This is a genomic window from Leifsonia sp. 10L418 (assembly GCF_056395445.1).
Map to the genome: position 1 here is coordinate 1 of NZ_JBFTJN010000002.1, position 57,671 is coordinate 57,671.

General features: G+C 65.6%; 36 protein-coding genes (1 of these 36 running past the window's edge). 6 read left to right on the forward strand and 30 right to left on the reverse strand.

The features are described from left to right. Positions 1-409: 409 nt before the first annotated feature. The 9 genes from AC1DCF_RS03555 to AC1DCF_RS03595 form a co-directional block, all read right to left on the reverse strand. A complete protein-coding gene (locus AC1DCF_RS03555) occupies positions 410-2,335 on the reverse strand; it encodes an InlB B-repeat-containing protein (protein WP_477209835.1) in 1,926 nt (641 codons plus the stop codon). Positions 2,336-2,484: 149 nt separating this feature from the next. Next, a complete protein-coding gene (locus AC1DCF_RS03560; protein ID WP_441792652.1) occupies positions 2,485-3,771 on the reverse strand; it encodes an adenylosuccinate synthase in 1,287 nt (428 codons plus the stop codon). 160 nt (positions 3,772-3,931) lie between these two features. After that, positions 3,932-4,411, reverse strand: a complete 480-nt coding sequence (locus tag AC1DCF_RS03565) for a DUF3151 domain-containing protein (protein WP_477209836.1) — start codon at positions 4,409-4,411, stop codon at positions 3,932-3,934. A gap of 165 nt (positions 4,412-4,576) precedes the next feature. Next, entirely contained in the window at positions 4,577-5,257 is a 681-nt protein-coding gene (locus AC1DCF_RS03570; protein ID WP_477209837.1) for a response regulator, read from the reverse strand. Next, a complete protein-coding gene (locus AC1DCF_RS03575) occupies positions 5,254-6,642 on the reverse strand; it encodes a sensor histidine kinase (protein ID WP_477210535.1) in 1,389 nt (462 codons plus the stop codon). Before AC1DCF_RS03575 ends, AC1DCF_RS03570 begins: the two co-directional genes overlap by 4 nt. 16 nt (positions 6,643-6,658) lie before the next feature. Continuing rightward, positions 6,659-7,201 carry a hypothetical protein gene (locus AC1DCF_RS03580; protein WP_477209838.1) on the reverse strand — a complete coding sequence of 181 codons (543 nt, stop codon included), beginning with the start codon at positions 7,199-7,201 and terminating at the stop codon, positions 6,659-6,661. Positions 7,202-7,392: 191 nt separating this feature from the next. Continuing rightward, entirely contained in the window at positions 7,393-7,968 is a 576-nt protein-coding gene (locus AC1DCF_RS03585; RefSeq protein WP_477209839.1) for a TetR/AcrR family transcriptional regulator, read from the reverse strand. A 17-nt stretch (positions 7,969-7,985) separates the two neighbouring features. Next, positions 7,986-9,950: a YhgE/Pip family protein gene (locus tag AC1DCF_RS03590; protein WP_477209840.1), complete on the reverse strand. Its 1,965-nt coding sequence runs from the start codon at positions 9,948-9,950 to the stop codon at positions 7,986-7,988. Between the two features lie 2 nt (positions 9,951-9,952). After that, positions 9,953-10,627: a P-loop NTPase family protein gene (locus AC1DCF_RS03595; protein ID WP_477209841.1), complete on the reverse strand. Its 675-nt coding sequence runs from the start codon at positions 10,625-10,627 to the stop codon at positions 9,953-9,955. A gap of 152 nt (positions 10,628-10,779) precedes the next feature. Here AC1DCF_RS03595 and AC1DCF_RS03600 point away from each other — a divergent pair, with 152 nt between their 5' ends. Together AC1DCF_RS03600 and AC1DCF_RS03605 are read left to right on the forward strand one after the other, a co-directional pair. After that, positions 10,780-11,523 carry a hypothetical protein gene (locus AC1DCF_RS03600; protein ID WP_477209842.1) on the forward strand — a complete coding sequence of 248 codons (744 nt, stop codon included), beginning with the start codon at positions 10,780-10,782 and terminating at the stop codon, positions 11,521-11,523. Then, positions 11,520-13,418: a YhgE/Pip family protein gene (locus AC1DCF_RS03605; protein ID WP_477209843.1), complete on the forward strand. Its 1,899-nt coding sequence runs from the start codon at positions 11,520-11,522 to the stop codon at positions 13,416-13,418. The genes AC1DCF_RS03600 and AC1DCF_RS03605 overlap by 4 nt, the downstream gene beginning before the upstream one ends. 54 nt (positions 13,419-13,472) lie before the next feature. On the opposite strand, the gene AC1DCF_RS03610 is transcribed toward AC1DCF_RS03605, so the two are convergent. From AC1DCF_RS03610 to AC1DCF_RS03665, 12 genes are all read right to left on the reverse strand, one after another. Beyond that, on the reverse strand, positions 13,473-16,082 hold the full coding sequence (locus AC1DCF_RS03610; protein ID WP_477209844.1) for a LuxR C-terminal-related transcriptional regulator: 2,610 nt from the start codon (positions 16,080-16,082) through the stop codon (positions 13,473-13,475). 146 nt (positions 16,083-16,228) lie between these two features. Next, positions 16,229-24,775 carry an isopeptide-forming domain-containing fimbrial protein gene (locus AC1DCF_RS03615; protein ID WP_477209845.1) on the reverse strand — a complete coding sequence of 2,849 codons (8,547 nt, stop codon included), beginning with the start codon at positions 24,773-24,775 and terminating at the stop codon, positions 16,229-16,231. Between the two features lie 252 nt (positions 24,776-25,027). Continuing rightward, positions 25,028-32,614, reverse strand: a complete 7,587-nt coding sequence (locus tag AC1DCF_RS03620) for a DUF5979 domain-containing protein (protein ID WP_477209846.1) — start codon at positions 32,612-32,614, stop codon at positions 25,028-25,030. A gap of 379 nt (positions 32,615-32,993) precedes the next feature. Next, positions 32,994-34,520 (reverse strand): LuxR C-terminal-related transcriptional regulator, encoded by a 1,527-nt coding sequence (locus AC1DCF_RS03625; RefSeq protein WP_477209847.1) that lies wholly within the window; start codon positions 34,518-34,520, stop codon positions 32,994-32,996. 150 nt (positions 34,521-34,670) lie between these two features. Further along, positions 34,671-37,259: a helix-turn-helix transcriptional regulator gene (locus AC1DCF_RS03630; RefSeq protein ID WP_477209848.1), complete on the reverse strand. Its 2,589-nt coding sequence runs from the start codon at positions 37,257-37,259 to the stop codon at positions 34,671-34,673. A gap of 178 nt (positions 37,260-37,437) precedes the next feature. Next, complete coding sequence (locus tag AC1DCF_RS03635) at positions 37,438-38,106, reverse strand: TrmH family RNA methyltransferase (protein ID WP_477209849.1); 669 nt, start codon at positions 38,104-38,106, stop codon at positions 37,438-37,440. 147 nt (positions 38,107-38,253) lie between these two features. After that, entirely contained in the window at positions 38,254-39,420 is a 1,167-nt protein-coding gene (locus AC1DCF_RS03640) for a globin domain-containing protein (protein WP_477209850.1), read from the reverse strand. Positions 39,421-39,520: 100 nt separating this feature from the next. Then, positions 39,521-39,982, reverse strand: a complete 462-nt coding sequence (locus AC1DCF_RS03645) for an RrF2 family transcriptional regulator (protein WP_477209851.1) — start codon at positions 39,980-39,982, stop codon at positions 39,521-39,523. Between the two features lie 75 nt (positions 39,983-40,057). After that, complete coding sequence (locus AC1DCF_RS03650; protein ID WP_477209852.1) at positions 40,058-41,344, reverse strand: sugar ABC transporter permease; 1,287 nt, start codon at positions 41,342-41,344, stop codon at positions 40,058-40,060. Next, the gene (locus tag AC1DCF_RS03655) at positions 41,341-42,111 is read right to left on the reverse strand and encodes an ATP-binding cassette domain-containing protein (protein ID WP_441792199.1); all 771 of its coding nucleotides are present in this window, start codon (positions 42,109-42,111) and stop codon (positions 41,341-41,343) included. The genes AC1DCF_RS03650 and AC1DCF_RS03655 overlap by 4 nt, the downstream gene beginning before the upstream one ends. Before the next feature lie 123 nt (positions 42,112-42,234). Beyond that, entirely contained in the window at positions 42,235-43,296 is a 1,062-nt protein-coding gene (locus AC1DCF_RS03660) for a sugar ABC transporter substrate-binding protein (protein ID WP_477209853.1), read from the reverse strand. Positions 43,297-43,475: 179 nt separating this feature from the next. Beyond that, complete coding sequence (locus AC1DCF_RS03665) at positions 43,476-44,585, reverse strand: sugar ABC transporter substrate-binding protein (RefSeq protein WP_477209854.1); 1,110 nt, start codon at positions 44,583-44,585, stop codon at positions 43,476-43,478. 141 nt (positions 44,586-44,726) lie between these two features. Between AC1DCF_RS03665 and AC1DCF_RS03670 the strand changes: the two genes are divergently transcribed. From AC1DCF_RS03670 to AC1DCF_RS03685, 4 genes are all read left to right on the forward strand, one after another. After that, on the forward strand, positions 44,727-46,016 hold the full coding sequence (locus tag AC1DCF_RS03670) for an Nramp family divalent metal transporter (protein WP_477209855.1): 1,290 nt from the start codon (positions 44,727-44,729) through the stop codon (positions 46,014-46,016). A 67-nt stretch (positions 46,017-46,083) separates the two neighbouring features. After that, a complete protein-coding gene (locus AC1DCF_RS03675) occupies positions 46,084-46,767 on the forward strand; it encodes a metal-dependent transcriptional regulator (RefSeq protein WP_477209856.1) in 684 nt (227 codons plus the stop codon). A 53-nt stretch (positions 46,768-46,820) separates the two neighbouring features. After that, positions 46,821-47,621: an HAD-IIA family hydrolase gene (locus AC1DCF_RS03680; RefSeq protein ID WP_441792194.1), complete on the forward strand. Its 801-nt coding sequence runs from the start codon at positions 46,821-46,823 to the stop codon at positions 47,619-47,621. Positions 47,622-47,796: 175 nt separating this feature from the next. After that, a complete protein-coding gene (locus AC1DCF_RS03685; protein ID WP_441792193.1) occupies positions 47,797-47,931 on the forward strand; it encodes a hypothetical protein in 135 nt (44 codons plus the stop codon). Positions 47,932-48,000: 69 nt separating this feature from the next. Here the strand turns inward: AC1DCF_RS03685 and AC1DCF_RS03690 are convergent, their stop codons facing one another. From AC1DCF_RS03690 to AC1DCF_RS03730, 9 genes are all read right to left on the reverse strand, one after another. Next, positions 48,001-49,722, reverse strand: a complete 1,722-nt coding sequence (locus AC1DCF_RS03690) for a hypothetical protein (protein ID WP_477209857.1) — start codon at positions 49,720-49,722, stop codon at positions 48,001-48,003. Continuing rightward, positions 49,722-50,270, reverse strand: coding sequence for an orotate phosphoribosyltransferase (pyrE, locus tag AC1DCF_RS03695; RefSeq protein ID WP_441792191.1), 549 nt, complete (start codon positions 50,268-50,270; stop codon positions 49,722-49,724). The genes AC1DCF_RS03690 and pyrE overlap by 1 nt, the downstream gene beginning before the upstream one ends. 195 nt (positions 50,271-50,465) lie before the next feature. Further along, complete coding sequence (locus AC1DCF_RS03700; protein WP_477209858.1) at positions 50,466-51,107, reverse strand: HutD/Ves family protein; 642 nt, start codon at positions 51,105-51,107, stop codon at positions 50,466-50,468. Positions 51,108-51,119: 12 nt separating this feature from the next. Then, complete coding sequence (locus AC1DCF_RS03705; RefSeq protein WP_477209859.1) at positions 51,120-52,619, reverse strand: CoA-acylating methylmalonate-semialdehyde dehydrogenase; 1,500 nt, start codon at positions 52,617-52,619, stop codon at positions 51,120-51,122. Between the two features lie 45 nt (positions 52,620-52,664). Next, on the reverse strand, positions 52,665-53,999 hold the full coding sequence (locus tag AC1DCF_RS03710; protein WP_477209860.1) for an aminotransferase class III-fold pyridoxal phosphate-dependent enzyme: 1,335 nt from the start codon (positions 53,997-53,999) through the stop codon (positions 52,665-52,667). Between the two features lie 154 nt (positions 54,000-54,153). Beyond that, entirely contained in the window at positions 54,154-55,314 is a 1,161-nt protein-coding gene (locus tag AC1DCF_RS03715) for an ABC transporter substrate-binding protein (RefSeq protein ID WP_477209861.1), read from the reverse strand. Between the two features lie 91 nt (positions 55,315-55,405). After that, complete coding sequence (locus tag AC1DCF_RS03720) at positions 55,406-56,182, reverse strand: ABC transporter permease (protein ID WP_441792186.1); 777 nt, start codon at positions 56,180-56,182, stop codon at positions 55,406-55,408. Continuing rightward, positions 56,179-57,162, reverse strand: coding sequence for an ABC transporter ATP-binding protein (locus AC1DCF_RS03725; protein ID WP_477209862.1), 984 nt, complete (start codon positions 57,160-57,162; stop codon positions 56,179-56,181). Before AC1DCF_RS03725 ends, AC1DCF_RS03720 begins: the two co-directional genes overlap by 4 nt. Next, positions 57,159-57,671 carry the 3' portion of an ABC transporter permease gene (locus AC1DCF_RS03730; protein ID WP_477209863.1) on the reverse strand. Its footprint extends 390 nt past the window's final position, so 513 of the gene's 903 nt are visible here — the last part of the coding sequence; its start codon lies beyond the right edge, outside the window; it ends in the stop codon at positions 57,159-57,161. Before AC1DCF_RS03730 ends, AC1DCF_RS03725 begins: the two co-directional genes overlap by 4 nt.

A 57,671-nucleotide genomic window follows, 5' to 3' on the forward strand; every position in this document is an offset into this window, starting at 1 on the left:
TCATCAAACAAAGAATGAAACGAACAAGTCCGTTTGTGTTTTGTTTGGGATTGGCCCCGCTTGAGGCCGCTCAGCTTGCCGCTGACCGAACCTTTGGGGTGACAAGAGATGACTATACGTGGGTTTTCGAGCACCCCGCAAACCGCACCCCATCCCGGGCGTGTCGCCACCCGCCCCCACCCGGGCACCCACGGCGCCGGCGCCCAGGGGGCCCCCGCATCCACTCCCACTCCCGGCCACTCCGGGCCGCCGAACCGCGGCAAATCACCACTTCCGTCGCCCCAAACCCGTCATTCGCCACGGCTCGACGAACGTGGGCGCGGACGACATCGATTTAACGAGAAACGGGCCCCAGCAGAAGCTGGAGCCCGTTCGGTGCAATGTCCCCCAGTGGGGTGAGCACTCCGTACTAGCGAATGCTGCGACGACGCCTGACGACCAGGGCGCACATCCCGGCAAGGAGCAGGGCGAACGCAAGTAGCGAAACAAGTGCTCCGTTCCAACCTGTGCTGGCCAGGCCCGATCCTGTCGTGGCCGCCGGAACAGCCGGGGCCACAGTCGCGACCGGAGTCACCGCATCGAGTTTCCAAGTCGCGTACAAAGTGAGGTCGGTGGTGACTGCCATGGTCGGGTCCCAAGCAACCGAGCCCTTCGCATCCGTCGTCCAACCGGCGAAGGTGTAGCCGTCGCGCGTCGGGTCCGAAGGAGGAGCAATCGTGTTGCCGTAGGCAACGGATGCCTCGGCAACAGCACTGCCCCCTCGTGAATCGAAGCTCACGGTCAGGCCCAGAACTGTCCACTTGGCGTACAGCGTCAGATCATCGGTCACCGCCACGGTCGAATCCCAGGCGTCCGAGCCCGACTCATCCGCGGTCCACCCCGCGAAGACATAACCGACACGCACCGGCGGAGTCGGCACGCTTGCCAGATTTCCGTGGTCGATCTGCTGCGGGTCGACCATGTTGCCGCCCCGCGTGTCGAACGTCACCGTGTAGGTGCGGATCATCCACTGTGCGAAGAGGCCGGTGTCTCTGCTCAGCACCGTCGCGGCGTCCCAGGCTGCGCCTCCAGTTGGCGCAGTGAACCAGCCGACAAAGTCGTATCCAGGTCGGGTCGGCCTTTCGGCAACGACACCCGCGTCGATGACGGTTTGAAGGGTCGGAGCATAGACTTCGACGCTCCCGTGACTGGCATCTCCGTCATTGAATTGGACCGTCAGCGCCGGGACGTCGATCGCAATTCCCGAGGGAAGAGTTCCAGTATTGACGAGGATTCCGGTGATCGTGGCTACTCCGCCCGAGAGAGATCCCGAGTTCTCGAGCACTCCATTGACGACGAGAGTGCCGCCGTTCACGAACGTTCCTGAGTTGACAAAGGTTTGTCCCGCAGGAATCCGAAGTGTGCTTCCCGGCGCGGTTTGCAGATTTCCGCTGTTCGAGAGTGAACCGAAGTAGTCACCGGGGTTGTCCTCGCCGGCACCGATGGCGATACCCGTGCCACCGCCCGCGACCACCGAGCCGCCGGTGATACTGACCGCCAAGCCAGTGCTGGTATAGCCACCGCCCAGTCCCGCTGCGCGGTTTCCGCCGATCGCGGCGACGTTTCCACCCGAAATCGACAGGGTGCCGGATGAGCTTTGAACACCGCTGCCGATGCCGGCCCCGTCGGTACCGCCCAGAGCGATCACCGATCCACCGGAAATGCTGATTGATCCGACGCCGCGGTTGTAACCACTGCCGATTCCAGCTGCTGCTTCGCCGCCCTGCGCCGTCACAGTACCGCCGGTGATTCTGATGGTTCCGCCCTCTGACCACCCACCGCTGCCGATGCCGGCACCCAGCCTCCCCCCGTTGGCGTGGATCGTTCCACCGCGAATGATGATGGTTCCCGCACCGCCGGCAGGCGTATTGTCACCGACCGGACTTCCGATTCCTGAAGCAGAATCACCACCATTCGCCGTCAACTCGCCCGGTCCGTCGACGTTCAGCGTCGAACCGACCCTCACCGCGATGCCCGCTCGCTCCGGCGCGCCCGTCGCGGTCAGCTCATATCCGTTCAAGCTGAGCGTCACGGTCGCTCCGGCGGGAACGGTCAGTCCGCCCGCGACGATGTCGGCACCGAGGGTCACGGTGTTGCCTGCGCCGGATGCAGCGTCGAAGGCTGCAGCAAGCTCGACGTCGGTGGTCACAGTTGTCGACATATCAGCGGCGGTGGCCGCGAGTGCCGAGCCAGCGACGATGCCACTCGACATCAGCGGAACGACGACGGCGAGGGCGATTAGACGTCGCAGCTGTGGTGCGGAAACTCTCGGGCGGAACGACATCATTCGGCTCATCTAATCCTCCATCGAAACTGGGCCGCGCTCAGCGTAGTGACAGAGGGGGTCATCAAATGCGCTTTTATCGATCCAGCCCCGAATTGGGGGGAAAAAACCCGCCGCATCCGAGTGGATGCGGCGGGTCAGGTCAGGCAGAAAACGCTCGCTTAGTCGATCAGGTCGTGACGCACCACGATCGCCTCGCGGTCGGGGCCGACACCGATCGCCGAGATGCGCGATCCGCTCATGGCCTCGAGCGCGAGCACGTAGTCCTGCGCGTTCTTCGGAAGGTCTTCGAAGTTGCGCACGCCGGTGATGTCTTCGGTCCAGCCCGGGAACTCCTGAAGGATCGGGGTCGCGTGGTGGAAGTCCGACTGGTTGACGGGCACCTCGTCGAAGCGCACACCGTCGACGTCATAGGCGACGCAGACCGGAATCGTCGGAAGGCCGGTGAGCACGTCGAGCTTGGTGAGCACAAAGTCGGTGACACCGTTGATGCGTGCCGTGTAGCGCGCGATCGGGGCGTCGTACCAACCGGTGCGCCGGGGGCGACCGGTCGTGGTGCCGAACTCGAAGCCCTTGGCGCGCAAGAACTCGCCGGACTCGTCGAACAGTTCGGTCGGGAACGGGCCGGCGCCGACACGAGTCGTGTACGCCTTGACGACGGCGATCACGCGGTCGATGCGGTTCGGGGCGATGCCGGAACCGGTCACCGCGCCACCCGACGTGGCGTTCGACGACGTGACGAACGGGTACGTGCCGTGGTCGACATCCAGCATCGTGGCCTGGCCGCCCTCGAAGAGCACGGTCTTGCCGGCGTCGAGCGCCAGGTGCAGGGTCAGCGCGGTGTCGTCGACCATCGGACGCAGACGCTCGGCATAGCTGAGCAGATCGGTGACGATCTCGTCGACGGTGATCGCGCGGCGGTTGTACATCTTGACGAGCATGTTGTTCTTCTGCTCGAGCGCACCCTCCACCTTCTGGCGCAGGATGTTCTCGTCGAACAGGTCTTGAATGCGGATGCCGACGCGGTTGATCTTGTCGGCATAGGTCGGGCCGATGCCGCGACCGGTGGTGCCGATCTGACGCTTTCCGAGAAAGCGCTCCGTCACCTTGTCAAGGGTGCGGTGGTAGGAGGTGATGACGTGCGCGTTGGCGCTCACCTTAAGTTTGGAGACGTCGACGCCGCGCGCCATCAGCGCATCGAGCTCTTCGAAGAGCACCTCGATGTCGACGACGACGCCGTTCGAGATGACCGGGGTGACCCCGGGGCTCAGGATGCCGGAAGGCAGCAGGTGCAGGGCGTACTTCTCGTTGCCGACGACGACCGTGTGTCCGGCGTTGTTACCGCCGTTGAACTTGACGACATAGTCGACGCGGCTTCCGAGCAGGTCGGTTGCTTTTCCCTTGCCTTCGTCGCCCCATTGGGCGCCGATCAGAACAATCGCTGGCATGTCTCGTGCTCCTCCTGATGAACTCGCTGGCCGGCCCCCGAGGCGGCGCCGTGCAGCGCAGGGTCCACCCCATCTTACCGGGGCGCCTGCTTGGCCCCGGCTGGACGGCCTCGCGAGGAGGCGGGCCTCACGTCACGCGGGTCGGGTTGGACGCGGGGTTTCAGCGTTCGGGGGTGGCCGTATTCTCGCGGCCGATCACCGGGATCAGCTGCGTCGCCGTGTGTTCAGATTCGATCCGGGCAATGGCCGAAGGATCCGAATCGTTCAAGAACGTGGTCAATCGGGTGACCTCATCGGTCTCGCCGATCTCAGCAGCGGCACGACGCAGCGCATAGAGCGCGCGCAGCACGCCGCGGTTGGGCTGGTGACGCCACGGAATCAGGCCCTGCCCGCGCCATCCGGCCTTGCGCAGCGCGTCGAGGCCACGGTGATAGCCGACTCGGGCATAGGCATAAGACTCGAGGATGCGACCGTTCGCGTAGGCCGCATCGGCCAACACAGCCCAGGCGAGCGACGACGTCGGGTGCGCCGCGGCGACGGTGTCGAGCTCGTGCCGCCCCGCTCGACTGAGCGCTTCGAGCACCTCCGGTTCTGCGGGGAGGAGAATCTCAGGCTGATCGAGCAAATTTTCACCGGGCATACTCGATGCTAACCCGGGGACTTCGGCTGCACCTGGGCGACGTCGCGACGGGCCGTCCCGGGACTTAGTGTGCAGCGTGCTCGATGGAACTCATGGTCGGCTCCCCCGTGGCCGCACCGTGCGACATCCGCTTCAGCCCATCGAAGCGAAACATGACCAGTTCGTTCAGGAACGCACGAGAGCGATCGCCTGCGCCCGATCGCGCAGCGCCAGCTTGGCAAAGATCGCGTTGATGTGGGTCTTGACCGTTGCGACACTGACGAAAAGGGCTGCGGCGATCTCCGGATTACTCAAGCCGTCACCGACGAGAGCGAGCACCTCACGTTCGCGCTGGGTCAGCGTCGGGAATCGGGAGGCGAAGGCCTCTGATGCAGACGCGGATGCGGGTTCCGACCCGTCGGCTGCAGCGGAAGCGCCCAGCAGCGCGTTGATCACTCGGTCGCCGACACCGGCGGCGAGGGTCGTTTGGCCGCTCGCGACGGCACGCACGGCGGCGGCGACTTCGGCCCGACTCGCGTCCTTGGTGAGATAGCCGCGCGCACCGGCGCGCAGGGCGCCCAGGATCGACGCGTCGTCGGCATAGGTGGTCAACACAAGAATCGCTGTTCCCGGGTTCTCGCTCAGGATCTGCAACGTGGCTCCTACCCCGTCAAGAATGGGCATCCGCAAGTCCATCAGAACAACATCGGGCCGGGTTTCAGCGGCTACCCGCACAGCCTCAACGCCATTCGCCGCCTCCCCGACAATAGAGATGTCGGGCAACAGCGACAGCACGGTGACCAGACCATCGCGAATGATCGCCTGATCATCGGCAACCACCACGCGGATCACGTCGGTCTCGATCATGGCGTTGGTCCTTCCCCCGGCCCGCCCAGGTTCAGATCCAGGGTCACCACAAAGTTATCGTCGGCGACTCCCGCGCGCAGGCCGGCGCCGGGTGCAAGCGCATCGAGGCGCTCCTGCATCCCGGTCAAGCCGTGACCTCCGCCGGTTCGGGCGAGGCTTTCGGCGCCACCCTCCGCAGCCGTCGGGTTCGGCAGAGGGTTCGACACCGAGTTCGAAACCGGGTTCGAAACCGGGTTCGAAACTGGGCCCAACGAAGGGCTCGCCGGATTGCTCAACGCCTGACCCGATGGATACCCGCTCCGCGGCATCCGGTTGGTCACCGTCAATGCCACCCGGTCGGCCGCCCACTCCAGCAGCACCTCGACGGGCTGGCCCGGCGCATGCTTGCGCGAGTTGCTGAGGCACTCCTGCAGGCCTCGATGCAGTGCATCCGCCTGCGCGGAATCCAGCGGGAGCGCATCTCCCCGCTCGACGAAGTCGACCGTGCCACCGAGCGTTCGGTGGGCGTTCAGCAGATCCTGAAGGCTGCGCTCGAAATCGGCGGGCGCGACGGCTCCATTCGCCTCGGCCTCGGGCTCGCGCAGAGCATCGACAGCGCGGCGCGCCTCACCGAGGCCCGATGCGGCGAGAGCCCGGGCATCGGCCACGCGCCGTTCGGCTGCCTCGACTTCACCGGCCTCGAGAAGTGCTTCCACCGCATCGAGCTGAATCACGAGACCGCCCAGGCTGTGCGCCAAGACGTCGTGGATGTCGCGGGCAATGCGAGAACGCTCGGCCAGCGTCGCCGACCTGGCGCGCTCCTGCTCGAATGCGACCCGCTCTTCGAGCAAGAGTCGGGTTGTCGCGTCGGCGAGGCGGTTCTGGCGCCGGCTGAACCCGAGCACCGCCGCCAGTACGAAGACACCTTCCATGCTGAGGAGGAGAAGGGGGAGGGCCGGGGCCAGCAAAGCCCCGATCGCGATGAGTGCCACGCCCGCGACGCCGGCCGACAGCCCGAGAGGGATCGGCCGCGATGGACGGCCGAGCAGCATCACGATACCGGCGAATGCAGGGGCGATCGCGAGCCCATTGGTGGGAACGGCGGCCAGCGTGCCCGCGGCGATCATCACAAGTTCTGCGGCGAGTGCGACCGCCGTCCAGGGCTGCGGCACGAGCACCCTGACAATCCAGGCCACGACCGCGATGGCGGTGATCACGATGATCGGCTTCTCCGCAGAGAGTGCCGGACCGACATCGATAAGAAGGGTATAGCCGACCACGCCGGCCCCGAGCAGGTTAAGGATTCGGCCGAGCAGACTCTGCGGCTGCGATGCAGCGCGCGCCGATGCGCGAGCGCGCGCTGCGGCATCCGTCGCCGTCATCGGCTGCCGCTCGGGTGCCCGCATTTCGCTCACTTGACAATCATGCTGCAGCGACGGGAGCAAGTCGGTCGACGCGGTAGGCGAAGACGAGGGCACGGGCCGCGCGGTTGGCGGCGAACATGATGAAGATCATTCCGGCGGATGCAGCCAATTGCGAGCCCAGCGACGTCGCGTAAACGTCGAGGCCGACGCGCACTGCGATGAGACCGATCCAGAGAACGAGACCGATCCATCCGGTGCGGCTTTCCAAGGTCGGGATGAGACCGCCGCCGCGCCGTGCGGAACGGGAAGCCTTCGCTTCCGCAGCCTCACGACCGAGCGGGCGGAACGTCGCCATCGCGCCCATGGCCGCGCCGACCCCGAGAGAGATGACGATCTCGATGAGGAAGATCGCGAGATCGAGCGTGGTGAGGTGAATGACAATGCTGCCACGGGTCAGCGTGAACAGGCCGATCAGACCGAGCGCGATCGGCATCCGCCACATCCGGGTGATCGACACGGGCTGCCAGGTGACCTGGCGATATCCGATCCAGCAGAGCAGCGCGACGATGAGCAGTGCGTTGGCGAGAAGTTGAACGGTCATGAGGATCTCCTGGGAAGCTGATCGAGGTAGATCAAGCTTTTCGAGCAGGCCTCGCCCTGCCCACAACCCTGGGGTGGACATGCGGGTGGAGATTACCGGTGATGGAGCCTGTCGAGATCCGGCGACTCGGTGTCGAGATCGGCGAACGAAGTCTCGACAGGCTCGACCAACGGGATGGCCGTCAGGCGCGATTAGACCGGGCGCAGCTGCCCGCCGAGCGCCTGCAAGATCGTCGCGGCGACTTCATCGCGCATGCGCTCCGGCTCGAAGACCAGCCACTCGAGGCCACCCATCAGAACGGCCCCGAACACGCTTGACGCCATCAGCTCGCTGGTGCCGTTGGTCTTCGCGGCCGGCGTCGACTCGGCAATTGCCGCGGCGAACTCGCCGAGGGCCTCGTGCCGCAACGCGAAGAGAGTCTTCTGCCAGGCCCGGTCGGTGCGGAAGATCTCGGCGGCCATCAGCTTGGCCAGCGCCCCGTTTTCTTGGATGCGGCCGAGCAGGGTGTCGACGAGGGCTTCGATCGCCGCCCAGCCGTGCAGCCCGGAGCGGGCGTCCCGCAGAACTTCTGCGAGAGCGCCCACTCCCTGCTCGAGCAACTCTTCGAACAGCTGATCCTTGTTCGTGAAGTTGTAGTAGAGGCTGCCTTTGGCCACTCCGGCGAGCTCAGCGACCTCGTCCATCGTGGTTCCGGTGATGCCTTTGGTGGCCGCCAGTTGAAGCGCCGCGTCGAGGATCGCCTTCTTCGTGCCGGTCACCCGTGGCATCAGTTCGCCTCTCGTCTCTAGATCGTCAGCTCGGGGTGCAGACGCTTGATCGTCCACATCCGCTGCTTCGACGCGCTCAGCGCACTGATTGCGAGGGATCCGACAAGCAGGATCAGAAGCAACGCCACCGAAACCCACAGCCTATAGTCGATGCCTCCGGTGATCAGTTCACGCAACCCCGTGACGACCCAGGATGCCGGCATGTACGGGTGCAATGCCTGGAAGAAACTGGGCGTGGTCTCGACCGGGTAGGTGCCGCCCGACGAGCTCAGCTGCATCATGAGCAACACCAGGCTGACCACGCGTCCGGCAGCCGAGCCAAGCAGGATGATGAACATCTGCTGCATCGCCAGGAAAGCCAGCGTCGTCAGATAAATGAACGCGCTCATGCCGAGCCAATAGGTCGGTTCTAGCCCGATGCCGTAGACCAGCACAAGCACCATGATGATGACCTGGCCGAGACCGATCGCCATCGCCGGCAGAAAACCGGTCATGACCGTGCGGATGCCGCTGGCCGAGGTCGCCAACGCCCGCGTCGGCAGTGCGCGCAGAATCAGCCAGGTGATCAGTGCACCGACGAAGGTGGCCAGCGCGAGGAAGAAGGGGGCGAAACCTTCACCGAAGCTGGACGATTTGTTGTCCCAGTTTTGTTCGAGAGCGATCGGGTTGGAGATGATCGTCGACTTCTCATCGATCATGCTGCTCGAATCGTTGGGAATCTCGTCGCCGCCCTCGCTCAACGCGTCGGCAAGCGTGTGACTGCCGTCGACCAGCTGGCCCGCACCGCTTTCGAGCTTGGTGCCGCCGTCGAGCAGGGCCTGCGAACCGTCGACGAGGCTGTCGGTTCCGTTCGACAGGGTAGAGGTACCGTCGGCGAGCGTCACCGCGCCGGAGTGGGCCGAGTCGACGCCCGCGGCGACCTGGCCCGCGCCGGCCGACAGCTGATCGGCCCCGGCGGCAAGCTGAGCCGCGACAGCCGCGAGCTGAGCCGCACCGGCATCCGTCTGGGACGCACCGGCGGCGACCTGGCCGACTCCGGCCTGCAGCTTCTGTAGGGTCGGCACGAAGGCGCTGGCCGGGGTTCCGGCCGGGGCGGCATTGATGGCCGCAATCAAGTCGGTGACGCTGCTGGACAGAGTGGCAACCCCGCCGGAGACCTGACTGGTTCCCGAGTTTAGGCTGCCGGCGCCGGTTGCGAGCTGGTTTGCGCCCGAGGCGAGTTCGCCCGATTTACCCGACAGGGTCGATGCCCCGCCGTTGAGCGTCGAGAGGCCATCGGCCAGCGAGTGGGCCCCGGTGTCGAGCTTTTCGGCGCCATCCTGAAGGGAGGTCGTTCCGTCGGCCAGAGTTCCGAGTCCGACGACGAGGTCGCCGGCCCCTGCCTTGGCCGTGTCGAGACCGTTGGCCAGGGTCGTGGCGCCATCGGCGGCATCCCGGATGCCGCTGCCCGCGTCGTGTAGACCGACCAGCAGAGTATTCACGGTCTGGTCGCCCACATTCAGGGCGACAGTGTCGCGCAACTGCACCATGGCTTGCTGGCCCATGGTCGAGGCCAGAAAACTGTTGCTGTCGTTGTAGTTCACCTGCACGACCGCCTGCGAGGGCGCATCGGTTGCGGCGGAGATCGCGCTTTCGGAGAAGTTCTTCGGGATCGTCACCGAGAAGTAGTACTCGCCGCTGCTGACGCCGGCCGCGGCATCCGCAGCGTCGGTCTTGTGCCAGTCGAGATCCTTGCCGTCCAGAAGTTCGGTGGTCACGTCGTCGCCGGCGGAGAAGTGCTCTCCGTCTTTCACCGCACCGACGTCTTCGTTGACGAGGGCCACCGGCAGATTCTTGATCTCGTCGTTCGGAGCCCAGAACGCCCACAGGTAGAGCGCGCCGTAGATGAGCGGAATGAACAGCAGAACTGCGATGGCAATTTTAGGCAGGGTGCCCTTCTTGAAGCGGCGGAGCTCGGTGCCCGGGGAGAGAAAAGCAAACATGTTTAGTGGTCCTCGGTGAGTGTGATGACGCTCGGGCGAACGGCCAGATTCGTCCAGAGTTCGGGTTCTGCGGCGGTCGCCGACACCACGACCGCGGTGCCGGTGGAGGCGATTGCGCCGAGGCGCTCCCAGACGATCCGCCGGGATGCGGGGCTCTGCAGCTGTTCGATCTGATCGACGAACAGGATGCGCGGGTGCGAGAGCATCGCGAGCGTCACGCGCAGGAGCATCGCCTGCGCCTCGTCGAGATCCCAGATCGTTGTGGCGACGCCGGGAAGCGGGAGCGGTCCGAAGACCGGGCCGGCAATGGCGGCGAAGTCGGCATTTCTCGGGCGGGGCACGAACGACCACCAGGGGGCAAGCCAGGCCTGGCGCTCTCGCACGGCGGCTCCGACCGACACCGAGGCTTCGAGTGAATCGATACCGTCAAAGCCGGCGATCGAGGTGTGCTTCTGCACGGCCCGAGCGTGGCGCGGCAGGGAATGGCCGAGCACCTCTGCGGTGCCCGACCCCTGACGCATCCGGCCGGCCAGGGTCAGCAGGGCGCTCGTCCGTCCACTCCCCGCTGGGCCGCAGAGCACGGTGAGACCGTCGCCGATGTCGAGGGTGACCGGCCCATAAACAGTGCCGCGTTTTGCGGTCAGGGCCAGGTCATCCGCCCAAATAGTCGACTGCACGTCGAATCCTTCTTCCTTCAGAAACTGTTGTACATATTTCTTGTACTGACCAGTCAGTCTAAACACGAAATGTGGGACTGTCAACGCGAAACCCGGGCCTCGCTCAGGGCGAGCGGCGACCTACACTGAAGAAACCTCAGCTGGGAGGGCGCATGATCATCACACTCACCGACGTGAGCAAAGGCCGGCGGGAATCGGCCTTGCCACGAATCTCTGCCGAGTATTTGAGCGGGCGAGCGTCGCTTGCCGTGGCCGAGACCGCGCAGCGGCCGAGTGTTCTCGGGCTGATCGCATCCGGGCGGATGCGCCCCGACAGCGGCGAGGTGAGAATCGATGACACGATCGACCTCGGTCAGCTCCGCGCCCGGGTCGCTCTCGTCGACGCCCCCGAGGTGAACGACCCCTCCGGAGAGGTGACGGTGTTCGGGGTGGTGGCGGAAGAGCTCATGTTCGCCGGGCGGCCGTCCGGGCCGCTCGCGACCAAGAAGGCGCTCGTCGATCTCGGCGTGAAGGAATGGCGCGATTGGACGATCGGCACCGTGCCGGCGATCGTGCGCATCCGGCTGCTCACCGAACTCGCGATCATGCGTGAGGACGTCGAGGGTCTCGTGATCACCGCGCCCGACCGGCACGGCGGCGACCCCGCCGACTGGTGGGCCAGGGCCAACGAGCTGGCCCGTCGTGGCTATGCCGTGCTGGTGATCGCGGGAGTCTCCTCGGCCGCCGCGCTCGGAATCGCCGCCGAGGCGGGCACCATCTTTCACGGCGAGCGAACGGAACGGCTGGAACTCGAGGCATCCGAGCCGGCTGCTGACACAGCTGCCGAGCCGTCCCTCGAACCGGCTGCTGAACCATCCGCATCGCCGAATCCCGATGGCTCGGAGGCCAGCGCATGAAGGTTCCCGCAATGATCGCCGCCGAGATTCGGCGGCTCACCAGCACCCCCATGGCCCGGCTCGCGCTACTCGCCCTCGCCATCGTTCCTCTGCTTTACGGCGGCCTCTACCTCTGGGCGAATCAGGATCCCTACGCGAAGCTCAATGAGATCCCTGTCGCGCTCGTCGTCAATGACATCGGCGCGACGGTGGACGGCACCACCTCGAATTATGGCGAGGAGATCGCGAAACAGCTACTGGCCGACGCCACCTTCCAGTGGCACCGCGTGTCGGCCGAGGAAGCGGCGCGAGGCATCGACGATCAGGTCTTCGATTTCAGCGTCACCCTGCCCGCCGACTTCTCCGAGGCGATCCTGTCGTCGACCGGACCCTCGCCACGTCAGGCCGACGTGATTCTGACCACCAACGACGCGAACAGCTACCTCGGCACCACCATCGGCGAGCAGGCGGTGAAGGCCATCGAGGTGCAGATCGTGGCGCAGGTCAACGAGGAGGCCGCCGGAAAATTTCTGGTCGGACTGTCGACGATTCGAACCAGCTTGGTCACCGCGACCGACGGTGCCCGGCAGCTGCTGGACGGTGCCGAATCTGCGGCATCCGGGGCCGCCCAACTTGCCGCAGGCAACGCCGAACTGGCAGCGGGTTCGGTCGCTCTGCGCGACGGCTTGAACACTCTGGCGTCGGCGACGGCCGATCTTCCGGCGCAGTCGGCCGAACTTGCCGACGGCGCCGCGCAGGTCGCCGCCGGCAATGAACAGCTCGCGACCGTCGGTAATGAGGCGGCCGCGGTGTCGACGGATGTCGTCAATCAGCTGCAGCCCACGCGGGACGCCATCCAGCAGCAACTTGAAGCCTCCGGCGTGCTGACTCCGGCGCAGATCAACGATGTGCTCGGCCGCCTTGACGTCTTGGGTAACGCCGTCAGAGACGGCAACTCGAGAGTGCAGGGCGCAGCGTCCCAGATCGACGCGTTGGCGGCTGGGTCGACGGAAGTCGCCGCTGGAGCCCGGCGACTCGCCGACGCCTCACCGCAACTGGCCGAGGGAATCGCCACAGCGGCGTCCGGCGCAAGCGCCCTGGCCGACGGCGCAGCGCAGGCGAGCGCGGGGGCGGCCCAGCTCTCGAGCGGCCTGCCCGAGCTTGTGAGCGGTTTGAGCACCCTGCATTCCGGCCTGGAATCCGGCTTTCAGAGCATTCCCGAAACCACTGAAGCCCAGCGTGCGGCGCAGGCGAAGAACATCGCCAACCCGGTCGCAGTGCAATCATCCGCCGTCACCCAGGCGGGCACCTATGGCGCAGGACTCGCCCCGTTCTTCGTCGCCCTGGCGGCTTGGATCGGCATCTACGCCCTGTTCCTCATCGTCAAACCGGTCTCCCGTCGGGCGATCACCGCGCTGCACTCACCGCTCAAAATCACCCTGGCCGGCTGGCTCACCCCCGCCCTGATCGGCGCGCTGCAGATGGTCGGCCTCTACCTGATCGTGGCGGTCGTGCTCGGCTTCAAGGTCGAGAATCCGGCCGGGACCTATGGACTGATGGCCCTGTCGTCGGTCACGTTCGCGGCCATCATCCTGGCCCTGAATGTGTGGCTCGGCAGCGTCGGACAGTTCATCGGCCTGGTGATGATGGTGGTCCAGCTCGTCACCGCGGGAGGCACCTTCCCCTGGCAGACGCTGCCAGCACCCCTGGCGGCCGTGCACCATCTGCTGCCGATGTCGTACACCGTCGACGGAATGCGTCAGCTGATGTACGGCGGCAATCTGGCCGACGCGTCGCATGATGTGCTGGTGCTGACGCTCTGGCTGGTCGGTGCGTTCGCGATCGCGGCGCTCGGAGTGGTGCGAATGACGCACTTCCGCACCCTGCGCGATCTCGAGCCGAGTCTGATCGGGTAGTGCCTCCCGGGGCCGAGTGGGCAAAGTAGACAAGGTGGACAGCCGGTCCGTCGCTCAGGAGCTGATCAGTTGCCGTTCGCTTGCCGTGAGCAATGCCTCTTGGCGCGAGGCGACACCGAGCTTGCGGTAGAGCGCCCGCAGCTGTGACTTCACGGTGTTCGGCGAGACGAAGAGCGCCGCCGCAATCTCCGCGTGATTGCCCGTGACCACTAATTGCTGCAGAACGACGCGCTCCCGCTCGGTCAGTTCGATCGCCGGGCGCAACTCCCCGAAGACCGACGGATGACCATCGACCTGCGCAAGCAGGGTGACCGAGCTCACCGAGCCTCGCGCGGAGGCAAGCGCAGCCAACGCCTCGACGTCACTGCGCGGCAGAAGAAGAAGGGCGAATCCCAGGCGCCGGTCAAGCATCAGTCCGGCTGCCTCATCGAGCACCGTCAGCGCGAAGTCATCGCGTCCCAGCCTCAATGCGGCGGCGGCGCGAAGCAGCAACGCCTCGCTCAGCCGACGCGTCGACATCCATCCGGCCGGCGCCACCTCGTCAAGCGCGCGAATCGCTCGCTCCGGCTGGTTCGCCAGCAAAGCGAGCCTGGCCCAATTCACTGCGATGCCGGGCACCGATTTGGGGTGTTTTCGAAGCACCGCTTCAGCTTCTCCCCCACGCCCTGCAGCAAACAGCAGCAGAGCCTTGCTTTGGTCGAGCCTGAGGCTCGTGTGAGAATTCAGCGATCTGGAGCGGCGAGCCGTTTCCGATCTCAAGAACGCCACGCCCTCCGGGGCACGGCCCTTGATCAGAAAGACCATTGCCTGAACCTGCGCGAAAAGCGGCCAATGCTCAATTGTCGCCAGGTGCGGCTCCATCACTGTCACATGATGCTGAGCCTTGTCGGCATCAAAGGAATCGAGTGCGATGATCCCTTCGGCGACGTGGCCGAAGGCCCCGACATATCCGTCGCGCCAGCCCTCTGGCCACTCGATTTCGTCGGCGAGATTCAAGAGCTCTTTGGCCTCCGGAACATCGCCGGCGAGAGCCAATGATCCGGCGTGGAGGGCGAGCCCGTGGTACCAGGCTCCCCCGACACGGCCGTTCGGGGCCGCCGCAATCTCGAAGAATTTCTGCGCGCGCTCCGGCTGTCCGCCATAGAAGAAACTCAGGCCCAACATGGAGGTCAATGTCGAGAGGTGAACTGAAATTTCATCGCGTTCCTGCACCGACATCTCGTCGAGGAGCACACTGGCCTGCTCCGCTGCCGACACTGCCTGGCCGATCTGACCGATCAGCCGAAAAGCGATGCTCTCAATCGTGACAAGCACCAAACGGTTGGTCAGCGGCTCCTTGGGACCGCGCAGCTTCGCCGACACGATCGCGAGGCCGAAGATCTCAATGGACTTCACCCGGTGGGTCTTCGACGCGTTGTAGGCCAGAGCAAGCACCATTGCAAGTAGGGGCGCGCGTTGCAGAGTGCGCAGGGGTAGTGCACCGACCATTTCGATCAGTAAGTCTCGGTGAAGCTCAATCAGGGAGTACCAGTCGTTGACGACGATGCGTGACGCCAGCTCCATGTCGTCGGCGGCGATCGCATGGCGGAGGGCCGATATCCCCCGGCCGTTGTCAAGCATCCACTCGGCCGCGATCTGGTTCAGGCGCTTGACGTCGCGGGGAAACCGGTGGTTCAATTCGGCGCGCAGACCCGCTCGTACGGCCGGAGTGAAAGCGAAGTGCGCCCCGCCCGGGCGTTCAGCCCACATCCCGAAGCCGTCGCGCTCGGCCTGCGCGAGCAGCTCGTCTGCATCGGAACGGGAGGTGAGCAACTCTGCGAGATCCAGTGTGAGGAAGTCGGCGACGGAGCACTGCACGATGGAGTCGAGCTGTCGGACACTTCCGGCGCTCGACGGCAGCCGCGACCGAAGGAGTCGGCCGCTCACCGCCGCGATCGATTCACTCAGTGACGGGAAGCTGAACCCGATTTCGCCTCGTGCCATCGCAAGGAGCACCCCGCGAGTCAGAACCGTACTCCCCCCGACTGTCTCCCACACCGCGCGGGCGACGGATCCGTCGTCATCGTCGATTCCGGCGCTCGCGAGCGCCTGTCGAGTCTCATCGAGTGACAGCGGAAGCTCATCGGGAGTGATCACGACGGGGGCGAGCGCGAGCCGAACCGAGTCGGATTCCAATGGACCCCAGATTCGTGTCAGCACCGTCGCCCGCAGGCGTGCATTTCCGACGAGGAGAGCGACGAGATCGCTGTGGATGTCGTCGTCGGCGACGAGGTCATAGTCGTCGAGAACGATCGTGGTTTCCTGCTCGATTTGCGCGAACCCGCGACGCAAGAGTCGGGACAGATCAGGCTCATTGCCGAGAGAATCCATCGAGCGCGCGAGCAGCCCGGTCTCGGGAAGCAGGCCGGCATCAAGCATCGTCTGGATCAGGGAGTTCCAGAATGCCAGGCGCGTCGTCGATCCGGAGTCAACGAGGTGCCACGCACCGGCGAATCCGGGCACGCTGCCGGCCGCGACCCAGTCGGCAACAGCCACCGTCTTTCCGGATCCGGCGGGCCCCCGCACCACGACGAGCGGCGAAGCGGTGTTGAGTTTCGCACTCAAATGCGGTCGGGAGACGTAGTCACGTGGAACACGTGGCGTTCCATAGAATTCCCCCGGCACTTTTTCAGGGTACCGGGGTGTCCCCCAAAAGGCGGACGGATTCGACCCGCGCGAGGCCCCCAGCTCGGGGGTGGTTCTCTTGTGACTTCACGGTCACAGCAGCGCCGCGGGGGGAGCCTCACTCCGGTGGCTCCCCCGCCTACGAGCTAGGCGACGCGGCGCCGCACCACCAGCATCCCGCCGCCGAGCAGGAGCACGAGCAGCGCGATGAGCAGCGACCAGATTCCGTTGAATCCGCTGCTGGCCAGCGGCGGTGCGGCGGCGACCGACGTGGTGTCGCTGTCGGTCAGCTGTGCCTCCGGCAGCTGCTCGGTCGGGCTCGTGACCTGCACCACGTTGGTGACCGACGGATACGCGGCCTGCTGCACAGTGACCACGAGGGTCACCGTTCTGCTCTTCCCGACGCCGAGCGCCCCGTCGAGCGTGCAGGTGACGATCTGCGAAGCCTCGGCGCAGTCGGCGTTCTGACCATTGGCGCTGGCGAAGGTCAGACCGGCCGGCAGCTTGTCGGTGAGCGTGACCGGGCCCGGATCCTCGGTCGGGCCGGCGTTGGTGACGGTCAGCGTGTAGCTCCCCTTCTGGCCGACCGTGAAGGTTCCGACGCTCGCCTTCGTCACCGTCAGCGAGGCCTGTGCGGGAACCGCGACCGTGTCATCAGCCGTGTTGTTCGTCGGGTCCGACTCGGGTGTGGTCGAGATGACGGATGCGACGTTGACGACCGAGGGGTAAGCCCCCGGCAGCACTCTGGCGTTGATCACGAGTGCCGGAGCGGTCGCGCCAGGAGCGAGATCGCCGGTGAACACGCAGGTCACGGCGGTGCCCGCATCCGTTGCCACGGCGGCCACGCACGACCAGGCCGGATCGCTGCCCAGTGCGTCGACGAACTCGAGTCCGACCGGCAGCGTGTCGGTGACGGTGATGCCGGATGCCACCGACGGACCGGCATTCTTCACGCCGAGGTCGAACGCCACGGCGTCACCGATCCGCACCGGACCGCTGTGAGTCTTGGTGATCGACAGATCGGTCAGCTGATCGATGGTCACCGTTGAGTCGGAAGGATTGTCCTCCGGCTTGGGGTCGGTGGTCGGTGAGGAGACGTCGGCGGTGTTGGTGAGGCCACCCACCGGCAGCGCCGAGTCATAGGTGATGACCAGGGTCAGCGGATGCGCGGCCGCGCCGGCAGCGAGCACGGAGGTGCCCGCCCAGGTGCAATCGACGCTTTGGCCGTTGGCGTCGACTGCGGCGGCAGTACACACCCAGTCGCCCGAATCGACGAGTCCGACGTAGCTGATTCCAACCGGAAGCTGGTCGACGATTCGCAGCGGCGCAACCGCAGCCGACGGCCCCTGGTTGGTTGCCTGCAGCAGGTAACGTCCTTCAACCCCTGCAACCGCGGTGGTCACCGGGTTGCCCGCGGCGTCGACGGCTGTCTTGACCAGAGCGAGGTCGGCGAGCGCCGTGACCGAGATGTCGGCCGGGTCGGTGCCGGTGTGGGTTCCGTCGCTGTCCGTCCAACTCAGATTGGCGTGGTTGGTCAGAGTGCTGCCCTCAGCGACCGCCTGGTCGATCGTCGCGGTGATGCTGAGCACGAACGCGCCGAGCGGAAGCACCGCGCGGGTGCACTCTGCAGTGGCCACCGCACAGGTCCAGTCCGTGCCGGAGATCGCCGTCAGGGTCATCCCGGTCGGGACGACATCCGCGACACGTACCGCGTTGGCCACCGAAGGCCCGGCGTTCGTCACCGTCACCGTGTAGTCGACGCTGTTTCCGGCGACGAACGGGGCCGCTGAAGCGACATCCTTGACGATGCTCACTGCAGCCTTCGTTGTGATCACCGTCGGGTCGTTTGCGGTGTTGTTGCCCGGGGTCGGGTCGACCAGCGGGCCGTCAACACTCGCTGTGTTCACCAGCGTCTGGGCCGCCAGAGTGAAGGGGACGCTGACGGTCACGGTGATCGGCTCGGCGGTCGCCTGCGCGGCCAGTGCGACATCGAGCTCGCAGGTGACCGTTGTCGGCTGGCCGTCGGTCACCGAGCCGATGACACAAGTCCAGTCGTCGCCGACCGCACCGGTCGGCACAAGGCCGGCCGGAACGGTGTCGACAACTTCGATCGTCTCCGGGGAGTCCGACGGGCCGTTGTTGGTGACGGTGAGCGTGTAGTCGAGGCTCGTGCCGGCGAGGACCGCGCCGGTCCGGTGCGACTTCGTGATCGACAGATCGGCCTTGCCGAGCGGGTCGCTGGATGTGTCGTCGTAGTCGTCGGGGGCATTCTCAGCGGATGCCGTCACCCCGTTCACGATCGTTCCGGTCAGGTTGCTGGCGGTCGCTACGGTGATCTCCACCACTGCCGTGTTGCTGCCGGCGGCGGCGCTCAGCGTTCCGGTGAGCTCGCAGTCAACCGTGGAGGCGGTGGTTGTGCCGTCGCAGGTCCAGGTGCCGGTCTTGCTCTCCGCCGAGACGAAGGTCAACCCGGTGGGCAGTACATCCGTGATCGTGACGGCGCGGGCGTTGGCCGGACCCTGGTTGGTGACGGTGATGCTGTACACGGCGTTGTCGCCGGGGATGATCACGGGCAGTGGCGAGACGAGAGTCTTCTCGACCGCGATAGCCGTCGCGCTGAGCGGCACGCCGCTGTCGACCGTCGTTGACTCGTTGTTGTCCGGGTCGGGGTCAGTGGTCGCGCCGGGAACGATGGTCGCCATGTTCTCGATCGCGCCTCCGGTATAGCTGGACGCGATGGTTCCGGTCAGCTCCACAGCCGTGCCGATTCCGAGCGGCATGATGCCGCCGTTGGCCGTATAGGTGCAGGTGATCGTGTCGCCGGCTCCGGCCAGGTTGTCTTCATCGGTGTCGCACTCCCAGTCGGCGCTCGTCGCGTTGACTCCGACGATGCCGGCGGGCACGACATCCGTGATGGTGATGTCGGCACGGGAGACCGACGGGCCGAGGTTGTTCGGCACAACGTGCCAGGTGATGGGCGAGCCCGCACCGGGATCGGTGGTGATCAACGTCTTCAACACACTCAGGTCGGCCTGTGTGACGATCGCCAGCTCATCACTGCTTTCGTTGTTCGACAGGTCGGGATCGAACGTCGTCGCCGACACCGTCGCCGTGTTGTCGAGCGTGGTCGGTTCGACCGAGGCCGCGACCGCGATGGTCACGACAATCGGGTCGAGGCTGGCGCCCGAAGCCAACGACCCGGCGGTGCTCACACAGGTGAACCCGGGGGCGGGCACGGTGCAGGTCCAGTCGGTGCCTCCGGTGACACCGGTGACCGTGGCTCCGGTCGGCAAGGTTGCGGGCACGTCGACCACGGTGATCGGTCCGACAGCCGCATCCGGCCCGGCGTTGCTCACGGTGAGAGTCCAGCCGGTGCCGCTGGTGCCGGCGACGAGGTCGGCGCCGGCGGTCTTCACGACCTTCACGTCGGCCGAGTGGATGTTCGCATCCGCCGTCTTGTCGGGTCCGGTGAAGCCGCCGGTCAGGTTGCCCGTCGCACCGGTCGGGTCGGTGGTCACGGCCGACAGGGTATTGACGTGGTCGAAGGGCGTTCCGTCTTCAGCGGTGACTGCTGCATCCTCGTTCGGCGTGGCGGTGAACGTGATGACGATGCTCGCGCCGGCGGGCAGCAGCGTGGGCGCCGCTGCCGGGGAGCCCAACGCCCAGGTCAGCGTGGACGAGGCCGGGTTCGCCGGCTCAATCGGGACCGCCGTGGCGCCGTTGACGCTGACGAGGGCACTGTCCACGTCGTAGCTCCAGTTCGCCGGCAGCGTGTCGGTGAGCGTCACCTTCTGCGCCGCGCCGGTGCCGGTGTTCTTCGCCGTGAGCTTCCACCCGAACGGCGTGTTCGCGTAAGCCACGTCGGTTCCGACGGTCGTTTTCGCGAGGGCAATGTGCGGGAACGCCGGGGTCACGACAGCGGTCGCCGGACCGCTCGGTCCGTAGACCCGACCGTCGGTGGCGAACGACTCGTATCTCGTGGCTCGCACCGTGTTGGTGAGGGATGCCGCGGTGAGCGTGCCCGACGCGGCGAGCTGTGCCTGATAGCTCAGGACAACCGGGGTGCCGACGTTCAGCGGACCGGCCAGCGTCCAGGTGATGGTCCCGCCGCCGGTGGTCGTGTTACCGGTGAGCACCCCGCCGTTGCTGATCGTCGCCGGTGCGACGACAACGCCGGTCGGAACCGCGTCGACGATCGTGATGTTGTGAGCGGGGGTGTTTCCGGAGTTCGACGCGGTGACCGAATAGGTGAACGTCTCACCGGGCTTCGGCGTGCTGTTCGACACGGTCTTGGCCACGGTGACCACGGGGTTCAGAACGGTGACGGGCGCCGAGACATCCGTCGTCGTCGTGTCGAAGGGGCCGTCTACCGTCACGGTCACGCCGGGATCCGTCTTGTTCCAGGCGACGTGTGCGGTGTTCGTCGGCTTGGCGATCACCGGGGTGGTCGTGCTGTTGGTCAGCTTGGCGCTGTAGGTGATCGTGACGGTGCGGATGTCGTTGGAGGCGACGATGTCCCCCATGGTCCACCCGATCTTCTGACCGACGCCCGTCAACGGCGTCGCCCCGGTGGGAGCGATGCAGGGGGTTCCGTCTGGGATTGTGCAGCTCACGGTCGGCGTGCCGGTCAGCGTCAGTCCCGCGGGGAGGGTATCGATCACCGAGGCGTCAAAGAAGTTGACCCGGGCGGGCAGCTCCACGTTGACGGTGTAGGTGACGATATCGCCGATCGGTGCGAGCTTCGGGGCAACCGTTTTGTCCAGGGTCGCGCCTTTGATCGTCACTGTTGCGGTTGAATCGTCAGTCCTCTCACCGCGGCGGTTCACTGTTGAGACACCGCCGACCAGTGACGGCAGGGTGTACCCGACGAGGTCTGCTGTGTTGTCATAGGCGGCCGAACCGACGGCGGTGTTGCTCACGGTGACCGTGTATTGCAGCGTGATGCTGGCATTTGCCGCGACCTGTCCGACGTTCCACAGGAGCTTGAGCCCGCCACCGGCGCAGGTGCCGTCTGTGGTCACCGTCCCCTGGCTGGGGAGGAAATTTCTCACGTTTTCGAGCTTCGCCGGCACGCAGTCGGTCACCACGGTCTCGTACGAGGTCGGCCGGCCGGCCGGGTTCGTCACCGTCAGGGTGTACGTGAGGTTCGCTCCGGCAGTGACGTCGGTCGACTGGTCGACGGTCTTGACGATCGCCGGGGCGGGCTCGCGGTAGATCACGTCAGCGGTGGCCGCACCGTTCCAGCTGTCACTGGAGAAGGTTGCCTGGTTGTGCAGAGTGGTCTTGTCATCCCACTTATCGGCGGCCATGTAGACGGTGATCCGCACGGTGAATGTCTGACCGGATGCGGTCGAGTTGGTGTAGCTGGCAGGAAACGTCAGCTTTCCGGTCGTCGAGTCAAACGTGAAGGCGCCCACCGTTCCGCCTGGCTGAGTCCAACTTGCGGCGGTCAGCGTGTAGGCCGTGTCGGGCACCGTTGCGCCCAGTTTGCCGAGGTCTTGCAGTACCCCGTTCTTGACGGTGGTGTGCGCCGGAACCGTCACGCTGTAGTCGTAGGTGATCCGCTCGCCCTGGACCGCTTCCGTTGACGAGTTGTTGACGTCGACGTGCTCAGTGGAGACGAGCGTCTTCGCTATTACGGCCTTCGCGAGGTAGACGGCCGAGTCATCACGGGTCAGCGTGCCGGGCACCACGCTCTCGACGGGCCGTGTCGTTGTGTCGAGCGAACCATCCGGGTAAAACGTCTTCGACTGACCGGTGTTCAGCTCGGTCGTGTAGCCGATGATGGATGCGGTGTTGGTGTGGGTCGTGTTGACCTCGGTTCCCGCCGGGACCGTGACCGAGTAGCTCAGCGTGCGCTTCTCGTCGGCGGCCATCGCAAGCCCCTCCCAGACGATGGCTGAGCGGCCGGCTTCTGGAGCGGTGAGTCCCGGGTACGCGTCGGTGCACACGCCGGGCGCCAACGTTGCCGTGGCTACGGCCGCACAGGTGATGCCGGCCGGCAGAGCATCCCAGACCACCAAGTCAGTGACGGGGAACGGCGGTGCCGTCACGTCAATGCGATAGAGCACTGTCTCGCCCTGCTCAACCTGAACACCGTCACGATTCGAATCGAATGCGTTTCCGTCGGGCAGCGCCTCGCTCTTCGCGGCGCGGGTGGAGTTGCCGTTGACAGAGGCGACGCCCTTGGTCAGAGCGGCTCCGGCGACGACCTCGATCTTCGCCCCGTCGCGGAGGAACGACACGTCGCCCTTCACGTTCTCCTGCTGGTACTTCATCAGGTTTTCCGGCTTGTCGAGCTTCTCGGCGCTTGCGGACGGGGCCGCGACAATGCCCCAGACGTGAAGAACCAGAACCGAGTCGCGTGGAACGAAGCGAGCGCCGTCGGAGAGCGTGCCGGGCTTCCAATCGATGCGCTGCCCGGCGACGGTCGGCGCGGGAACCATGCTCGAATCGATGATCTTGCTCAAGCTCTCATCGATCGCCGACCCCGAGTAGGTCACACTCTTCGGCAGGAAATCGGTGATGAGCGGGTTGCGCACATCGATACTGCTGGCGAAATCGACTGTGAGCTCGTAGCAGACGGTGTCGCCGAGCACGAAGCCGCCGGGCACCGTGGTTCGGCCGTCGACGTAGCCGCTGGAAGCACACGGGTCATTGCCCGGCGCGGCATTTTTCAGCACATCGTTGCGCGGTAGGACCTTCTTCGAAATGGTCGAGAAGTCCGAGATGACGGTGGCCTCAGAGTCGTCCCAGACGAGCTCAGTGCCATCGGCCGGAACTCCCGCAGGATTCGTCACGCCGGTCAACGCGGGCTTGGCCGTCGTGGTGCCCGTGACCGTCACGGTGTTGGTGAGCGAGTCCCCCGAGCTGGTGGAACCACTGGCCGCGTTGCCGAGGTCGTAGTTCGGGCGCATCAACGCGGTGTAGACGATCTGATGCGTCGTGTTCTCGGCGAGCTGAGCCACGGATGCGGCGAACGTCACGGTGAATTCGCCCGTCGCCTTCGCGTAGTTCAGCTCCGTCACGGTCGCGCCGGTCAGCATTGCCCCGGGCTCGGTCGTGCCGAAATCGCACTCTGCGGGCAGAGGGTCTCCCGACAACTTCTCCGGTTCAACCGGGAATGCCGGGCACAGGCCGTTCGGGAGGGTGTCCGTTGCGACGATCGTGTCGGCCGAGGTGTATTCGCTCGTGCGCAGGTCGAGGGTGAACGTGGCCAGGCCGTTGGTGACGAATCGATCGTCTTCGGGATTGCCGTCTGAGTCCGTCGCACCGGTGGATACGCTCTTCAGGATGCGCAGGTCCATCGCCATGACGCTCTCGTCCGCGTGTTCGCTGACCGCCCGGTCTGCCTCGCTGGCCACGGGACCCTGGTAATTCCCGGACAGCACTGCCCGGTTGAGATACGTCGTGCCGTCCGCTGCAGCGGCGGCGCCGACGCCCTGACGCGTTGACGCACCGGTGTTGTTACCCAGGTTCGCTGCCTGCTCGCCGGTTGCGACATCCGGAGCTGTTCCGTCAGGCCAGAGGGCGTTCTCAAACAGCGGGATTCCGGCGCGGTACGAGATCGTCGTCGTGCTCGGCTTGCCCGCGGCAGACTGGTCCCCCGGCTGGGGCGTGCCCTGCGGCAGCGCGATCAGATTCCAGACAACCTTGGTGTACACACCGGCAGCAAGGCCGCTGGTTCCCTGTTCGCCGTTCGGCAGGGTGACGGTATCCACCGTGTAGCTTCCCGGGGCGCAGTCGCTGACGGGCGCAGCTGGGGTGTTCAACGGGTTCGCGCCCGGGTATTCCCTGGTCTGGTCGTCGAAGAGATGAGCCGACGGCAGGGTGTTGTCGCCGAGGCTGCACCCCAGAAACTCCAGGCCGGCCGGCAGATAGTCGACGAGTTCGACGCCTGTCGTTTCTCCCTCACCCGAGTTCTCGACGGTCAAGGTATAGACGGTGCCGTTGTCGTGAACGCCGCGCAGCAACTCGGCTTCTGGGCTCGGCTCCGACTTTGTGATGCGGGCGGCACGGATGTCGGCTGCCGCCTTCAGGCTCGCTCCACGCACCGTCGCTGCCAGCCCGGCAGCCGCGCCGGCTCCCGTGCTGCCGTCGAAGATGGGCTTGAGCGTCGGGTCGGTGCTCGCGAAAACCGTACTGGTGATCTCGACCTGCGACCCGACGGGGAAGGTCGCTGCCACGGGGCGAACGGTGATGTTGCCGGCAAAGGTGGCGCCGATCGGGAGATCGGCAATGTCTTCGAAAACCCAGAGTTGGAAGCCTGCAGGAACCGGAGTTGCCGCGGCGGCGCTGTTCGGCGGGGTCGCCCCACTCGGGTAGATCACGGGGTCTCCGAGCGAGCCGGGACTGACCAGACTGACGCCGTTCGGAACCAGCACAGTGACGCCCATGTTGTACCAGGCCTGCGAAGGATCACCCGGGGCGGGCGTGGGGTGGTTGAGTTCAATCCCGAAGACAACGTCCTCGCCCGCCAGAACCGCCGGGGAATCAACCGTCACGGTGGGGACGGTCGCGGCCGACGCCGACGGTGCCACGACGGCGCCGACCACGAGACCAGCCGCGACGAGCACACTGGCCACCAGGCCCGCGATCATCCGGTTGTGCAGCCGGCCGGGGGAAAAGACTCCTCCGCCTGCGAGCGCGTGACGGGCAGTACGGCGCGAGTGAACTGCGGTGTGAATCGGCATGGCGAGGTGTCCCCAAAGTGGCAATCTGACGAGACTGCTACTCCGACTGACGGAGCGCAGCAGCTCACTCACGCACGCCGGTGTCGGCGGCACGGAGTGAGGCAGATTTCTACGGTAGAGCGGTCTGTTAGTCCCCCTTTACGAGGACGCCCATTTCGCGGCTCATTTCACCCCGCGTTTCACCCTCACCTCGCTCGGTGACGGGCAAACGGGAGACTGTCGTCCCCCGTTTGCCCAGGTCGTGTTCGCCTCCTACATCCGGCGGCGCCGAACGCGTGTCCCGGCGAGGAGCCCACCGATCAGGAGAGCAAACAGTGCCAGCAGCAGAGCACCCCTCGTATCCACCCCGGTGTTCCCGAGCACTGCCGCCGGGGCCACGATCGTGACCTTCGTCACCGCGCACGATGCGTCGGGGTTCTCGGAACACGGGTTCTTCACGGTCGGCGGGGCCCACGGGCCCGGCGGGGTCGTGATGGTTGCCGAGTTCACGGTGTCGCCGGCCGCGGTCACGATCGCCGTGACGGTGAACGTCGCAGTCGCCCCAACGGCAAGGCTCTCGATCGTCCAGCTCAGTGCGCCGTCGGAGAGCGTGCCCTCCGGAAGCGAACTGACCAGCTTCATGCCCTTCGGGAGCACGTCGGTCACCGTCAGGCCTGTGGCATCGATCTGCCCGTCGTTGGTGGCGGTGATCGTGTAGACGAGCGTATCGCCGACGCGCGCGGCTGCCCGGTCGACCTTCTTGACGAAGGTCGTGTGCCCGACATCGAAGGTATTGGTGATGGTGACGGATGCCGGTGCGGCGTCGTCGACGATCGTGACGCGGCCGTCAGCCGGGTCTGTCTCCGACGCAGTCGCCAGTCCACGATCGGCCTCTTCGACCGAACAGGTGGCCCCGACGATCAGGTTGTCGATGGTTTTCGACCAGCCGTTCTTCTCGCCGAGCCGGAACCTGGCGTTCTCGCCCAGATCGATGTCGGTCACCTTGCCGTCCTTGAGGTATGTGCAGGCGACATCCACGGTGAATGGGCCGGCGCCGAACTCCGCGACGCCCGCACCGATGCGAACCTTGTCGACGACCAAACTGGCTGTGTCGAACGTGTTGGTGATGGTGATCTTGGCGGGTGCATCGGCCCCCACCGTCGCCGAGGAGGGGCTCACCTTCACGGCAGTCGCGCCGCCGGTGGTGGTCTCGATGGCCGCGCACTGCGCGCCCTCGATCAGACCGCCAAGGGTGGCCGAGTAGTCGTTCGCTGCGTTCAGCTCGACCACACCCCCGTTCGGCAGTGGAATCGTCAGCGTCTCAGCGTCTTTCTGCCAGGTGCAGGAGACCTGTGCGACAAACGGCCCGACGCCGTAGCTGTCAACCCCGTCACCGATGCGCACCTTGGTGAGTTCGACTGTTCCGGCGCGGAAGGTGTTTGTCACACCGACCGAGACGAGCCCGAGTGTCTGACCGCCGACCGGGCCCGGGATGACCACGGTCGGGTGGTCGATCGTGGATTCGTTCGCACCGCCGTCGATGGTCTCGACAACCGAGCATTCTGACCCGGCCGGGAAGACCTCGTCGGGCGAGCGGGTTTCGCCGCCCCGAATGTCGAACTGCTCGTCGTAGATCTTCTCGCCCTGGTAGGTGCAGCTGATCTGAACTTCGAACGGACCGGACCCGAACTCGACGCCGGCGTCGCCGTCGACCGACTTCGTCACGGCGAGGGTGCCTCCGGCGAAATGATTGGTGACAATCGCTTCGTTCTCTTCGGCCGTCTCGGCGAGCGTCACGGACGAGGATGTTCCCGACGTCGTCTGGCCACCCCATGTGACCGACACATTGTTCGGAACGGATGCTGCACCGTCGGCATCCGTCTCAGTCAGCTCGCAGACGGAGCCGACCGGCAGGTTTTCAACCCGGTGCGATTCGCCGTCGGCGAGGGTGAATGCCGCGTCTGCCGCGTCGAGCGAGAGCGCTGTTCCACCGCTGGTACGGCAGGCGAGGCTGAAGTCGAATGGACCGAACGATCCGAGGGTCGCCGGGGTGTCGACACGCTTGGTCACGGTGAGTGCCGTGACGGCATAGTCGTTGGTGATCGTCACGGTCTGGCCGGAAGGAACCGGGTCGGCGGCGACTCCCGAAGCGATGACAACACTCGCCGGGGTGACACTTCGGCTGCTTTCACCGAACGAACCGTCGGCACCGTCTTCGGTGACCGCACAGCTCGCACCGGTCGGGATCCCGTCGATGCGTGAGGTGAAGGAGTTGGCCGTGTTCAGCACCACCGTGCCGAACTGGCCCATGTCCACGGGCGCACCGGCGACGGTGCAGACCACGGACGCCGTGAACTCGGCGGGCGCGAACTCGTCAGATTCTCCGGTGATCACTTTGGTGATCGCAAGCGGACCACTGCTCATCGTGACGCCGGCTTTGACTGGTTCGGCGGCACTCGACTGCGGCTGGCCCGAGACGTAGCTCGCGTAGTAACCGAATGAGTTCCAGGCCTTCACCGGGGCGACAGGGACGGTGACCGGTGCCCGACCGTCACCGTCGACCGTCGACGGTGTGTTGGTCGAGGAGTACGCGACTGTCACCGTGCCACCGGGCGGAAGAACTCCGCCGGCAACACCGCTGAAGTCGAAGACGAGCTTGACGGCCGTCACATCCGCCGCCGGAATCGACACGTCGACCTCGCTGGAGGGAACCCAGTCGCCCGGCTGGCAGTCCCCGACGCCGAGGCCCGACCCGCTCCCGGGAGTGATCTCGTCGGTGCAGACGTCCTGCGCATCGGTGACATACCAGTCAAGGCCGGTTCCGGTGCTGAGGCCGTCGGTGATGAGACCGAGGCTGCCACCGAACGTCGGCGCCCAGCCGGATCCGCGCGGTGAGGTTTCGACCACGCCCGTGTCTCCCTGGCGGGGGAAGACATCCACAAGCGTGAGATCCTTCGCCGCGATGGTGCCACCGTTGGCAAGTACCAAGCGCCACTCATCGGTCTGGCCGATTTCACTGTTCGCCGCACAGGGGTAGCGGTGGAATCCGTCACTGTCGGGCGTGCATACGACACTCGGGTTCAGCACGTTGACCGCCCCGCCCGAGGCACCCTTGACCTTTTTCGATGTCGAGAACGACGGCTGCCCGAGCACCGTGACGATGTTAGAGGTGGTGCAGACGTTGTCGGCCAGCCCGACGGGCCGACCATTGCCGGCGTTGAGTGCAGTGCAGGCCCCGTTGGCCAGGATGTTGTCGCTCGAAACACCGAAAGTGTTCGTCGAGACAAAACCCGCTCCGAGTCCGGCCTTCAGCTGCAACTTGAGGGTGATCTGGAAGGTCTCGCCCGGCGCAAGCCGTGCTCCGGCCGGCCAGCTGAAGCTGATCACGCCGGTCGCTTCGTCGAAGCTCCGGGTGATCTGGGTCGGATCGGTGCTGAGTGTTCCGTTCGCGGAGGTCGCGTACACCGGAACATCCGTCGGCACGAACAACAGCGAACCGTCGGTCGGCAGCGTATCGACCACAACCGGATTCACCAGGTATCCGGTTCCCTTGTTCTTGAACTTGAGGGTGAAGCCGATCTCCGCGCCGCCCTTCGACTGGCTGGGAGTCGTCTTTTCAACCGCGATTGCGGCAGTTCCCTCAGCCAGCGTGAAGGTCTTGGTGTCGTCGTCCGTGCTGACGATGTCGTCGTAGCGGGCAGTGGCCTTCTCGGTGTTGGTGATGGTGCCGGCCGCGGTTTCACCGGGCATCGGCTGGGCGTCGCGCGTCGACGTGACTGGTCCACTGCCATCGCGCAACTGCGCGCGCAGCTCGACCGAGAGTTTCACGTTGACCGCGTCATTGCTTGCCGCGAATGCCGCTCCGTCAGCGCGCGTGTAGGTGTAGCGCAGGCCCGTCACCTCGGCAGCCACGACCCCGGTCGGGAGCGCGGCGTCCGCGAACGTCGTCGGCGCTTGGCTGAGACCGTGCCAGAGAGCTGAAGATCCGATCCCGGTCTGTGCCTCAACCCGCACCTGGTCGGCACCGGTCGGTGCGGTCGGGAGTGTGAACGAGGAGAGCGTGAATGCGTTCCAGAAGGTGGTGGAGGAATCCTCGATGATGAGTTGCTTGGGCGCGATGGTTCCGGTCGACCGCGCCCTGAGGTTGACGGTGATCGGCGAGACCGGGTTGGCCTGCAGCGTGCTTGTCGGCTGAATCGTTTTCGTCGTTTCCACGGTGAGGTTGCCGTTCACCAACTGGAGAGGTTGCGATTCCTCAGCCTCGGCCTCGCCACCGGGGATCACCTGGTCATGAAGCCGGGTGACGACACGGTTTGTCACAGTGCCCGGTTGCGGGGCGATGTTGCCGGCACGGGTGGTCGGGCGCAGCTTCACCTGCATGACGACGGTCATCTCGGCGTTCTGTGCGATGGACCCGCCCGAGCCCGTTGCCCCGTCGGCGTTGGTTCCCTCGAAGAGCACGCTCACCCCGACAACGTCCGCGAGCTGCGCGGCAGTCAACGCTTCGGCCTCGGCTTTGGTGGCTGTCGTCGTCGAGAGCGTTCCGTCGGCGGCCCGGTGCAGGAGGCTGACGACGGTCAGCTCCTCCTGCACTCCCGACGTCGACGGGATGCCGATGGCGAGCCCGGTGAGGTTGACCTCCTCGAAGGGGTTGGTCGCCGGGTCGTAGCCCGCGAACGTGCAGACGCTCTGGTCACCGGCTCCGGTGCAGTCGCTCGGGTCGCTGAGCCGCAGCTGCCAGGTCTTGGTCGGCGAGGTGTTCTTGACCGTCGTCGTGTACGTGGCCGTCGGGTACGCGGATGCCGCAACATCCGGCTGTGGAATCACCAGGGAACTCGGCGTCACGTTTTTGCTCGCGTTCACCGTCATCGCCGGGTCGACGATCAACACATGATCGTTCGCGGAACGGGTGATCGCGGGTCCGGACTCGGGGAAGGCCCGAGTGCTCATGGTGTTGTCGACGGAGCCGGAGATCGGGGCGTCGTCGTCGGCACGCATGTTGTACGCGCGGTCGCCGGTCACCCATTTCTTGCCGCCGTCACTCGTGTCTCGCACCTGGTCACGCACGGTGAAATTGAGGTGGATGGCACGGCCCGTCGAGCTCGTGCCGCTATAGACGCCCTCGGCGAGACTGGCCACGCCGGAACCGACCGACGGAGCGTTCGGGTTGGTCGACCCGACGCGGTTCGAGCCTTCGGCGAAGGTGAGACGCACGCTCAGAGTGCTCTTCTTCTCGGCGGTGCTCAACGGGTAACCGGGGAACTTTCCGTCACAGGTTGCGGTGGCCGGGCATGCTGCGGCGGTGATATCAACCCAGGCCGTGCCGTCGAACAACTCCACCTTCGACACCCGGTCCCACTTCATCAGTGGGTCGGTGCCCGGGGTGATCGGGTCGATGCTGTGAAGGTTGAACGCCTGGTAGACGCTCTGCACGACGGGCAACGGGTTCGGCGGGTCGGTCACCTCGACGCGAGACATACCTGTTTGCTCGACACCCCAGATCAGGTTCGTTCCGATTGTCGTCTGGGACTGCGCCGCGACCACACCCGGCGCATCCCAGATCTTGTCCGCGATCAGGGCGCCAATGCCGGGGTCACTGTTGGCCGCACGGATGTCGACGGCCGCGCAGTCGGTGGCGAGGTTGCTGGTCAGCGGGGCCGGGCTGCCGGACCAGGTGCCCGTTGCGCTGCTCGATGCGCAGTTCTCATAGGACGTGAGATCGGGGTTGGTTCCGGGGTTCGTGATCGCACCGCTGTCCCGCAGGGTGGAGCGGGCAGAGAAGATGATGGCCGGCTTCACATTTGTCGCCTGACCGAATCCGTCGGCATCGGTGAAGGTGAACCGAAGGCCGCGCAGGTCGGTGTTGCTCGTGCCGTTCGGCAGAACATCGTTCAGTTTCGCGGCGTAGGACTTCGCTGCCGCCGTCGCGTCGACGCTCGCCACCGTGTGCCAGAGCGTGCCATCCGTCGTGTATTCGATCGTCAGGATGGAGCCGGTCGGAACCGAGGTCGGCGCGATTGCGACGGCATCGAAGGCGTTCCAGTATTCAGACGTCGGGTTCTGCGGTTCTGTCACGACAATGCTGGTCGGACGCACCGAGCTCGATCCATCAGGGGTCTGCGCGGAGAGTTGCACCAGGTTGCGACCGCCCGGCACCACGATCGTGGGGGTGATCGTCTTGTCGAGGGTGAGCTTGATCTCGGGGAAGTAGACGTTGAGGTCGGCCTGGGCCTGGGCGTCTCCCGTGCCGGCCGCATTGGAGCCGGTCACTGTGACGACGTTCGGATAGGTCCGGAAGCCGGCGCCGGCCGGGCCGGCATCGGCAGTGGTCTTCACGGTGACACCGATGGAGGCGGCGGCTCCGGCCACGATGGCGCCGGTGTATGCGACGGTAAACCCAGTCACGCGCTGGCCGGCAGTCAGAGTGGGGGTGGTCGGCAAACCTGACGCTGCGTCGAAGGAGGACGGCGCCGGGGTGGCACCACTGCTGACCTGCCACGTCACCGTGCCGGCGGTGGCACCCCGCGGCCAGGCGGATGCCGTGGGATCGAAACCGCCGAACAGCACGCTGTCAGTGAAGAAGCTACCGGCGGGATTCGGTTCGGCGATGGTCAGGCTGTTCAAGGGCCCGCTGGAGTTATTGGCCGCCGAGATCTTTGCGACCGTCGTCGCCCCCGCGGCAATGTCGGAGGGGCTGAATGTCTTGGTCACCCCGACCTGGACCGTCAGCGGTGAGATGGTCTGCGTGTCGCTCGCCAGTGGCGCATCGGCATTCCCTTCGGCCGTGGTGGCGGAGCCGCCGGCCGAGTTCACGCGGTGGCCGCCAGCAGCGAGCGAGTCGCCCGTGGTGCGGTTTGTCGCCCGCTGCGCGAGCGTCAGCTTCACAGTCCCGGCGGACCCTCGTGCTGAAAGTGTCGCGCCGGCCTGAGATGAGAATACGAAACGAAGCGCTGTCACTGCCGCGGGGTCGACGGTGTCGGGCAGCTCGGCCGTCACGCCGGCAGTTCCAGCGTGTTCGATGCCACCCACTGTCGCGACGACCTGGACCAGGTCGGCTCCGGCCGGAAAGGAGACGTCGCCGAGACCGGCGAGGTCATAGAAGTTGAAGACGCTGCCCGCGGCCGCGGGGTCGGCGGGTTCGAGGAGTGTCAGCGCGGAGGCGACGATGTTCGAGGTGTTCTGGCCGGTGAGCGTGACGGTGGAGATTTCGCCGGCGAGAAACTGGGTGCTCTCCGGAGCCCAGTCTTTCGTGACCAGGGCACCGAGCACCGTCGGAACCTTGAGGGTGACCTGGGCCGAGGCGGTGACGGTCTTGGCATTCGTGGCCGCGATGTCCGCGGAGTTCGGGACGACGATGCCGTCCCAGCTCTTGTCGAGGTCGGCGGGCACCTGCACTTGCACCTGCACCGTGCCGGTGTCACCGGCGGCGATTCCCGTGCTCGCGGGAGTCGTGTTCGGAACTGCGTCACTGAATCGCACGGTCACCACGCGCCCGTCGACGCTCGCGGCGTAGCTGCCGACCCCCACGACGATCGGGTCGCCGACGATCACGAACGGTTCGGGGATCGGGTCAGTGATGACGGCATCCACGCACCCTGTTGTGGTCGAGGCGCACGCGAAGCTGAGCGTGTAAATGAAGCTGCTTCCCGGTTCACGCGGCTCCGCGCCTTCAACGGATTTCGAGAGGCCGAGTACTCCGGCACCGAGGTCGGCAGCGAGCGCGGCGGGGGCGGTGATCGCGGCGCCGGCAAACAACGAAATCAGCAGGGCCAGCGTCGTCACCAGCATCCCGGTGCGCTTGCGTGCACGGCCGACATGGCGTCCATGAGTGCGGCGAAGTGGTGGGCGTGAGAGCAACATGAGAAAGCAGACCTTCAAGTGAGCGGTGAGTTGCGACCGGTCGCGCACGTTGGATCGGGGTGCGGCGTGGGTGGTCGTGTGTCTGGCGACACTCGGGCGCTGTCGCGAAATCAGGAGATTTCCCGAGCGCCCGGACCGATCCAAGCAGTCAGAACGTGTCCTCATTTGTGAGGACTTGATTTCTCACCCCGGCTTTAACCCCTTTTCGCCATTTCTCCTCCCCTGTGGGTGGAAGAGCCGCGATCACGAGTGCGCGGCGCGCGTCCTGGCGGGTCACGTGAGCGAGCCACCCGAGCTCCGAGATTCCTCCCGCACACAGCGATGACCCCGGAGCGTTGTGAACACTCCGGGGTCATCAGATGGGTGAGGGCGGGTCCGATCAGAGCAGCAAGCGGAGCTCACGCCCTGCCTGCAGCGCCTCGTCACGAGATTGCGCACCGAGCTTTCGGTAGAGGTTGCGCCGATGGGTCTTGACCGTGTTTACCGAAAGATAGAGGTCAGAGGAGATCTTCTTGAGTGAGGCTTTGCCTCGCAACGACTGCAGTACTTTGAGCTCTTGTTTGGTCAGTACGGGAGCTTCCGCAACCCGGTACGGGGGCCGGGCCAGCGGCCTCTCCTCGCCGAGGAGCGCAGTGATCCGGCCGAGAACCTCCGGCGTGGCTTCCGTCAGCGCGTCGAATGCCCCGTACCGCGCGATCAGAGTCGCGGCCTGCTGTGAATACTCCTCGGCGTGCGTCTGATTGAACGCCGCCTGCGCCGAGTTCGCGCGCATCACCGCCCAGGCAGCCATCGGAAGCACCCCGGAGCCGCCGCGCTCGACGAGTGCGTGGATGCCGTCGAGCACGGCCTCATGATTGCCCCGGAGCGCGTGCAGGCGCAATCGCGACGTACTGACCATCGGATGGCAGGGTTGCTGCTCCGCCGGACCCAGGGCGCGCTCGGCGGCGTCGAGGGAGCCCATCGACTGATAGAGGTCAGAGAGGTCAGAGCGAAGAATCGCCCCGGCGAGTGAACCGGGGCCGCTCAGGGACCGGTGTGAAACAAGCAGACGCTCAAGCGTTTCACTGGCAGCGACCTGGTCCCCCCAGTACAGCGCGTGCCGGGCGCGCGCGTGAGCGGCCACCGACCAGAATTCAGTCTCGTCGACCAGGGGATCGATCCGGGCGATCGCCGTCGCACTTGCTTGTTCGTCGAGCGCTCCCAATGCGAGTAGCGGCGGCACCAGTATCGCGGCGCTCTCGTAGGCATGCGCGAACGACCCCGCCGCGCTCGTCCGCAGCCCGACATCGGCGGTGGCGGAACGATGCGCCTGGGCGTAGTCACCGTCGAGGGCGTAGGCGAATGCGAGGTAGTTGCGGGCGTGCGGCGCCGCCGGATGCCCGCGTCCGATCACGCACCACCGAATGGCTTCAGTGAAAATCGCGATCGCCGAAGCGGTGTCTCCGATGAGGAGCTTCGTCGCGCCGACAGGAATATAGATCGACGGCAGAAAGTCATCGAAATTGGTGTACTCGGCTGCGTTCCAGATCGCGCGCAGAATGCACTCAGCGGCGTTGTCGGCGTCGCCGAGGTGCCCCAACGCCCTGGCATATTGCATCGGGCCGAGGTGCCTGCCAATCTCATCGCGCGCCAGCGGCTCATCCTGCTGATCGAGCCATGCGACGAACGCTTCGTAGTCGTTGTTCGCCATGACAGTGAAGGGCTTCTCAAGCGATTCCAGGATCGCGCGGAGAATGATCAGCCGTGGATTCTGCCGCAGCCAGCCCGGGGGCAGCGCGGCGAACGCGGCCGGCCAGGCATTCGGTTCTTCCAGCGAGATTCTCACGAGATGACTGTTGGCGAGACGTCCAATCTCATCCCACTGCTGCTTGCCCACTAACTCGCCCAAGAAACTGCTGTCGCTCACCACTCGCTTCTCCATCCGGGGGCGCCGCAGAGTACCCCCACTCAATCAAGCCGGAGTGCCGTGCCGGGTGCCAGCTCGGAGCGCGTGTCCTGTCAAAGATGGTTCTCGGTTTGGTACTGGCATGGTCCTGGCCGGGGCGGTCGGCGAAAACTACACGGAAGAGGTCGAATCCAACAGTCCCAGCTGATGCGCGCGGGCCAACGCCGCAAGACGGTCATGCACTCCGAGCTTCGAATAGACGCTCGCCGCCTGCTTCTTCACTGTGTTCACAGAGACCGTGAGCGTGGTCGCGATGGCCGCAAAAGAGTCAGTCCTCGCCAACTCGGCCAGCACCGCCTCCTCGCGCCCGGTGAGCACGATCAGCTGCGCCCGACGCGGATAGACGGTGCGTATTTGTGCGACACGGGCCCGGGCATCCGCCAAAAGCTCAATCTGTGACAGCTGCAGAAGCGCCTCACGATCCTCTGCTGGGATCAGCGCGTATGGAATCAGGGTGCGCACGTGGCCGGCGAGGGCATGCGCGCGGGTGAACGATGTCACAGCAGCGGAATGATCGCCCACCGACAGTTGCGCTACCGCCGCGATCATCAGCAGGTCGATCTGATCGCGCACCGTCATCGCTGCATCCCAGACCCCGGACGCCGCAAGCTTCTGCGCCTGATCGTGATTGCCCGCGATGAGGTGGAGCCGGGCATTCTGGACAGCGAACGACCGGCCTTCGCGCTCGGCGGCGACGAGGCGTTGGCTCGCCCGATTGAGCTCCCCCATCGCGAGAAGCAGGTCGATGGCCTCTCTCTCCATGGCGCGGCGCGCGTGGCCGCCACCGGCGAGCACCCGGGCATGCACGACCGCGAGGTGTCCCAACCGAGCCAGCATGGCAATCGGCTCGGCGAAGAGAAGAGCGTGCCGGCTGGCCGCCTCGGCGATGAACGCCCACATTTCAAGTTCTTGCGCGGCGTCTCCCGCGGCCAGAAGTTCGGCGATCGCGGCGTCAGAGTCAAGGCTGTCCAACGCGCGATGCACCCCGGCGATCCGGGCGGGAACCCCGATCAGGTAATCGGTCACGCTTCCGTTGGTGTCGAAACCCCGATGCACCTCCAACCACCGCTCGGCATCGGTCGACTCTCCGCCCAGCGTGTGAATCAGTGCCAACTGCGCGGCCGCATTTGAGGCGACGAGGTCGTTGCCGTCATCCCGTGCTGTTTCAAACGCTTCGAACGAGAGTCGGGTGGATCGCTCGAGGTCTCCTGCCAACAACGCCGTCATGCTCCATTGAAAATGGAACCACGCGACCTGCTCAGACGAATCCCCGATTTCACCGCGATTCCGGCGGCCCGCAAGCTCGGAAGCGATGCGGCCCGCCAGCTCGCCAGCCTGATCGATGAATCCTGCGCTGCGCAGCGAAATCACCTCGGCCACGGCCACGGCGCACAGTTTGGCCACCGAGTCGAACGCCGTCAGGTCGGCGAGATTACCCTCGGCCACGCTGATGTAGCTGCGCAGAAGCGTGCGGCCGCCCTCGTCGTCGTCGGAGCTTCTCCACAGAGCCTCGACCATGGACCTTGCAAAGCTGAGGCTGGGGAATCGTTCGAGAACCTCGTCGGGCAGAGAAGAGAACGCAGCGATCGCCTCGGCCGAACCGGTCGACGTCAGAGTAAACGCCTGCTCGCAAACGATTTGGTTCAAGAATGCCCAGTCCTGACCGGCACAGGCGTGCGTCAGTGCGTCGCCGAGAGAGCGGGCATCCGCCCCCGCATAGTGGCGGGCGAGTAGGCAGTGCGTTTCCGCCTCCGCAAGCGGGTTGCGCGTTGCAAATTCATCGAGCAAAACCGTGCGGATGAGGCCGGGGAAGCGCCACATCCGTCCGCCCGTCTGTCCTCCGACACGCTCAAGCGCACCGACGCGAACGAACGTGCCGAGCACGCTTTCCGGCGAGCGCTGGACACCGTGCACGATGTCGTCCGCCGGCCCAGCCAGGAGGAGCCTGACAACCGCCGGCGTGAGGATTCGCGGCACCGCGAGCCGGAACGCCGTCAACATCCCGGGTTCGTTCACGATCTGAGGAAGCACGAAAGCGCGGAGGTACCGTTCCGCGGCCCCGACAGAGAACTGCTCAGCCCCTGCCGATGTGTCGTCAAGAACCAACCGGGTCAGCTGCATCCATCCGCCGGTGAGATCGTGTAGTTCGCCGAGTCGCTCAGGGCTGAAATCGTGTCCCCGGGATGCGACGAATTGCGGCAGCTCGTCGCGCGTCAGGATCAGGTCGCGACCCGTCAGAACGTGAAGGTCAATGCTCAACTGTTCTGCCGCCGCCTGGAGAGGGTGGGCGTAGCCGCTGCACACCACGAAGTGGAGGCGCGGCAGTCGGGTGAGCAGTTTCAGGAGCAGGTCGATGGAAGTCGGATCGTCGATGCAATCAGCGTTGTCGATGACCACGACGACAGTTCCCTCGTTGTCAGTCGCTCCCTCATCGGTGGTCGCACGATCGATCGCCCTCTGCACGTGACGCTGCAGGATCTCCGGCGAATTCAACTCGGCGCTCGCATCGATCCATTCGACGACAGCCCCGGTGTCCCGGAGGCCTTTCGCCCAGGAGCCGACGAGATGGGTTTTGCCGAATCCGGCCAGGGCTTTCACGAGGGTCAGCGCAGCTAACCGATCGAGTCGACGGAACAGTGCGGGCCGCGACAGGAGACGAGCGGTGAGCCGGGGGAAAGGCTGAACGGGGGTGGAGGACACACCTCGATCGAACTCCGGATCGACCCTCATCACCTGCGTCACTCGTCCTCGACTCCCCGGGCCAGCTCCGATTGCGAACCCCTGAAGACAGGCAATCGGCCTCATCGTGCGACGACGATGAGGCGTGCAACTGGCAGGCTATCGCATTCGTGGAGGTTCAGACCTCAGGCGACAAGAGTCAGAATGTGACGTGCTGCATGACCCAGCTGTGCATGGTGACGGCAGCGGCCGCCGACGCGTTGATCGACCGGGTCGAGCCGAACTGTGTGATCTCGACGACGGCATCCGCTGCGGCGATCGCCTCGGGCGACAGGCCCGGGCCCTCCTGGCCGAAGAGCAGCACACAGCGCTCGGGAAACTCGAACGTCTCGATCTTGACGCAGCCGGGCACGTTGTCGATGGAGATCACCGGAAGGTTCTCGCTCTGCGCCCAGGCGAGAAACGAGGCCACATCGGGGTGGTGCATGACGTGCTGGTAACGGTCGGTGACCATGGCGCCGCGCTTGTTCCAGCGCTTGCGCCCGACGATGTGCACCGTGTCGGCCGCGAAAGCGTTGGCACTTCGCACGATCGAGCCGATGTTCATGTCATGCTGCCAGTTTTCGATGGCCACGTGAAACGGATGCCGGTGCTCGTCGAGGTCAGCGACGATGGCGGCCATGGTCCAGTAGCGGTAGCGGTCAATCACGTTTCGGGTGTCACCACGCTCGAGCAGCTCCCGGTCGTAGTGCGCGTCTTCGGGCCATTCGTCGCGCCCACCCGGCCACGGGCCAACCCCGTAGGTCGACAGTTCGACCGTCGGGTTCTGCTCGGCGTCAAGTGGGGGGTGCACGGCTGGCTCAGTCACCGTTCAACCGTACGCGACCCGCCTGAGCCTGAGCGTCGCATCCGTCGATGCGGCGTGAGCCTCTCGGCGACTGAGCCTGTCGAAATCACGCGACCGCGTCTCAACGACGGATCACGAGGTCTCGACAAGCTCGACCACCGAAACGACTCAGACGCCGGCGAGCCACAAATCGGGGCCGAAGATCTCGTAGTGGATGCGATCGGCCGGCACTCCAGACGCGAGCGCCTGCCCCCGGATTTTGCGCATGAACGGGAGCGGCCCACACAGGTAGACCGAGGCATCCGCCGGGATCTCGACGTCGTCGAGCGACATGAACCCCTCCCGCGAGCCGTCGAACGGAGTCTCCAGCCACAGTTCAAGCTCGGCTGCCGAGAGCAGCGCGACATCCTCGCTCATCTGCTCCCGCAGCGCCCAACGCTCGATCGTGCTCTCGGCGTGCAGCACGAGCACCTCGCGCTTCGAATCGTTCTCCGCCAGCGAGCGCAGAATCGAGGCACTGGGGGTGCAGCCGATGCTGGCCGAAGCCAGCACGAGGGGGTGGTCGCCGTCGCCGAGGGTCACATCGCCGCACGGGTTGGACAGCACAAGCTGGTCGCCAACCTGTACATCGCGGTGCAGCGCGGGCGAGACCTCGCCGTCAGCGTCGAGCTTCGTGGTGAAGACGCGCGTGCGCGACCCGGTGCCAGACGACAGCGAGTACTGGCGCACCTGACGGATGCCGTCGGCCATGACCGCCGTGACGCTCACGTATTGACCGGGAAGCGCCGGCGTCACCGGGGTATCATCGGCGGGTTCGAGCGTGAAGGTCACCGCGTCACTCCCGGCGGGCTCCTTGGAGACGACCGTCCACGGCGCCGTTACGGCATCGCTTGCTGCACCGGCGTACAGACCCTTCTCCATTTTGATCAGGGAATGGGCCATCAGCCAGTAGACCTCGGTCCAGGCGTCGGCGATCTCGGCGGTGATGACGTCGGCGAGCTCCTCGGCGATGGCCTCGAACAGGTACTGGTACACGACGTCGTACTGCTCGGGGCGCACATCGAGGGAGACGTGCTTGTGGGCGATGCGGGAGAGCATGATCTCTGGCGCGCTGTTCGGGTTCTTCACCAGGTGAGCGGCGAAGGCGGCGATGCTTCCGGCGAGCGCCTGCTGCTGGGATCCATTCGCCTGGTTCGATCGACTGAACATTCCGTCAAAGAGCCCCGGGTGGGCCGCGAACAGGCGGCCGTAGAAGTTCTTCGCAATGGCGGGCAGGCGCTCCCCGACCAGCGGAAGCGTGGCTTCGATGAGGGGAATGGACTGAGTCGAGAGCATGCTTACTCCTTGATTTCCGGCGAATTGGTCAAATCCGCATTTGAAATGCTGATTTCTACACCGAATTCTACGCCTTGTAGAAATTTGCCTATTACGCGGTCTACCGAACGGTTTCCGCGGGTGATCTGAGCGTCACATTCACCGGCACTGTGCCCGAATGCCGACGCGGGGCGAGCGCCGCAATGACAACGTCGTCGAGCTCGGCATAGAACGCCCCACGGGCGCGGCGAAGAGCGCCGCGCAAGCCGCATCCGTCGCGCAGCGGACAGTCGCCGTGCGGCGACTCGCACTCCGCCACATCGCTGCGCGTGTCGAGCTTGCGCAGCAACCAGCCGGCGGTGACACCGCGCCCGGCCGCACTAATCCGAACGCCTCCCGCTCGCCCCCGCACAGATTCCACCAGCCCCAACTCCCGAAGCTGGATGACCGCTTTGCTCACGTGGTTGTACGGAGTGCCGACGCGTTCTGCGATGACGGCCGTGGTCATCAGGTCGGCGCTGGGCTCCCCGGCCAACAGCATCACCACCCGCAGGCAGACATCCGAAAACGCGTTGATCTTCATCCGCCCAGAGTAGATGGTGCGGCTGTGCACGGGGTCGGCGATGGAGCCTGCCGATCCCTGGCGACAGGCTGCCGCTTAGGTGCGTGTGAGCGAGCCACCCGAACGAACACGGGAAACCGCATCGATCGTCGCAGCCAGGATCAGTACGCCACCGGTGACGACGAAGTTGACGCCGGCCGGAAGATTCAGCAGGCCGAGACCGTTCGTGATAACCGCGATCACCAGCGCACCGATGGCCGCGTGCAGCAGGCGTCCGCGCCCGCCAAACAGGCTGACACCGCCGACAACCGCCGCGGCGACGCCGCTCAACACGATGTCGCGACCGGCTGCGGCATCCACCGACCCCACTTTGCTGATGCTGAAGAGTCCGGAGACCACCGCCAGAGTCGAACAGACGATGAATGCCGTCCAGCGGATGAGCACCACCTTGACGCCCGCACGCCTGGCCGCCTCGGCGTTGCCGCCGACCGCGTAGATGTAGCGGCCGAACCGGGTGCGGTCGAGCACGAAGGTGCCGGCCCAGAGGATGGCCAGGGTGAACGGCACGACGATCGGCACACCCGCCACGACCCTGAACCCGGTGCCGCGATTCTGGCTGAGAATGGCGATGACGGTGCCACCGACCACCAGGATGACGGCGAGCTTGATCCAGACCAGGGCAATCGTGCGGTTCGGCACACCGGCGCGGGTTCGGCGCGAGCGGTCCCAGAACGACGTGGCAAGCGAGACGCCGAGAATGACGACGAGCATCGCCCAGCCCGCCCACACCGGCATGTTGCTGTTCATGATCGCGAGGATCTCCGGCGTCTGCACCCGGTAGAGGCCGCCACTGCCGATGATGATGAGCTCGAGGCCCTGAAATGCGAGGAACAGGCCCAGGGTGACGACGAAGGAGGGAATGCCGACACGGGCGACGAAGAAACCGATGAATGTACCGATCGCGACGCCGGCCAGCAACGCGATGAGGAGCGCGACCATCCAGTTGAGTCCGTTGACGTTGACGAGCACGATGAAGAGCACCATCGTGAGTCCGGAGGTGACACCGGCGGAGAGGTCGATCTCTCCGAGCAGGATCACGAAGACCAGCGCCATTCCGAGCATCACCAGCGTGGCCGCTTGGGTGAGCAGATTGGCGAAGTTGCGCTCGGTGAAGAAGAATGGGCTCAGAATTCCGAACAGCACGCTGAGCACGATGAAGCCGCCGATCGCGGGCAGCGCCCCCATGTCACCGTGACGCACCCGCTGCAGATAGGCCTTGGCTTGATCGACGACCGTGCCCTCTTGGCCACTGCCGATGAGTTCGGCGGTGCTCTTCGTCGCCAGGGCGGCGGTCGGCGTGGTGTCGGGCGCCTTGTTGCTCATGATTGTGCCCCCGTGTAGGTCTTACTGCCGGTGATGTAGCCCACGATGTCGTCACGGTTGGTGTCTGCCGCCTTGACGGATGCCACCATCTGTCCGAGGTAGAGCACGCTGATGAAATCGGCGACCTCGAACACATCGGCGAGGTTGTGACTGATGAGGATGACCGCCACATCCTGCTCGGCGAGCCGGGCGACGAGCTCAAGCACCTGCTCGGTCTGGGCGACGCCCAGCGCAGCGGTCGGCTCGTCGAGGATGACGACCTTGGCCTTCTTCAGCACGGATCGCGCGATGGCGACCGTTTGACGCTGGCCGCCGGAAAGCGAGGAAACCTTCTGCCGCACCGACCGTACTGTTCTCACTGAAAGCTGGCGCAGCGTCTCCGCGGCCTCGCGCTCCATCCTGCCCTCGTCAAAGGTGCCGGCACTGAGTTCCTCTCGACCGAGGAACATGTTCTGCACGATGTCAAGGTTGTCGCAGAGGGCGAGGTCTTGGTAGACCACTTCGATGCCGAGCCTGGCGGCCTCGCGCGGCGAATGCAGGTGCACGATCTCCCCGTTGAAACGCACGTTGCCCGAGTCGTACGGCTGCACGCCGGCGAGACCCTTGATGAGAGTCGACTTGCCGGCGCCGTTGTCGCCGACAAGCGCGGTGACTTTGCCCGGGTAGGCCTTGAGGTTCACCCCCTTGAGCACGCTCACCGGGCCGAAACTCTTGACGACATCCGTCAGTTCGATGATCGGGGCAACTTCGGTGGTCGGCGCATCCATGAGCCGTTCCTTCCTGACAGGGAGGGTACTGAAGGGAGGTGCTGTGGTGATCTTGAGGGGACTTACGGGGATGCCGGAAGGGCCTCGCTCAGTGAGCGAAGCCCCTCCGCGGGGGTTCTGCTGCTACTTCACGCCGTACTGTGCACAAGCGGCCTGCACCTCAGCGGTGCAGATCTCGGAGGCCGACGCATCACCATTCTTGACGACCGTCTCGACCTCTTTCGGCCCGACAAGCACCGGAGTCACTGCGATATACGGAGTGCCATCGGCGAGCTTCTTGTCTGCGGTCGGCTTGTCACCCTTCAGCAGGCTGATGGCGAGCTTCGATGCGGCGTCCGCTTCGAGAGGAACCTGCTTGTAGACCGTGGCCGTCTGCTTGCCGAGCAGCACGTTCTGCAGACCGGCGACGCTGGCATCCTGGCCGGAGACCGGAACCTTGAGGCCGTTCTTGTCGAGGATCGTGATGACGCCCGCTGCGTTGGTGTCGTTGGCGACCCAGACCGCGTCGACCTTGCCGCCGAGTGCGGTCAGTGCCTGTTCGAAGTTCGTCGCTGACTTGTCACCGTCCCAGACTCCCGGGGGCTCCTGCGCCGGCTTGATGCCCGCGGCCGCCATAATCTTGTCGGCGCCGTCGTGGAACATCTTCGCGTTGCCGTCAGCCGGGTCTCCGCCCATGTAGACGACCGACGCGGTGGCGGGATCCTTGCCTGCCGCCTTCAGCCCGTCGACGATCGACTGGCCCTCAAGTTCGCCGACCTTCTCGTTGTCGAAGGAGACGTAGTAGTCGGCGCCTTCGATCGGACGGTCGTAGGCGATGACGGGGATGCCCTCACCCTTGGCCTTGGCTGCGACCGCGACCGCTGCGCCGTTGTAGTCGACGAGCACCATCACGCCGCAGCCCTTGCTGAGCTGCTGGTCGGCGATCGTTGCATACTTGCTCGTGTCGCCCTGGGCGTTCTGGATGTCGGCCTCGAAGCCGGCATCGGTGAAGGCCTTGTCGAGGGACGGACGGTCGAGGGTCTCCCAACGTGGCGAGGTCGCTGCATCCGGCAGGATCACGCATGCGCGCTCTGCCGCCGATGTGGCCGTGGTTCCACCGCCGCCGCCGGAATTCGAACAACCGGCAAGCATCAACAGTGAGACGCTGGCGAATGCGGCAACCGGGATTATTAGAGACTTCTTCAAGACTCTGCCCTCCTGTGGGGTGCTGAGAGAATTCCCTCGCGGGGTCACCTTCCACGTCGAACGGTGGCAAATGGATACTGCTCCGATTAATTGACCAGGGCAACGATCATTGAGATATTCTCAGATGCCAATTTGGTAACGGCCCCTGATCCCGGGCGCTACTCGACCGGCCGAGGATGCTATTTGATGCCCGCGGCCGTGCAGGCCGCCGCGTAATCCGGAGTGCAGATTTCGGCGGCGGTGTAGAAACCGTCTTTCACAACGGTGTCCTGGATGTTGTCGACGAAGACGGCAACCGGCGCCAGCAGGAACGACTCAATGTCGGCACCGCTCGTGGGCGCCTTCACCGTGGTGTCACCCTTCACCGTCTTGCCGTTGACAAGACCCACGGCCAACGTGGCCGCCTTCTCCGCTTCAAGCCGCAGCGCCTTGTAGACCGTCATGTACTGGTCACCAATGAGGATTCGCTGGATTCCGGCCAACTCGGCGTCTTGCCCGGTCATCGGTGGAATCGGGGCGACTCCGGCGGCCTTCAAAGCGGCGACCGCGCCACCCGCGATTGCGTCGTTGGCCGCGTAGACACCCTTGATCTGCGGGCCGAACTGGGCGATCTGGCCGGCCACCCACGATTGCGCCTGGGCCGGGTCCCACCCGGGTGTGTCGAATTCGGCGAGGATCGCGTAGCCGCTCGGGTCGATGACCTTGTGCGCGCCGGCCTTGAACAACGTGGCGTTGTTGTCGGTGGGCGGACCGTTGAGCATCAGGATGCCGCCGTCACCGGGGGCAACGCCATCCTTCTTCAACCTGTCAACCAAGGCCTTGCCCTGCAACTCGCCGATCTTCTCGCTGTCGAACGAGACGAAGAACGCGAGGTCAGGGCTGTCGATCAGACGGTCGTAGGAGATCACCGGTACGTTCTGCGCCTTCGCCTTGTCGACGATGGCTGCCGCAGCAACACCGTCGAACGGGTCGAGCACGAGAACCTTGGCACCCTGTTCCAGCATCGACTCGGCCTGCTGCTGTTGCTTCGCGGCGTCGCCGTCGGCATTGGCGTAGAGAACCTTGCAGTCGGGGCAGAGCGAAGCAACTTTCGCCTCAAAGTACGGCTTGTCGGCACTTTCATATCGGGCGGTCACCGAATCGGGCAAGAGGAGACCGATCGAGGCTGTCGAGGCCGACGCCGAACCGGTGGCGGCGGTTTCAGACCCGCTCGAACAAGCGGTGAGCGTGCCGGCTGTGAGTAGAAGGGCGGCCGTCACTACGACAGCTCTCCGCGTGGAAATCTTCATTGTGAAACCTCCCATTCGGGGCCGGGTTCGCCGTTCCGTGACCACCCGCACACGATACTGCCGAAAACTGTCGAGCGGCTGGGCGGCTGGGTTGGGTTGGGTTGGGTTGGGTTCAGTCGAATCCATGCGTATGATTTAGGTATGCCTAAAAATCAGACGGGTGGCACTGTAGCCACTCCGGTATCCGAGCGCGTTGCCATCCCGCATTCGACGGGAACACCGGCATCCGCCCGGCTGCTGTGGCTGCTCGGCCCGGCGCTCGTCGCCGGAGTCGCCTACCTCGATCCGGGAAACGTCGCGAGCAATATGACGGCCGGTGCGCGCTACGGCTACCTGCTGGTCTGGGTGGTTGTCGCAGCGAATGTGATGGCCTGGCTGATTCAGTACCTCTCGGCGAAACTCGGCATCGTGACCGGCAAGAGCCTGCCTGAGATTCTCGGGGAACGCATCCGTCACCCGCTCAGCCGTCGGCTCTACTGGTTGCAGGCTGAGCTCGTGGCGATGGCCACCGACTTGGCGGAGATCATCGGCGGGGCGGTGGCGCTCTACCTCCTCTTCGACGTGCCCCTGCTGCTCGGTGGAATCATCACGGGAACGATCTCGATGATCGTGCTCGCTGTGCAGACGAAGCGCGGCCCGCGCACCTTCGAACGCGTCATCATCAGCCTGATGCTGATCATCACGGTCGGGTTCACGGCCGGAGTGTTCTTTGCGCCACCGGATGCCGCCGGCGTCGTTGCCGGGCTCGTCCCGCATTTCGAGGGCCCAGACTCCGTGCTCCTTGCCGCATCCATCCTCGGTGCGACGATCATGCCGCACGCGATCTACGCTCACTCGGCGCTGGCCCGCGACAGGTTCCCGCAGTTCCAGGGCACCCTGCCGACCCGCCGACTTCTGTGGGCAACGAAGTGGGACGTGTCGATTGCCATGCTGATCGCCGGCACCGTGAACCTGGCGATCCTGCTGCTGGCGGCATCCGCACTGCAAGGAGTTGAGGGCACCGACACACTGCAGGGCGCCTACGCCGCATTGCAGACCACGCTCGGGCCGGCGGTGGCGACGATCTTCGCGGTCGGGCTGCTGGCGTCGGGGCTGGCGTCGACCTCGGTCGGCGCCTACGCCGGCGCGGAGATCATGCATGGGCTGCTGCACGTGCGGATTCCGTTGTTGCTGCGCCGACTCGTCACGCTCATCCCGGCGCTCGTGATTCTCGGCTCGGGATTCGACCCGACCGAGGCCCTTGTGCTCAGCCAGGTGGTGCTGTCGTTCGGGATTCCGTTTGCGCTCATCCCGCTGGTGTGGGTCAGCGCGCAACGCGGGTTGCTCGGCGAGTTTCGCAATCGCTGGTTCACGACCGCGGCCGGAGTGCTCTGTGCGGTGCTGCTGGTGACGCTCAATATCGTTCTGCTCGTTCTGACTTTTGCCGGATAGCTGACGTTTGCCGGATAGCTGCCCCCTGGCCGGCCCGGCGCGGATGCCGGACTAGCCTGAAGTCAGCATGAAACAGATCACTGTCGCCACCGAGGACTACCTCAAGACCATCTACGCGCACACCGAATGGCAGAACAACCCGATCACGCCGTCGGTGCTGGCCGTGCGCCTCGGCGTCGCCCCGCCGTCGGTGACCGAGATGGTGAAGAAGCTGGCGGCATCCGGGCTGATCACCCACGTCCCCTATGGGCCGCTCACTCTGACCGACGAGGGACTCCGTCTGGCCACCGCGGTCGTGCGGCGACACCGGTTGATCGAGACCTGGCTTGTGCGCGAGCTCGGCTACAGCTGGGACGAGGTGCATGAGGAGGCCGAGGTTCTCGAGCACGCCATGTCCGACCGACTGCTCGCGGCGATCGATCTGCGACTCGGCTCCCCCACCGCCGACCCGCACGGCGACCTGATTCCCGCCGTCGACGGCAGCGTCACTCGCGTGCCGGCTGTGTTGTTGCACGATGCCGCGCTCGGCCACAGCGGAACGGTCCTGCGCATCAGCGACCGCGACCCCGGCATCCTGCGCAATCTGGCCGCCGACGGGATCATGCCCGGAAGCACGCTCACGGTGACCGAGCGAACCGCCGACGACGCAGTGACCGTGCGCCTCGGCGACGGCCCGGTCGATGGCACGGTCGAGGGCCCGGCGCACACCCTCGCAGCGGATGTCGCCGGCTCGATCTGGCTCGGCGCGTAACTCCCCCGAAACCTGGCGGCGATAGGCTGAAGGTCCGACGAGAGGAACGCCAGATGGCACGCCGTGACGAGATTGAATGCTGGCTCACCGACATGGACGGCGTGCTGGTGCATGAAAACAGCGCGCTTCCCGGTGCGGCGGCCCTCCTGCAGCAGTGGACCGACGCGGGAACCCCGTTTCTGGTACTGACGAACAACTCGATCTTCACCCCGCGCGACTTGAGCGCTCGCCTCCGCGATTCCGGCCTGAACGTTCCGGAGGAGCGCATCTGGACCAGCGCTCTGGCCACGGCCGACTTCCTCAAGTCACAGATTCCCGGCGGCAGCGCATTCGTGATCGGCGAGGCCGGCATCACGACGGCCCTGCACGAGGCCGGCTTCATCATGACCGAGACCGACCCCGATTTCGTGGTCGTCGGCGAGACTCGCAACTACTCATTCGAGGCCATCACCAAGGCCATCCGCCTCATTCTGAAGGGCGCGCGCTTCATCGCGACGAACCCGGATGCAACGGGGCCGAGCGCCGACGGACCGATGCCCGCGACAGGTGCGATCGCCGCGCTGATCACCAAGGCCACAGGCATGGACCCCTACATTGTGGGCAAGCCGAACCCGATGATGTTCCGCTCTGCGATGAACAAGATCGGCGCGCACTCCGAGAACACCGGCATGATCGGCGACCGGATGGACACCGACATCATCGCCGGGATCGAGGCCGGACTGCACACCATCCTCGTGATGACCGGAATCAGCGACGAGGCGGAGATCAACCGCTACCCATTCCGTCCCGACGAGATTCTGTCTGGCGTGCACAAGCTGGTTGCTCCGACCCCGGTGGAGTCTGACGAGATCTAGCGTTCGCGCTGGGGGTTGCGCGCTGGGCTTGGCCGTTCGGCTGGCCCGGGTGCGGGCCCCCTGTTTTCGCTTCTGAACTTCAGGGTCATATGAGCCTGAAGTTCAGAAGCGAAAAGAGGCTAAACCGTCAGGCTCACGCGGGGTCGCTACTCGCGACTGCCGTTAGGGTTGTGCCATGAACAACGACGATGACACCTCGATCTACAGCGAATCCCGCAAGCGCAACCAGCGCATCTTGGCCTGGACCCTCGTGATCGCCCTTTTTCTCGGCGCGGGCGGCGCGATCGTGCTCTCGCTGATCCTGAACTAGCTCTGATCCTGAACTAGCTCTGATCCTGAACTAACTCGGAGCCTGAACTAGCTCTGAGCCAGCCCCGAGCTACGCGGTCGGTCCGGGGCCCGCCAGGCTCGCCGTCAACGGTTCCCCCGAAGACCGGCTCACGAAGCAGTAATAGTAGCGATCTCCGGTATCCCATTCTTCGGTCGTAACCGGGAAGCTGCCCTGCACCTGTACGTCGGGGTACTCGCCGGCAACATTGAGATCGATGACACCGGGAGCATTGCAGAGCAGGTTCATCTGCGCGGCAAGAGCTGCTTCACCGGGGAAGACGGCTGCAGGGTCGGCGTTGACGACCCCACGGTAGACAAGTTCGGCTGCATGCGGGGTCGCGCAGTCGACGACGGTGAACTGCTCGTCCCATGGCGAGGTGAACGGCTGCAGGCATTCTCCGCCGCGCAGAGTGTTCCACTTGTGCACTCCGGCCGCCTGCGGGCCTGTCGGTTCGACGGTGGGAGTGGGGGTTGGAGTCGGGGACGGCTTGGCCGTTGCCGAGGGGGACGGCGCGGCGACCGGTGCGGAACCTCCGCCGATCCTCTGGCCGAGGAAGAACAATCCGACGAGCACGATGACGACGAGCAGGACGGCGGCAATCGAGATCAGCGCCTTCTGCGCGGTGCTGGTCGGTTTGCCCGAGGCGTTGGTGGCCATGCCACCGGTGGGAGTCGCGCCGCCCGAAGAAGTCGCTCCGCCCGTGGCGGGGCTCGCGGCCACGGTGGGCGTGCGCTGGATGGGCTGCGGCTGAGCTGGGTTCTGCTGAGCTGGGGGTTGCTGGGCTGGGCGCTTCACAACACCGGCGGTCGAGCCTGTCGAGGCCGCTTCGCGAGCGACGACCGTCTCGGCCGATGACGGGGTTACGCGAGTTGTCGCATCGGCGGCAGCAGCGGCAGCGGCTGCAGCCGCGGCTGCAGCGGCAGCGGGGATGACCACTGTCGCGGCCGGTGCGACCGGCGGGATAGCAACAGTCGGTGCAGCGGGCGGTGTAGCCGCAATCGGTGCAGCGGGCGGGGTAGCCGCAATCGGTGCGACCGGCGGGGTCGGGGCCTCATCGGCAGCGGCGTTCGGCGCCGCAGCGCCCGGCCCGCGGGTGAGGTCATCGAAGGAGGGCTCGGAGCCGCGCTCCCGAACGGGAGAAGTCGGGTTCTCAGCCGCGGACGGGAGGGACGTCTCGGGTGCGGGTGCGGGAGTCGCCGGAGCGGGTGCGGGCGCTGCAGGTGCGGGCGTCGCGGGAGCAGGCGTCGGACGAATCGGTTCGGGGCGCGGGGTGGATGCGATCGTCGGAAGCGTGAGTTCCTCGGTGTTCAACACGAGCGGAGACTGAACGTGGGTGGTCCACCAGGGCTCGGGTTCGGTGGCAGGCGCGGGCGCGACCTCGGGTTCGGCCTTGCTTTCGGCTTCGGCTTCGGCTTCGGCTTCGGCTTCGGGAGCGGTTTCGACCCCGGCGCCGGGCTCGGGCTGCTCGCTCGCGGGTTCGGTCTCAGACTCGGCGCCAGACTCGACGGCGGGCTCGGGCTCCACCGCGACGGCCGACTCGACCTCGACCTCGGGCTCGACCTCGGGCTCGACCTCGACCTCGACAGCAGGCTCTGCCTCGACGGCGGGCTCTGCCTCGGCCGAAGGCCCGGTCACTTCAGGCGTGTGCGTTTCGGGAGCTTCAGCCGTCTCGGCTTCTGCAGCCGGGACATCCGTGTTTAAAGTCTCGGTGTCAGCAGCCTGCTCGTTCAGCTGATCGGGTGTGGGGTCAGGCTTGCGCCCATCCTTCACTAGCTCAATCCCAGGTCGTCGAGACCGATTGCTGCGTAGTAGGGGTAGCCGGCGGCTTCGATGACTTCGCGCGCACCGGTGTTGCGGTCAACGACCACGGCGACGCCGACGATGATCGCGCCGACCTTCTTGAGGGCTTCGGCGGCGGCGAGGGGCGAGCCACCGGTGGTCGAGGTGTCTTCGAGCACGATCACGCGCTTGCCGGCGAGGTCGGGGCCTTCAACCTGCTTGCCGCGGCCGTGGTCCTTCGGCTCTTTGCGCACGACGAATGCGTCGTAGGTCGCGCCACGGGCAGCACCCTGGTGCAGGATGGCGGCGGCCACGGGGTCGGCGCCCATCGTCATGCCGCCGACGGCGAAGACATCCGGGATGTCAGCGATCAGATCGAGCATGACCTGGCCGATCAGCGGGGCAACCCGGTGGTCGAGGCTCACCTTGCGGAGGTCGACGTAATAGGTCGCCTTTTTGCCGCTGGTGAGGGTGAAGTCGCCATGGAAGACGGCTTCTGCCGAGATGTAGTCGATGAGCTGCTGCCGAGTGTCCGTCACACGGTCAAGTTTACGGTACGCGACCGGCCGATCCTCTCGAGGCAGGCCGTCTCGTTGGTCGAGCTTGTCGAGACCTCCGCCGGCCGATCCTCGGACGCAAGCTGCGTTTAAAGGTCGGCTCGCGAGATCTCGACAAGCTCGATCACCGGGGTCAGGGATCGACTCGCGAGATCTCGACAAGCTCGATCACCGGGTTCAGGGATCGACTCGCGAGATCTCGACAGGCTCGATCAGCGGGTGCAGAGGGAAGCTCGCCAGGATTCGGGCGATCGCGAGGTTCGCGACTCCCGACAGCTCACAGCGAGCTCCATTCGCGAGTCTCATGGCATCCTGAGCACCGAGTAGAACCTCGCCGAGGCGAGCCGCCCCGTCGAGCACGATGACGAGCACGACCTCCTCGGGGCCGGACTCGATCGTCAGGGTTCCGTCGAGAATCAGCGCGGTCAGCTCCCCGGCGGCCCGGCTGCGGGTCAGCATGAGGTTCAGATCCTGCGCCGGCTCGGTCACGTTCACCGAGGCGACGACGCTCTCGCCCTCGAAACGGTGAATCCCGAACTGACGGATGCCGACCGCCTCGCCGTCGACAACGAGGTCGAGCCCGGCGGGAGTGAGGGCCATCAGGTACCGATCGACGCCGGGATAGGCGGAGAAGTCGACGTCGCCGTCGACGCTCGCGATGCTGACCCGCCAGTCGAAACCGCCCGCGCTCTCACGTGCGGACGGCTCGCTCAGCCCGACGGCGACTTCCTGCGTGACTCCGCGTCCGTTCTGCCAGCGAACAGTGTCGCGAGCCGAAGCCGGAAGAAGCTCGAAGAAGGCAGTGTCGCCGTCGGACATCCGTACTCTTTTCTAGTCGTGCTGCGGGAACCCCAGGTTAATGCCACCGTGGCTCGGGTCGAGCCAGCGGCTGGTGATCGCCTTCTCGCGGGTGAAGAAGTCGACGCCGCTCGGTCCGTAGGCCTTCGCGTTGCCGAACGCCGACTGCTTCCAGCCGCCGAACGAGTGGTAGGCCACCGGCACCGGGATCGGCACGTTGATGCCGACCATGCCCACCTGCACCTCGTTCTGGAACCGGCGACCAGCCCCGCCGTCGTTGGTGAAGATGGCGGTGCCGTTGCCGTAGCGACCGGTGTTGATGATGTGTAGGCCCTCTTCGTAGCTGGCCACCCGAATCACCGTGAGCACCGGGCCGAAGATCTCGTCCTGGTAGACAGCCGAGTCGAGGCTGACCTTGTCGAACAGGGTCGGGCCGAGCCAGAAGCCGGATGCCTCCCCATCGACCTCGACACCGCGACCGTCGACGACGACCGTGGCTCCGTCTTTCGCCGCGAGGTCGATGTAACTGGCCACCTTGTCGCGGTGCGCCTCGGTGATCAGCGGGCCCATGTCGCAGCCGCGCATTCCGTCGCCGACCTTGAGGGTCGCCATCCGTTCGGTGATCTTCACGATCAACTCGTCGGCGATGGGTTCGACCGCGAGCACGACGCTGATGGCCATACAGCGTTCCCCGGCCGATCCGAACCCGGCGTTGACCGCGGCATCCGCCGTCAGATCGAGGTCGGCGTCGGGCAGCACGAGCATGTGGTTCTTCGCGCCGCCGAGCGCCTGCACACGCTTGCCGTTGCGGGAGGCGGTCTCGTAGATGTAGCGAGCGATGGGCGTGGAGCCGACGAAGGAGATCGACTGCACGTCGGGGTGGTTCAGCAGCGCGTCGACCGACTCTTTATCGCCGTGCACGACGTTCAGCACGCCGGCGGGCAGGCCGGCCTCGGCCATCAACGCGGCCAGCCAGTTGGAAGCCGACGGGTCCTTCTCGCTGGGCTTCAGCACCACGGTGTTACCGGCGGCAATCGCGATCGGGAAGAACCACAGCGGCACCATCGCCGGAAAGTTGAACGGGCTGATGATTCCGACGACGCCGAGCGGCTGGCGCAGTGTGTAGACGTCGACGCCGGTCGAGACGTTCTCGGAGAAGTCGCCTTTCGACAGGTGCGGCATGCCGAGCGCGAACTCGACGACCTCGATGCCGCGCGCGATCTCGCCGAGCGCGTCGCTGGTCACCTTGCCGTGTTCGGCGGTGAGAATGTCGGCCAGCTCACCCTTCCGGGCATTGAGCAGCTCACGGAAGTTGAACATGACGGTCTGCCGTTTGGCCTGCGAGGTGTCGCGCCAGAGCGGATAGGCAGCGGATGCGGCGGCGACGGCGACGTCGACATCCGCCGTGCTGGCCAGGCGCACGTTCTTCGCGACCCGGCCGGTGGCCGGGTTGAAGATGGGCGACGTGCGAGTGGAGCTGCCGGTGGCTTCGGCTCCGTTGATCCAGTGGTTCAGGGTGGGGGTGTCAGTCATGAGGGTTGTTCCTTTCAATGAAAACGGTGATCGAGCCTGTCGAGATCAGAGCAAATCGAGGCCGAAGACCTCGTCATAGATCGCCAACGCCTCCGCCACCTCCGCATCGGTGACGACACAGGGCGGAACGACGTGCACGCGATTGTCGGCGAGGAACGGCAGCAGGTTGCGGGCGAGCAGCTCCGCTTTGATGCGCCCCATCACCGTGGCGCCGACCGGTGCCCGGGTCTCGGGGTCGGCCACCAGGTCGAGCGCCCAGAAGACGCCGACCCCGCGCACCTCGCCGATGATCGGATGCTTGGCGGCCAGCGCCGCCAGGCCAGGTGCGAGCACATCGGTTCCGATGCGCGCCGCATTCGTCACGATGCCCTCGGATTCCATCGCATCGAGCGCCGCGATGATCGACGCCATCGCCAACGGATGGCCGCTGTAGGTGAGCCCGCCGGGGAACACGGTGGTGTCGAAGTCGCTGGCGATCGCATCCGAGATGATCACCCCGCCGGTCGGAATGTAGCCCGAGTTCACGCCCTTCGCGAAGGTGATCAGGTCAGGCACGACGTCGTAGCCCTGGAACGCGAACCACTGCCCGGTGCGCCCGAAACCGCACATTACCTCGTCGAAGATGAGCATGATGCCGTAGCGATCGCAGAGAGCGCGCACGCCTTCGAGATAGCCGGGCGGCGGCATCAGCACGCCGGCGGTGCCGGGGATCGTCTCAAGCAGAATCGCCGCGATCGAGCCGGCGCCTTCACTCTGGATGACGCGCTCGAGGTGGTGCAGCGCGCGCTTCGACTCCTGCTCCGGCGTGGTCGACCAGAACTCGCTGCGGTAGGCGAACGGCCCGAAGAAGTGCACGTGGCCGCGCGCGAACTCGTTGGGGATGCGGCGCCAGTCCCCCGTCGCGACGATGGCCGCGCCGGTGTTGCCGTGGTACGAGCGGTAGGTCGAGAGGATGGTGTCGCGCCCGGTGTGCAGGCGGGCCATCCGGATGGCGTTCTCATTCGCATCCGCGCCGCCGTTGGTGAAGAAGACCTTGTTGAACCCGGCCGGTGCCAGGTCGACGATGCGCTTGGCCGCTTGCCCCCGCGTGAGGTTGGCCGTGGCCGGGGCGACGGTGGTGAGGGTCTGCGCCTGCGCGGTGATGGCGTCGACGACGGCCGGATGCTGGTGGCCGATGTTCACGTTGACGAGCTGGCTGGAGAAGTCGAGATAGCTGCGCCCGTCGTAGTCCCAGACGCGGGCGCCGAGGCCGCCGGCGACCACGAACGGGTTCAGGCCGGCCTGCGCCGACCAGGAGTGGAAGACGTGATCGCGATCGAGCTGCCGGGTGAGGGCATCGAGCTCGGAAGCATCAAGCTCGGAAGTTTCGGTGTCGGTCATGGCGCCAGTGCCTTTCGCGTCGTGCGGGGGGGGCGGGTGGGGTTGTGGCTAACTCCGGCAATCTGGTGCCGATTGAGAAAACAGGCCCGGAATCATGCGGCTGCGAACAGCGCCGCCCGGCGATTACCGGAGTTAGCCACGGATGGAACGGGTGCTACTCGCCGCCCTCCTTGAGGGTGACGGTGATCGGAGCCCAGTCAGCCCCCATCACGTCGACGCCTTCGGCCTTCAGCTCGTCGAGCGCCTTCGTCACGTACTCATTCGTGTACGCGGTTTTCGGCGGGTCGGCGGTGATGATGGTGGCACCGGTTTCGTTCTTGGTGTTCTTGGCGATATCGACGGTGTTGTTCCAGGAGGCTTCGTCGATCATTCCGATGCCGTTGGTGGACGGCCAGATCAGCTTGTTCACCTCGTTGGTCATCCAGAGCTGGTGGCCAGCGGGCAGCTGCGACCCGGCAGCAGCCACAATGTCGGCGGCTTCCTGCGGGTTGTTTGCGGCGTAGATCCAGCCCTTGATGGAGGCCTTGATGAACTTCACCGTCTGATCGGCGTAGGCAGAGTCGCTGGACAGCTTGTCGGCGTTGGCCCAGATCGCATCCTGCAGCATGGCGGTTCCGACATCGTTCCAGTTGATGACGTTCAACTCGTCGGGCTGGTACAGCTTGCCGGTATTCGGGTTGATCGTCTCGAGCACCTGGGCGTATTCGTTGTAGGTCATCGCCTGGGCCGCGTCGATGTCACCGGCGAGGAAGCCGCTCATATCGAACGCCTGCTGCACCAGGTTGATGTCGCTGACCTGCACGCCGTCTTTCTGCATGCCGGCAAAGAGCTCCCACTCGTTGCCGTAGCCCCAGCTGCCCACGTTCTTGCCCTTGAAGTCGGCCGGGCTCGTGATGTTCTTGTCCTTGAACGAGATCTGCGTGGTGGCGCTGCGTTCGAAGATCTGGGCGACATCCGTGATGTTGGCGCCCTGCTCGATCGAGCCGAGCACCTTGGGCACCCAGGAAATCGCGTAGTCGACGTCACCGGCCGCGAGGGCATCCTGCGGAACAATGTCGGCGCCGCCCTCCTTGATCGTCACATCGAGGCCTTCGTCTTTGTAGTAGCCCTGGTCGACGGCCGCGTAGTAGCCTGCGAACTGCGCCTGCGCCACCCACTGCAGCTGCAAGCTCACCGGGGTGAGGTCGCCGCTGCCGCTGCTGCTTGTCGAACCTGATCCTCCGGTGTCGCCACCGGTGCTGCACCCGCTGAGGACGAGCGCGCTGACCGCGGCCACGGCGCTAACCGTGCCGAGCCATCGTGTGCTGTGTTTCATGTCTTCCTCCTTGCTTGGTGTTTCTGGGATGGTGCTACGCGTGTGATGCGTCGTGCTGATTTCGACCGGTCCGCTCGTGGCAGACCGACGTTTAGCCGGCTTTCCGGCGGGTGACCAACTTCTCGAGGCCGAGCGCTGCGCAGTAGAAGAGGAGGCCGAGCAGAATCGAGCCGAGCACGTAGGCCCAGGCCAAGCCGTAGTTGCTGCCTGACGCCGCCGAGGTGATCGATTTGCCGAGCCCGCCGACCGGGCCGCCGAAGTACTCGGCGATGAGCGAGGAGATGACGGCGAGCGAGGATGCGATGCGGAGGCCGGTGAAGACATACGGCGTCGCGGTCGGCAGGGTCACCGTCTTCGTCGCCTGCCTGCTCGATGCCGCATAGGCCCGCATCAGGTCGCGATGCACCGGGCTCACCTGGCGGAGACCCTTGAGCGTGTTGAAGTAGACGGGGACGAAGACCGCCAGGCCGGCCACGATCTGCCGGGCCGTGTCGGCCGCTGCCCCGAACATCGTGTAGAGCACGGGAGCGAGAGCCACGATTGGAACCACGGCGATGGCCGCGACGATCGGGGCCGCCATCTCATCGAAGATCCGCAGTAGCGCCGAAACAATGGCGGCGAGAATGCCGATGATCGATCCGACGATCAAGCCGATCAGGGCGTTGCGACCGGTGACCACCATGCCGGCCCAGACGTTCGATAGGTTTGAAATGAACTGCTCACCGATCGCGAGCGGGCCGGGCAGGATGAACGGCTTGATCTCCAGCGTCGTCACCGCGAGCTGCCAGATGGCCACAACGAGCAGGCCGAACAGCACCGGCGCCAGAATGGTGCGGGCGAGGCTGTTGGAGGTGGTGGTGTCTCTCATCGGATGTCGACTCCGCGAGGCCCGCCGGCAGCCGCGCCGCCCGTGCCGCCCCCGCCCGCTGGCGTGCCGTGCAGCAACTCCCGCACCTGGCTGACCGCGTGGAAGAACTGCTCGTCTTCACGCAGGTTCTCGCCTCGCTCGCCGGTGTCGCCGAGCTTGACGCTGAGCACATCGCGGATGCGTCCGGGCCGCGGCGACATCACCACGACGCGGTCGGAGAGGAAGACCGCTTCGGGAATGGAGTGGGTGACGAACACCACGGCGGCCCCGGTCTCACCGCAGATGCGCACGAGTTCGTTCTGCATCCGCTCGCGGGTCATCTCGTCGAGGGCGCCGAACGGCTCGTCCATCAGCAGCAGGCTCGGGCTTTCGGCCAGAGACCGGGCGATCGCCACACGCTGCTGCATTCCGCCGGAGAGCTGGTCGGGATAGTGACCGGCGAAGTCCGAAAGCCCGACGAGCTCGATCAGATCGGCGACCCTGGCCCGCCGCGCGGCCTTGCCCGCGCCGTGAAGTTCGAGCGGAAGTTCGATGTTTCCGGCCACCGTGCGCCAGGGCAGGAGGCCGGCTTGCTGAAAGGCGATGCCGTAGTCCTGGTCGACGCGCGCCTGCCGGGCCGGCTTGCCGAACACCGTGATGCTGCCCATCGTCGGGCTGTCGAGATCGGCGATCAAGCGCATCAACGTGCTCTTGCCGCATCCGCTCGGCCCGATCAGCGACACGAATTCGCCGGGTGCGACGGTCATGCTCACGTTGTCGAGCGCGGTGACTGTTGCTCCTTTCTTGCCCGGGAAGATGCGGCTGACGCCGGTCACCTCGACGGCGGGGATCACCGGCGCACGATTCGGCGCGACGGATGCCGTCGGCGCGGTCGACGGGACGGCTGCGGGTGGGGATGCGGCGTGCGCCGGTGTGCCCGTGGCAGGTGTGCCCGCCGCCGGTGTGCTCGGTGGTGACGTGTCGTCGGTGTGAACGCTCATGCTGCAACCTCTCCCCTGCGGAAACGACCTAGAAATAGCCCGATGAGAGCGACGAAAGCGGCCGCCACGAGACCGACGAGAATCGAGCCGAAGATGGGCGCCCAGGGCTTGCCGGGATCGCTGCCCGCGGCCCCCGCGAACTCGACGATCATGCGGCCGAGACCGCCCCGCAGCCCGATTGACACCTCGGCGACCACGGTGCCGATCACGGCGCTGGCCGCGGCGAGACGCAGGGCGGGCAGCAGGTAGCCGATGCTCGCCGGAAGCCGCAGCCGCCAGAGGGTCTTCCACCAGCCCACCGAGTAGCAGTGCATCAGATCTTCGTGGGCTTGCTCGGGAGCGTTCAGGCCGCGAAGCGCTCCGACCGACACCGGGAAGAACGCGAGGTAGGAGGCGATCAACGCCACCGACATCCAGTTCTCCCAGGTGAACTCCCCGAAATGTATCTGCGCACCCCAGCGCCGAACGAGCGGGGCAAGTGCGATCAGGGGCACCGTCTGGCTGAGAAT

Bases quoted from the DNA above. Each gene is read 5' to 3' on its own strand.
- AC1DCF_RS03685 (WP_441792193.1), top strand. From the start codon at position 47,797: ATGAACAACGACGATGACACCTCGATCTACAGCGAATCCCGCAAGCGC.
- AC1DCF_RS03575 (WP_477210535.1), bottom strand. From the start codon at position 6,642: ATGCGGGCACCCGAGCGGCAGCCGATGACGGCGACGGATGCCGCAGCG.
- AC1DCF_RS03710 (WP_477209860.1), bottom strand. From the start codon at position 53,999: ATGACCGACACCGAAACTTCCGAGCTTGATGCTTCCGAGCTCGATGCC.
- AC1DCF_RS03585 (WP_477209839.1), bottom strand. From the start codon at position 7,968: ATGCCACGGGTGACCGGCACGAAGAAGGCGATCCTCGACGCGGCGCTT.
- AC1DCF_RS03655 (WP_441792199.1), bottom strand. From the start codon at position 42,111: ATGGATGCGCCGACCACCGAAGTTGCCCCGATCATCGAACTGACGGAT.
- AC1DCF_RS03680 (WP_441792194.1), top strand. From the start codon at position 46,821: ATGGCACGCCGTGACGAGATTGAATGCTGGCTCACCGACATGGACGGC.
- AC1DCF_RS03650 (WP_477209852.1), bottom strand. From the start codon at position 41,344: ATGAGCAACAAGGCGCCCGACACCACGCCGACCGCCGCCCTGGCGACG.
- AC1DCF_RS03605 (WP_477209843.1), top strand. From the start codon at position 11,520: ATGAAGGTTCCCGCAATGATCGCCGCCGAGATTCGGCGGCTCACCAGC.
- AC1DCF_RS03675 (WP_477209856.1), top strand. From the start codon at position 46,084: ATGAAACAGATCACTGTCGCCACCGAGGACTACCTCAAGACCATCTAC.
- AC1DCF_RS03600 (WP_477209842.1), top strand. From the start codon at position 10,780: ATGATCATCACACTCACCGACGTGAGCAAAGGCCGGCGGGAATCGGCC.
- AC1DCF_RS03715 (WP_477209861.1), bottom strand. From the start codon at position 55,314: ATGAAACACAGCACACGATGGCTCGGCACGGTTAGCGCCGTGGCCGCG.
- AC1DCF_RS03615 (WP_477209845.1), bottom strand. From the start codon at position 24,775: ATGCCGATTCACACCGCAGTTCACTCGCGCCGTACTGCCCGTCACGCG.
- AC1DCF_RS03700 (WP_477209858.1), bottom strand. From the start codon at position 51,107: ATGTCCGACGGCGACACTGCCTTCTTCGAGCTTCTTCCGGCTTCGGCT.
- AC1DCF_RS03640 (WP_477209850.1), bottom strand. From the start codon at position 39,420: ATGCTCTCGACTCAGTCCATTCCCCTCATCGAAGCCACGCTTCCGCTG.
- AC1DCF_RS03590 (WP_477209840.1), bottom strand. From the start codon at position 9,950: ATGTTTGCTTTTCTCTCCCCGGGCACCGAGCTCCGCCGCTTCAAGAAG.
- AC1DCF_RS03705 (WP_477209859.1), bottom strand. From the start codon at position 52,619: ATGACTGACACCCCCACCCTGAACCACTGGATCAACGGAGCCGAAGCC.
- AC1DCF_RS03570 (WP_477209837.1), bottom strand. From the start codon at position 5,257: ATGATCGAGACCGACGTGATCCGCGTGGTGGTTGCCGATGATCAGGCG.
- AC1DCF_RS03670 (WP_477209855.1), top strand. From the start codon at position 44,727: ATGCCTAAAAATCAGACGGGTGGCACTGTAGCCACTCCGGTATCCGAG.
- AC1DCF_RS03665 (WP_477209854.1), bottom strand. From the start codon at position 44,585: ATGAAGATTTCCACGCGGAGAGCTGTCGTAGTGACGGCCGCCCTTCTA.
- AC1DCF_RS03555 (WP_477209835.1), bottom strand. From the start codon at position 2,335: ATGAGCCGAATGATGTCGTTCCGCCCGAGAGTTTCCGCACCACAGCTG.
- AC1DCF_RS03725 (WP_477209862.1), bottom strand. From the start codon at position 57,162: ATGAGCGTTCACACCGACGACACGTCACCACCGAGCACACCGGCGGCG.
- AC1DCF_RS03620 (WP_477209846.1), bottom strand. From the start codon at position 32,614: ATGTTGCTCTCACGCCCACCACTTCGCCGCACTCATGGACGCCATGTC.
- AC1DCF_RS03580 (WP_477209838.1), bottom strand. From the start codon at position 7,201: ATGACCGTTCAACTTCTCGCCAACGCACTGCTCATCGTCGCGCTGCTC.
- AC1DCF_RS03720 (WP_441792186.1), bottom strand. From the start codon at position 56,182: ATGAGAGACACCACCACCTCCAACAGCCTCGCCCGCACCATTCTGGCG.
- AC1DCF_RS03565 (WP_477209836.1), bottom strand. From the start codon at position 4,411: ATGCCCGGTGAAAATTTGCTCGATCAGCCTGAGATTCTCCTCCCCGCA.
- AC1DCF_RS03560 (WP_441792652.1), bottom strand. From the start codon at position 3,771: ATGCCAGCGATTGTTCTGATCGGCGCCCAATGGGGCGACGAAGGCAAG.
- AC1DCF_RS03645 (WP_477209851.1), bottom strand. From the start codon at position 39,982: ATGAAGATCAACGCGTTTTCGGATGTCTGCCTGCGGGTGGTGATGCTG.